The following is a 57,671-nucleotide window of genomic DNA, read 5'->3' on the forward strand; positions in this document are numbered from 1 at the left end:
CGCCAGCCTCGCGGCGGCGGGATTCCCGACCGCGCCGGCGGCGCTACTGGCCTCGCTGGACGAAGCGATGTGCGGCCGGCTGGCGCAGTGGAACCGCGGCGCCGGCTTCGCTGATATCGTCGATGCGTGGAGCCGGCGGACGCCGGGCATCGGGCGCCCGGTCGAGGTCCGGATGGGCGACCGGATGGAGAGCGGAATTTTCGAGGCGCTCGACGCGACGGGGGCGATGCTGTTACGGCGGGCGGACGGATCGCGGCAGACCATCAGCGCCGGCGACGTCTTCCCGTCGGCGCTGCGCTGATCGGGGGCGATATTGGTGCGGCCGGCGCGCGCGGATCACGCCGGTCATTTCAGGATGCATGCCTGTGGCATGACGAAAGGCATTTGAGTTGAGCAAAGCACCGGACGAGCTGGTCTTCGCGCCGCTGGGGGGCGTCGGCGAGATCGGCATGAATCTCGGCCTTTACGGATTCGGCCCGCCGCAACGGCGCAGATGGCTCGCCGTCGACCTCGGCGTGTCCTTCGCCGGCCCGGATGTACCCGGCGTCGACCTCATCATGCCGGATGTCCGCTTCATCGAGGAGGAGCGCGCCAATCTGGTCGGCCTGGCGCTCACCCACGGCCATGAGGACCATGTCGGCGCGCTGCTCGACCTGTGGCCGAAGCTTCAGTGTCCCGTCTATACGACGCCGTTCACGGCGGCGCTGGCCGAGGCGCGACGGCTGAACGAGCCGGGCGCGCCGAAGATCCCGTTCCACGTCGTCCCGTCCGGCGGGCGGGTGGCGATCGGTCCGTTCGACGTCGAGTTCGTGCCGGTCGCGCATTCCATCCCCGACAGCCACGCGCTGGCGCTGCGCACGCCGGTCGGGCTCGTCGTGCACACCGGCGACTGGAAGATCGATCCGACGCCGGTGGTCGGGAACGTCACCGATCCGGAGCGCTTCACCGCGCTCGGGGTGGAGGGCGTCCGGGCGGTGATCTGCGATTCGACCAACGCCATCCGCGATGGCCAGTCGCCCTCCGAGGCGGATGTCGCGGTCACTCTGGCGGAGCTGATCGCCAAGGCACCGCATCGCGTCGCCGTGACCACCTTCGCCTCCAATGTCGCGCGCATCCGTTCGGTCGCCGAGGCGGCGCTGAAGGCGGGACGCGAGGTGGTGCTGGTCGGGCGCGCCATGGAGCGGGTGGTGACGGTCGCCCGCGAGCAGCGCCTGCTCGACGGCCTGCCGCCGTTCCGCCCGGTGGACGCCTATGGCTATCTGCCGCGCGACAAGGTGGTGGCGATCCTCACCGGCAGCCAGGGCGAGCCGCGTGCCGCGCTGGCCCGCATCGCCGACGACGACCATCCGGAGATCGCGCTCTCGGCGGGCGACACGGTGATCTTCTCCTCGCGCACCATCCCCGGCAATGAGCGGGCGGTGAACCGCATCATCAACGCGCTGGTGCTCGACGGCATCCAGGTCGTCACCGACCGGCACGCGCTCGTCCACGTGTCGGGCCACCCCCGGCGCGGCGAGCTGGAGCAGATGTATGGCTGGCTACGCCCGCAGATCTCGGTCCCGGTGCATGGCGAGCCGATGCATCTGGCCGAGCATGCCGACCTCGCGCGCCGCATGGGCGTGCCGGAGATCCTGCGCCTCGTCGACGGCGACATGGTGCGGCTCGCCAGCGCCGACCTCGCAGCAAAGGCGGAGGTGATCGACGAGGTGCCGTTCGGCCGGCTCTACAAGGACGGTCAGGTTCTCGTGAATGCCGATGACCGCGCCATCGCCGAGCGCCGGCGCCTCTCCTTCGCCGGGCTCATCTCGGTGGCGGTGGCGATGAGCGCCAAGGGCGAGCTTGCCGGCGACCCGATGATCGACCTCACCGGCCTGCCGGAGCTCGGGTCGAACGGAACCGCGCTCGCCGAGGTGATCGAGGACGCGGTGCTCGACTGTCTCGAGACCCTGCCCAAGCCGCGCCGGCGCGATCCCGATGCGCTGGCGGAATCCCTGACGCGGGCGGTACGCAGTGCGGTGAACGCCGCCTGGGGCAAGAAGCCACTCTGCCATGTGCTGGTGATCACGGTATGACTGTCGCCGCATCTGTCGGAGGAACGCCATGATCGGCCGTCTCAACCACGTCGCCATCGCCGTGCGCGACATCGCTGCTGCTACTGCGCTCTACCGCGACACGCTCGGTGCGATGGTCTCGGACGCCGTGCCCCAGCCCGAGCACGGCGTCACCACCGTGTTCATCGAGCTGCCGAACACCAAGATCGAGCTCCTGGAGCCGCTGGGCGCGGATTCGCCGATCGCCAAGTTCCTCGACCGCAACCCGGACGGTGGCATCCACCACATCTGCTACGAGGTGGACGACATCCTCGCCGCCCGCGACCGGCTGCAGAAGGACGGTGCCCGGGTGCTGGGCTCGGGCGAGCCGCGCATCGGCGCGCACGGCAAGCCGGTGCTGTTCCTGCACCCGAAGGACTTCTTCGGCACGCTGGTCGAGCTGGAGCAGGCGTGAGCCGACGGCGATGATCCTGGGCGTCACGACCTATATCGCGATCTATTTCATCGTCTGGTGGACAGTGATCTTCGCCGTGCTGCCCTTCGGCGTTCGCTCGCAGCACGAGGAGGGGGATATCGCCGAGGGCACCGAGCCCGGCGCGCCAGCCCGCCCGCTGCTGCTGCGGAAAGTGATCGTCACCACCATCATCGCCACGGTGATCGTGGTGCTGTTCGCCTGGGCGGTGGAGACCGGGCACCTGACGCTCGACATGTTCCCCATGCCCTTCGCCGCGTGAGGGGCGCCGGCGCGCTCATGCGTCAGGTCAAAAAAAGAGGCGAGGCCGAAGCCCCGCCTGCTCTTTTTATCCGCGCCACATTCCCGATTCCGCGCCTGTTGTCGGCGTCCGCCGGGGGGCTTTCTTGTCGTCTATTTCCTCCCGAGACCCAGGCCGGACATCGCATCCTAGGCGACGGCGGACCTCTTTCTAAGGACCGGCACCTTAGAGCACATTTCCGAGGATTGTCATCCTTGCGCCGCAATAGATCGTTTGTGCGTCGCAGCAGCGACATGGACCGGTGGGCGTAGTGGCGAGCGTGTCGCTACGTCACCATCCGGCCCGGCGTCGCGCGATTGTGAGAGCGCGCGTGAGGGCTTGTCTTTTGACGACCGATCCGGTTTCACTCGCCCACCAATTCCGCCGGCCCGCATGCGGGCGAATCGTGAGTCCCGCCTGATGCGCCTGTCCCGCTATTTCCTGCCGATCCTGCGCGAAGTCCCGAAGGAAGCGGAGATCGTCTCCCACCGCCTGATGCTGCGCGCCGGCATGATCCGCCAGGAGGCGGCGGGCATCTATGCGTGGCTGCCGCTCGGCAAGCGCGTGCTCGACAAGATCTGCGACGTCATCCGCGAGGAGCAGAACCGCTCCGGCGCCATCGAGATCCTGATGCCGACCATCCAGTCGGCCGACCTCTGGCGCGAGAGCGGGCGCTATGACGACTATGGCAAGGAGATGCTGCGCATCAAGGACCGGCACGAGCGCGACATGCTGTTCGGGCCGACCAACGAGGAGATGCTCACTGAGATCGTCCGGGCTTATGTGAAGTCCTACAAGGACCTGCCGCTGAACCTCTACCACATCCAGTGGAAGTTCCGCGATGAGGTGCGCCCGCGCTTCGGCGTGATGCGCTCGCGCGAGTTCCTGATGAAGGACGCCTATTCGGTCGACCTCGATTTCGAGAGCGCGGTGACTGCCTATAACCGCATGTTCGTCGCCTATCTGCGCACCTTCGCGCGGCTGGGGCTGAAGGCGATCCCGATGGTCGCCGACACCGGCCCGATCGGCGGCAACCACAGCCACGAGTTCATCATCCTCGCCTCGACCGGCGAGAGCGAGGTGTTCTGCCACGCCGACTATCTGAAGATGGCGACGCCCGGCACCGACGTCGATTTCGGTGACGCCGCCGCCTTGCAGGGAATCGTCGACCAGTGGACGAGCCTCTACGCGGCGACCGAGGAGAAGCACGAACCGGAGGCCTTCGAGAAGGTGCCGCAGAGCCAGCGGCTTTCCGCGCGCGGCATTGAGGTTGGCCACATCTTCTATTTCGGCACCAAATATTCCGAGCCGATGGCCGCCAAGGTGGCCGGCCCCGACGGCGTCGAACGGCCGGTGCACATGGGCTCCTACGGCATCGGTCCGTCGCGTCTGGTGGCGGCGATCATCGAGGCCTGCCACGACGAGAACGGCATCATCTGGCCGGAGGAAGTCGCCCCCTTCCGGGTCGGCATCCTCAACCTCAAGCCCGGCGACGCGGCGACCGACGAGGCGTGCGACGCGCTCTACGCCGAGCTGCAGGCGCGCAAGGTCGACGTGCTCTATGACGACACCGACGAGCGGCCGGGCTCGAAATTCGCCACGGCCGACCTGATTGGCCTGCCCTGGCAGATCATCGTCGGCCCGAAGGGGCTCGCCGCCGGCACGGTCGAGGTCAAGCGCCGCGCCGACGGCTCCCGCGAGACGCTGCCGATCACGGCGGCGCTGTCGCGCATTCTCGAGTGAGGGCAGGGGAGACCGGCAGCTAATGGCCGCCAAGCGCATGGAAGCCGGCGAAGCGGACGTGGCTGCGGCCTCTGCCTTCGAGAAGGAGCGCACCGGCACGCGCCCCTTCAGCGCTTTCGAGTGGATGCTCTCGCTGCGCTATCTGCGCGCGCGCCGCAAGGAAGGCTTCATCTCGGTCATCGCCGGCTTCTCCTTCCTCGGCATCATGCTCGGGGTGGCGACGCTGATCATCGTGATGGCGGTGATGAACGGCTTCCGCACCGAGCTGCTGTCCAAGATCCTCGGCCTCAACGGCCACCTGCTGGTGCAGCCCATCGATTCGCCGTTGCGCGACTATGATGAGGTCGCCAAGCGCATCGCCGGCGTGCCGGGCATCAAGCTCGCGGTGCCGCTGGTCGAGGGGCAGGCGCTGGCCTCCTCGGCCTTCAGCGCCGGCGGCGTACTGGTGCGCGGGCTTTCCGAGAAGGATCTGCGCGCGCTGCCCTCGATCGGCAGCAATATCCGCCAGGGCACGCTCGAAGGTTTCGACGACGGGACGGGGGTTGCCATCGGCAAGCGGCTCGCCGACCAGCTTTCGGTGCGGGCCGGGGACAATGTCACGCTGGTGGCGCCGCGCGGGGCGGTGACGCCGATGGGCACGACGCCGCGCATCAAGGTCTACCGGGTGGCGGCGGTGTTCGAGATCGGCATGTCGGAATATGACAGCGCCTTCGTCTTCATGCCGCTCGCCGAGAGCCAGGCCTATTTCAACAAGGACGGCGACGTCACGGCGATCGAGGTCTACACCGACAATCCGGACAATATCGACCGCTATCGGGCGGCAGTGAACGAGATCGCCGGCCGGCCGATCTACATCGTCGACTGGCGACAGCGGAACGCCACCTTCTTCAACGCGCTGCAGGTCGAGCGCAACGTGATGTTCCTGATCCTCACCCTCATCGTGGTGGTGGCGGCCTTCAACATCGTCTCCGGCCTCAACATGCTGGTGAAGGACAAGGGCCGCGACATCGGCATCCTGCGCACCATGGGGGCGACGCGCGGGGCGATCATGCGCATCTTCCTCGTCACCGGCGCGGCGATCGGCGTGGTCGGCACGCTGGCGGGCTTCCTGCTCGGGCTGGTGGTGTGTCTCAATGTCGAGGAGATTCGCCAGTTCATCTCCTGGCTGACGGCGACCGAGCTCTTCTCGCCGGAGCTCTACTATCTCTCGCGCCTGCCGGCCGAGATGAATGCCGGGGAGACCACGGCGGTGGTCATCATGGCCCTGGTGCTGTCCTTCCTCGCGCCGCTCTACCCGTCCTGGCGCGCCGCGCGCCTCGACCCGGTCGAAGCGCTCCGTTACGAGTAGGCGGAGGAAAGCCCGTGCCCGCGCTCCGTCTTCAAGGCATCGAACGCCGCTACACGCAGGGCGCCGGCACGCTCGACATCCTGCGCGGCGCCAGCCTCTCGGTGGAGGAGGGGCAGTCGGTGGCGCTGGTCGCCCCGTCCGGCACCGGCAAGTCGACGCTGTTGCACATCGCCGGCCTGCTCGAGCATCAGGACGCCGGAGAGGTCTTCGTGGGCGGCCAGCCGACCGCCGGCCTGCCGGATGCCGAGCGCACGCGCATCCGGCGCACCGACATCGGCTTCGTCTACCAGTTCCACCATCTGCTGCCGGAGTTCTCGGCCGGCGAGAACGTGATGCTGCCGCAGATGATCCGCGGCCTCTCGCGCAAGGAGGCCTCGGCGCGGGCGAGCGAGCTGCTCTCCTATCTCGGCCTCGGCAAGCGGCTGGAACACCGGCCGGGCGAGCTTTCGGGCGGCGAGCAGCAGCGCGTCGCCATCGCCCGCGCGGTGGCCAACGCGCCCCGCCTGCTGCTGGCGGACGAGCCGACCGGCAATCTCGATCCGCATACCGCCGACCACGTGTTCCGCGCGCTGCAGCAGCTTGTCGAGGCGACCGGCCTCGCCGCCATCATCGCCACCCACAATCTCGACCTCGCCGCGCGCATGCACCGCCGCGTGACGCTGCGCGAGGGCCGCCTGGTCGAGATGGAATGAGGATTCCGATTCCGTAAACCACGATCTGGAACAGATGGGGAACATGATTGACGATCGAACGTAAGAGGAACAATGTTCCTTGTATGTTCACTCCCTGACCAATAGGAGGTCGTCATGATCCGTATCGTGATCGAGGAAGTCGCCGCCCTGTCGTCCCTCGGGCTGTTCGTCGCCATGATCGGCGTCTGGGCGGGCGTGATCGGCGGGCTGTGAGGCTCGTCGCCGCCGGCGGCTCCGCTGGGAAGAACGGGGACGACCGGCCTGGAAGGGTCGACTCGAACGGCAAGGACGCCCACCATTTCCCGGTCGAGTCGCAGGGGAGATATGAGATGGGTGTGGCGGATGTCGGGTTTGTGCACCTGCACCTGCATTCCTCCTACTCGCTGCTCGAAGGTGCGCTGAGCATCGGCAAGCTCGCCGAGCTCGCCAAGAAGGACCGCCAGCCGGCGCTGGCGCTGACCGACACCGGCAATCTGTTCGGCGCGCTGGAATTCTCCGAGAAGATGGCCGGCTCCGGCATCCAGCCTATCCTCGGCTGCGCGCTCGCTATCGATTTCGCCGACCAGCAGCGCGGGCGCGGGATGCCGGCCGGGGAACTGCCGCGCATCGTCCTGCTGGCGACGAATGAGGACGGCTGGCGCAACCTGATGGCGCTGGTCTCGCGCAGCCATCTCGACACAGCCTCCGATGGCGCGCCGCACATCAAGCCGGAATGGCTCGCCGCGCGCGCGACCGGACTGATCGCGCTGACGGGCGGGCCGACCGGCCCCATCGACCGCGCCTTCGTCGGCGGCAATGGCGAGCTGGCCGAGGAGCGGCTGAAGGCGCTCGCGGCCATGTTCGGCGACCGGCTCTATGTCGAGGTCCAGCGGCACGGCGCGGCGGAGGAGAGGGCCGTCGAGGGCGATCTCCTGTCGTTGGCCTACCGTCTGAACCTGCCCATCGTCGCCACCAACGAGCCCTTCTTCGCCAGCGAGGAGGACTATGAGGCGCATGACGCGCTGATCTGCATCGCCGAGGGGCGGCTGGTGGCCGAGGACGGGCGCCGCCAGCTCACTCCCGAGCACCGTTTCCGCACCCGGGCGGAGATGCAGGCGCTGTTCGCCGATCTGCCGGAGGCGCTTGCGAACACGGTCGAGATCGCGCGGCGCTGCGCCTATCGCCCGCGCACGGTGAAGCCGATCCTGCCCCGTTTCGCGCAGGACCGCGACGAGGCTGAGGAGCTGCGCATCCAGGCGGAGGAGGGGCTGGAGCGGCGTCTCGCCGTGCACGGGCCGGCACCGGGTCTCACCCGCAAGGACTACGACGACCGGCTCGCCTTCGAGCTCGGCATCATCAACCGGATGAAGTTCCCCGGCTACTTCCTGATCGTGTCGGACTTCATCAAATGGGCGAAGGCGCACGGCATCCCGGTCGGACCGGGGCGCGGCTCGGGCGCCGGCTCGCTGGTCGCCTATTCGCTGACCATTACCGACCTCGATCCGTTGCGCTTCGGGCTGCTGTTCGAGCGCTTCCTGAACCCCGAGCGCGTGTCGATGCCGGACTTCGACATCGACTTCTGCCAGGAGCGGCGCGACGAGGTCATCAAGTACGTCCAGCAGCGCTATGGCCGCGATCAGGTGGCGCAGATCATCACCTTCGGCACACTGCAGGCGCGCGGCGTGCTGCGCGACGTCGGGCGTGTGCTGGAGATGCCGTACGGCCAGGTCGACAAGCTGTGCAAGCTGGTGCCGCAGAACCCGGCCAACCCGGTGACGCTTGCCCGCGCCATCGAGGACGAGCCGCGGCTTCAGGCCGAGCGCGACGCGACCCCCGTCGTGAAGCGTGCCTTCGACATCGCGGTTCGGCTCGAAGGCCTGAACCGGCATGCCTCGACCCACGCCGCCGGCATCGTGATCGGCGACCGGCCGCTCGCCGAGCTGGTGCCGCTCTACCGCGATCCGCGCTCCGACATGCCGGTGACCCAGTACAACATGAAATGGGTCGAGCAGGCGGGGCTGGTGAAGTTCGACTTCCTCGGCCTGAAGACGCTCACCGTGCTGCAGACGGCGGTGCGTCTGCTCGCCCAGCGCGGCATCGAACTCGACCTCGGCACCATCCCGCTCGACGATCCCAAGAGCTACGCCATGCTGACCCGCGGCGAGACGGTCGGCGTGTTCCAGGTGGAAAGCTCAGGCATGCGGCGCGCGCTCGTCGACATGAAGCCGGACCGGCTGGAGGACATCATCGCGCTGGTGGCGCTCTACCGGCCCGGCCCTATGGCGAACATCCCGGTCTATTGCGCCGTCAAGAATGGGCAGGAGAAGGCCGAATATGTCCACCCCGCGCTGGAAGCGAGCCTGAAGGAGACCTACGGCGTCATCATCTACCAGGAACAGGTGATGCAGATCGCCCAGACGCTCTCGGGCTATTCGCTCGGCGAGGCGGACCTGCTGCGCCGCGCCATGGGCAAGAAGATTCGTGCCGAGATGGACAAGCAGCGCGAGCGCTTCGTCTCCGGCGCGGTGGAGCGCGGCGTCGCCAAGGCTAAGGCGTCCGAGATCTTCGACCTGCTCGCCAAGTTCGCGGACTACGGCTTCAACAAGAGCCACGCCGCCGCCTATGCGCTGGTCGCCTACCAGACCGCCTTCATGAAGGCGAACTACCCGACCGAGTTCCTCGCCGCCTCCATGTCGCTCGACATGTCGAACACCGACAAGCTCGCCGAATTCCGGCAGGAGGCGCAGCGGCTCGGCATCGAGGTGGTGCCGCCCTCGGTGAACTGGTCGGGCCGCGAGTTCCAGACCAAGGACGGGCGCATCCTCTATGCGCTGGCGGCGGTGAAGGGGGTGGGCGTCCACGCGGTCGACGCCATCGTCGAGGCGCGCGGCGATCGGCCGTTCACCGATCTCGCGGATTTCGCCGCGCGCATCAATGCCAAGGCGCTGAACAAGCGGACGCTGGAAAGCCTCGCCAATGCCGGCGCCTTCGACGCCCTTGAGCCGAACCGGGCCAGGGCGGCGGCGGCGATCGATTCGATCCTTGCCTATGCGCAGCGGGTCGGGGCGGATGCCGAATCCGGCCAGACAGACTTCTTCGGCGGCGGCGCGGTGAAGGCCGATCTGCCCTTGCCGAATGCCGAGCCGTGGCTCCCCGCCGAGCGGCTGCAGAAGGAGTATGACGCCATCGGCTTCTTCCTCACCGGCCATCCGCTCGACGACTACGGCAAGGCGCTGGAGCGCATGCGGGTGCAGCGCTGGAGCGATTTCTCGCGCGCCGTCCGGGCCGGGGCCTCGGCGGGCCGGCTCGCCGCGACGGTGGTGAGCAAGCAGGAGCGCCGCACCAAGACCGGCAACAAGATGGGCATCGTCGGATTGTCCGACCCTTCGGGACAGTTTGAGGCGGTGCTGTTCTCCGAGACGCTGGCGCAATATCGCGAGCTGCTGGAGCCGGGCCGGGCGCTGCTGCTGCACGTCGCCGCCGAGCTGCAGGGCGAGGATGTACGCGCCCGAATCCAGACGGTCGAGCCGCTCGACAAGGCGGCGTCGCAGATGCAGAAGGGCCTTCGCATCTTCCTGCGCTCGCCCGATCCGCTGGACAGCGTCGCCTCGCGGCTCGGCACCCTCGCCGGCAATCGCGGCGACGGGGAGGTCGCCTTCGTGCTGATGCTCGGCGAGCGCGGCGGCACCGAGGTCGAGGTGAAGCTGCCGGGCCGCTTCAGCCTGACGCCGCAGATCGCCGGCGCGATCAAGGCGGTGCCCGGCGTGGTCGCCGTCGAGGCGCATTGAGCGGCGCGCCGGGCTGATCTGCCGTAACGTCTCGGTGTCCGGCTTGCGCCGACGCCCCAGCTCGCCTATAAGCCGCGCCATCCCGCACGCGGACTGCGGCCGGGCGTCCTTTCTGCATGGCTTCTCGAAAGTCCACGCTTCAGGTCGCCACCATCGGCCGTTCCGGTGCTGACGTCGGCATCCCGCCGGCGCAGCCACGTCCGCGGAGGTCTAACCGGAAGAGAGACGACGATGGCACTTCCTGATTATTCCATGCGCCAGCTTTTGGAAGCCGGCGTGCACTTCGGTCACCAGTCGCACCGCTGGAACCCGAAGATGGCTCCGTACATCTTCGGCACCCGCAACAACATCCATATCATCGACCTTGCCCAGACGGTGCCCTCGCTGCACCGCGCGCTGCAGGCGGTGTCCGACACCGTGGCCCGCGGCGGCCGCGTGCTGTTCGTCGGCACCAAGCGTCAGGCGGCCGATGCGGTGGCCGACGCGGCGAAGCGCTCGGCCCAGTACTATGTGAACTCCCGCTGGCTCGGCGGCATGCTGACCAACTGGAAGACCATCTCGCACTCCATCGCCCGCCTGAAGAAGCTCGAGGAGCTGCTCGGCGCCGGCGAGGGCGTCGGCTACACCAAGAAGGAGCGGCTGACCCTGCAGCGCGAGAAGGAGAAGCTCGACCGCGCGCTCGGCGGCATTCGCGACATGGGCGGCCTGCCGGACCTCCTGTTCGTGATCGACACGAACAAGGAAGACCTCGCGGTCGCCGAGGCCCGCCGTCTCGGCATCCCGGTCGCGGCGATCCTCGATACCAACTGCGATCCGGACGGCATCGCCTTCCCGGTGCCGGGCAATGACGACGCCGGCCGCGCCATCAACCTCTATTGCGACCTCATCGCCCGCGCCGCGATCGACGGCATCGGCCGCGCCCAGGGCGACAGCGGCATCGATCTCGGTGCCGCCGAGGCTCCGCTGATGGAGGACCTGCCGACCGAGTCGACCTGGCACAGCTTCGAGCCGCTGTCGGGCCCGCGCGGCATCGCCGACGACCTGAAGAAGCTCACCGGCGTGTCGCCGGCCATCGAGAAGAAGCTGACCGATCTCGGCATCTTCCACTTCTCGCAGATCGCCGGCCTCGATGCGCAGGACGCCCATCGCCTCGGCGAGGAAGTCGGGCTGCCGGGCCGCGTCGACGGCTGGATCGCGCAGGCGAAGGGTCTGACCGCCGAGGTCGAGTGACGCTTCTGCCTTCCGGCACTCACGAGTGCCGGCTCAATCTGATCACGGCCGGCCCGGAAACCTCCGGCCGGCCGTTCCGTCGAAATGACATTTGCTATCTGTGCGAGGGACTGACATGGCCAACATCACCGCGGGCATGGTGAAAGAGCTGCGCGACAAGACCGGCGCCGGCATGATGGACTGCAAGGCCGCGCTCACCGAGGTCGCCGGCGACATCGAGGCGGCGGTCGACTGGCTGCGCAAGAAGGGTCTCGCCAAGGCCGCCAAGAAGGCCGGGCGTGTGGCCGCCGAGGGCCTGATCGGGCTCGTCGTCGCGGGCGGCAAGGGCGTCGTCGTCGAGGTGAACTCGGAGACCGACTTCGTCGCGCGCAACGAGCAGTTCCAGGCGCTGGTGCGCGGCATCGCCGATGTCGCCCTCAAGGCCGGTGACGATGTCGAGGCGATCAAGGCGGCTGCCTATGGCGCCGGCGGCACGGTGGCCGACGCCATCAACAGCGCCGTCGCCACCATCGGCGAGCACATGAACCTGCGCCGCGCCAAGGAGATTTCGGTCGCGCAGGGTGCGGTCGGCTCCTATGTGCACGGCTCGGTCGGCGAGGGCCTCGGCAAGATCGGCGTGCTCGTCGCGCTCGAATCGACCGGCAAGGCTGACGAGCTGGCGGCTCTCGGCCGCCAGATCGCCATGCATGTCGCCGCCGCCAACCCGCAGGCGCTTGACGCCGCCGGTATCGATCCGGACGTGGTCGCCCGCGAGCGCGGCGTGCTGGCCGAGAAGGCCAAGGCGTCCGGCAAGCCGGACAACGTCGTCGAGAAGATCGTCGAGAGCGGCCTGAAGACCTTCTACAAGGAAGTCACGCTCGTCGATCAGGCCTTCGTGCACGATCCCTCCAAGACCGTCGCCCAGGCGGTGAAGGAGGCCGAGGGCAAGGTCGGCGCGCCGATCAAGCTTGCCGGCTTCGTGCGCTTCGGTCTCGGCGAGGGCGTCGAGAAGGACGAGAGCGACTTTGCCGCCGAAGTGGCCAAGGCGGCCGGTCAGACCGCCGCCTGATCGGATCGGGACGTTGAAAACGCACGCCGCGCCCCTGACGGGTGGTGCGGCGTGCTTTATTTTGCCGGCGGACCTGATAAGCCCGGCATCCGGATCAAGCGAGGGGCCAGCGTGACGGCGAAGGCAGCGGGCGGACCGATCTATAAGCGCGTACTCGTCAAGGTGTCCGGCGAGGCGCTGATGGGCACCGAGGCGTTCGGCCTGCACTGGCCGACCATCGAGAACATCGCCCGCGACCTGGTCGAGGCGCACAGGGCCGGCGCGCAGATCGCGGTCGTGGTCGGCGGGGGCAACATCCTTCGCGGCGCCAGCGTCGCCGGCAAGGGCCTTGACCGGGCGACCGCCGACAATATGGGCATGCTGGCGACGGTGATGAACGCGCTGGCGCTGGAGAAGGCCATCGAGGCCGCGGGCGCGCCCGCCCGCACGCTCTCCGCCATCCCGATGCCGACGATCTGCGAGCCTTACGCCCGCCAGCCGGCGGCGCGGCATCTGGCGCGCGGGCGCATCGTCCTGCTCGCTGGCGGCACCGGCAATCCCTATTTCACCACCGATACCGGGGCGGTGCTGCGCGCGGCAGAGCTGAGCTGCGACGCGGTGATGAAGGCGACCAATGTCGACGGCGTCTACACGGCCGATCCCAAGATCGACCCAAAGGCGACGCGCTACGACCGGCTGACCCATGACGAGGCGCTCGCCAGGGACCTCAAGGTGATGGATGCCGCCGCCTTCGCGCTTGCCCGCGAGGCTCGCTTACCGATAATCGTGTTCTCTATTCGCGAGCCGGGGGCGATTGCCGCCGCTCTGCGCGGGGAGGGGCACGCGACCACGGTCGCGCCTTGAGCCGCGGCGCGGCCTTTCCGGCGGGACCAGACAAATCAACGAAACGGGGTCCGATATGACCGACGGTCCAATCGATGTTGCCGATCTGAAGCGCCGCATGCAGGGCGCCATCGGTGTTCTCAAGCACGAGCTCGGCGGCCTGCGCACCGGGCGGGCATCGGCGAGCCTGCTCGAACCGATCCAGGTCGATGCCTATGGCTCGCACATGCCGCTCAACCAGGTCGCTTCAGTGAACGTGCCCGAGCCGCGCCTGCTCTCCGTGCAGGTGTGGGACCGGGGCATGGTCAACGCGGTGGAGAAGGCGATTCGCGATTCGAATCTCGGCCTCAATCCGCAGTCCGAGGGCCAGGTGATCCGCGTGCGCATTCCCGAGCTCACGCAGGAGCGCCGCCAGGAGATGGTGAAGGTCGCGCACAAATATGCCGAGGCGGCGCGCGTCTCGGTGCGCCATGTGCGCCGCGACGGGCTCGACCTGCTCAAGAAAGCCGAAAAAGACGGCGACGCGAGCTCGGACGATCTGGATCGCATGGCCGATCAGGTGCAGAAAGCTACCGACCAGGCGATCGCCGAGATCGATCAGGTTCTCAGCTCCAAGGAAAAGGAAATCCTCGCCGTGTGAGCGGGCGGGGATTGCTCTCGATCGGGGAGGCGGGGCGGCCCGCCGCGAAGATGGCCAATCGCGACGCGCCGCAGGGCGCCCACATGCAGCCGGTGGCGGGAGAGCCCGGAGCGCTCCCGCAATCCCTGCCGCGCCACGTCGCGATCATCATGGACGGCAACGGGCGCTGGGCGAAGGCGCGCGGCCTGCCCCGCTTCGAGGGGCACCGGCGGGGCGTCGAGGCGGTGCGCCGCACTGTGCGGGCAGCGACCGAGCTCGGCATCGAGGCGCTCACCATCTACAGCTTCTCCAGCGAGAACTGGTCCCGCCCAGCGACCGAGATCGCCGATCTGATGGGCCTGCTGAAGCGGTTCATCCGCAACGACCTCGCGACGCTGCACGAGCAGAACGTCGCGGTGCGGGTGATCGGCGAGCGGCCGGAGCACGATGCCGAGATCAGCGCGCTGCTCGACGAGGCCGAGCAGTTGACGCGTGGCAATGCCGGACTCAAGCTCACCGTCGCCTTCAATTATGGCGCCCGCAACGAGATCGCCCGCGCCGCGCGCCGGCTGGCGGAGGACGTGAAGGCGGGACGCCTGCAGCCGGCCGACATCACGCCGGAGCGCCTTGGCGACGCGCTCGACACGGCCGGCCTGCCGCCGCTCGATCTCGTCATCCGCACCAGCGGCGAGCAGCGCCTCTCCAACTTCCTGCTGTGGCAAGCGGCCTATGCCGAGCTGGTGTTCCTGCCCGTACTGTGGCCCGACTTTGACCGTGCCGCGCTCGAGGAAGCGCTCGCCGAGTATGGCCGCCGCGAACGCCGCTTCGGCGGCGTCGACGCTGCCGGGCGCTGAAAACCTTGGTCATCGGCGCCGATTTCCTTCCGCGCCTCTGCTCGGCGCTGGTGCTGGGACCGCTCGTCCTCGTGCTCGCCTGGCTGGGCGGCTGGCCCTTCGCCGTGCTTCTGGCGGCGATCGCGGTGCTGGTGTGGCGCGAATGGGCGGTCATGAGCGGCCTCGCGCCGTCCGTGCCGGCACTGGCGCTCGGCGGCGCGGCGATACTGACCGCGATGGCCGCGCTCGCGAGTGGGGCAGCGCCTGCCGGGCTGGTCGCCCTGATTCTCGGCCTCGCCGCCGTGGCGCTGGTGGCGCGACCGCGCTGCTGGGCACTCTCGGGCCTGCTCTATGCCGCCGTCGCCGGCCTTGCGCCGCTGCTGCTGCGGGGCGATCCGCAGATCGGGCTGGCGGCGATCTTCTGGCTGATCGCCGTGGTCTGGGCGACCGACATCGCCGCTTATTTCTGCGGCCGGCTGCTCGGCGGGCCGAGGCTCTGGCCGCGCGTGAGCCCCAACAAGACCTGGTCCGGCGCGATCGGGGGCGCGCTGTTCGGCACGCTGGCGGGCGTGCTCGTCGCGCGGGCCTTCGGTGTCGAGGCAACACTCGGCCTCGCTCTGGTGAGCCTCGTCGCCAGCGCCGTCTCCCAGGGTGGGGACCTCTTCGAATCCGCGATGAAGCGGCATTTCCACGTGAAGGATTCGGGCGCACTGATCCCCGGCCATGGCGGGCTGATGGACCGTCTCGACGGGCTCATCGCGGCCGCCGCGTTCGCCGTGCTCGTCGGTCTGGCGCGCAATCCGCTGGCGGTGGGGCAGGGGCTGCTGCTGTGGTAGCGGCGCCATGCCGCCGCGCCACGTGCCGCATTCCGCAGCGTCATCGTTATGCTTAATGAATGCTATCTTAGGCAAATTCGACCGAAGCCCTTGCCCAAGTTCGCCGCAAAGGCATCCTAGGAAAGAAGGCGAGAGCGGCCGGTTGCGCGCCGTGAGGGATCAAGCGAATGGATATCTTTTCGGCGGCGACCGGCAACATCGGCTGGCTTCTCGGCTATGTCATCCCGTTCCTGTTCGTGCTGACGATCGTCGTCTTCTTCCATGAGCTCGGCCACTTCTGGGTGGCGCGCAGGGCCGGCGTGAAGATCGAGACCTTCTCGCTCGGCTTCGGCCCCGAGATCGCCGGCTTCAACGACCGGCACGGCACGCGCTGGCGTCTCGCGGCGATTCCGCTCGGCGGCTATGTGAAGTTCTTCGGCGACGAGAATGCCGCGAGCGTGCCGGACCACGACAGCATCGCCGCGATGAACGAGGCGGATCGCTCGCGCAGCTTCTTCCACAAGTCGGTCGGCTGGCGCGCCGCCATCGTGGCCGCCGGGCCGATCGCCAATTTCATCCTCGCCATCGTCATCTTCGCCGCCCTCTTCATGACGACCGGCCGGCAGGTGGCGACCCCCGTGGTCGATTCCGTGCAGGCGGGCAGCGCGGCCGAGCGGGCCGGCTTCCAGCCCAAGGACCTGATCCTGTCGATCGACGGCGAGCCGATCGAGACCTTCGCCGACATGCAGCGCATCGTCAGCGCCAAGGCCGACGTGCCGCTCAAGATCGTGGTGGAGCGCGATGGCGCGCCGTTCGACCTGACGGCGACGCCCGAGCGCCGTGAGGTGGCTGATCCGTTCGGCGGGAAGCATGCCATCGGCGTGCTGGGCATTGCCCGCTCCAGCGACAACGGCGCGGTCAAGGTCCAGCGATTCGGCCCGGTCGACTCGGTGGTGATGGCGACCAAGGAAGTCTGGTTCATCGTCGACCGCACCTTCTCCTATCTCGGCGGCGTGGTGACCGGCCGGGAATCGACCGACCAGCTCGGCGGTCCCATCCGAATCGCCCAGGTCTCCGGACAGGTCGCCACCTTCGGATTCGCGCCGCTGATGCAGCTCGCGGCGGTTCTCTCCGTCTCGATCGGCCTCCTGAACCTCTTCCCGATACCGCTTCTCGACGGCGGGCATCTGCTGTTCTATGCGGTCGAAGCCCTGCGCGGCCGCCCGCTGAGCGCACGCACCCAGGAGATGGGCTTCCGCATCGGGCTTGCCTTCGTGGTCATGCTGATGCTGTTCGCCACATGGAACGACATCCTCAATATCCTTAACATATCAAAATCTTGACCTTGATTCGGTCAGGCGTTGCCGGATGGCCACGCCTGACCGAAAAGGGACTTTGTCAGGGGGCGGTCCGGTTTGCAGGTATGGCAAAAGCCTGTACAAGCGAGGCTGCAGGGGTGAGAGCCCGTGCCCGTATGCGCATGTATTCGCGGGCACTGGCTCCAGAACAACGGTAAGGTTGCGCACCAGATGGCTGCTCGTGTCCGGTCTATGAGTAAATTGGCTTCCGTCGTCGGCATTTGCATGTTGACGTTGGTCGCAGGGGGTGCCGGAACGATCGTCGCGCCGTCCAGCGCCGTAGCGCAGACCGCGAGCTCCATCGTGGTCGAAGGCAATCGCCGGGTCGATGCCGAGACCATCCGTTCCTATTTCCAGACGCAGCCGGGACAGCGGCTCGATGCCGCCAAGATCGACGAGGGGCTGAAGGCGCTCTATGCGACCGGCCTGTTCTCCGATGTGCGCATCAGCAATCGCGGCGGGCGGATCGTCGTCACCGTCGTCGAGAACGAGGTCATCAACCGCGTCGCCTTCGAAGGCAACAAGAAGCTCAAGGACGAGGTCCTTGCCGGCGAGGTACAGTCGAAGCCGCGCGGGCCGTTCTCCAAGGCCACCGTGCAGGCCGACACCCAGCGCATCATCGAGCTCTATCGTCGTGCCGGCCGCTATGACGTGCGCGTCGAGCCGAAGACCATCGACCGCGGCGAGGGTCGCATCGACCTCGTGTACGAGATCAACGAAGGCGACAAGGTCGGCGTCTCCAAGATCGTGTTCGTCGGCAACAAGGTGTTCTCGGACTGGAAGCTGAGGGACCAGCTCACCACGACCGAGTCCAACTGGCTGTCCTGGATCAAGAACACCGACATCTATGACGTCGACAAGATCAACGCGGATCAGGAGCTGCTGCGCCGCTTCTATCTGAAGAACGGCTATGCCGACTTCCGCATCGTGTCGGTTTCCGCCGATCTCGACCGGTCGACGGGCGGCTTCGTGCTGACCTATACGCTCGACGAGGGCCAGCAGTACAAGTTCGGCAAGATCGACCTCGTCTCGAACATCCGCGACGTCGATCCGTCCGAGATTCGTGCCGCTCTGCGCACCTATGAGGGGCAGGTCTACAACGCGGAGCTGGTCGAGAAGTCGGTCGAGAACGCCACCATCGAGATCTCCAAGCGCGGCTATGCCTTCGCGCAGGTGCGTCCGCGTGGCGACCGCAATTTCGAGACCCGCACCATTTCGATCATCTACGCCGTCGAGGAAGGCGCGCGCGTCTACATCGAGCGCATCGAGATCCGCGGCAACACCCGCACCCGCGACTGGGTTATCCGCCGCGAGTTCGATCTCGGCGAGGGCGACGCCTATAACCGCGTGCTGGTCGACCGCGCCGAGCGCCGGCTGCGCAATCTCGGCTACTTCAAGACCGTGAAGATCTCGAACGAGCCGGGTTCAGCGCCCGACCGCATCGTCCTCGTCGTGGACGTCGAGGATCAGCCCACCGGCGAGTTCTCGGTGTCGGGCGGCTACTCGACGACCGACGGCTTCATCGGCGAAGTGGCGGTGTCGGAGAAGAACTTCCTCGGCCGCGGCCAGTATGTCCGTCTCGCCGGCAAGCTCGGCGAGAACGTCGAGGGCGCGGACTTCAGCTTCACCGAGCCCTATTTCCTCGACTATCGCGTCGCGGCCGGCTTCGATCTCTATTACCAGGCGAACTCGTCGACCTCGTACAGCCCGTACGACACTGACCTCGCCGGCGGCACGCTGCGCCTCGCGCTTCCGCTGACCGATGAGCTGACGCTCGGCCTGCGCTACAGCCTGTATCGCAAGGAGATCTCGGTCACCGAGGAGACGCTGGCGAACCAGGACGTGTCGTGGGCCATCCTGCAGGTCAACAACGACCCCGCCATCACCTCGGCGGTGGGTTACACGCTGACCTACAACATGCTCGACAACAACATCGACCCGACCAGCGGCTATCTGCTCGAGTTCAAGCAGGACTTCGCCGGCCTCGGCGGCGACGTGAACTTCATGCGCTCGACCTTCGACGCGCGCTGGTACTACCCGATCGTCGGCGACTTCGTGCTGATGCTGCGCGGCCAGGCCGGCAACGTGACGAGCTGGGGCGGCGAGGACCTGCGCATCCTCGACAACTTCTACAAGGGCCCCGATCTCGTCCGCGGCTTCGAGCCGAACGGCATCGGTCCGCGCGACCTTGCCTCGGGCGGCAACGGCGAGTCCCCGGATGCGCTGGGCGGCACGCTCTACTGGGGCACGACGGCGGAAATCCAGTTCCCGCTTTCCTTCATGCCGAAGGAGATCGGTCTGAAGGCGGCGGTGTTCGCCGACGCCGGCTCGCTGTGGGACTACCAGGGCGCGACCACCTTCCCGGACATCGCCGGCTGGGACGACAACCTGGTGAACTGCGACAACATCAAGGGCTCGACGACCAAGGGCTACAACAATGTCTGCGTCGCCGACAGCGACAGCATCCGCTCCTCGGTCGGCGTGAGCCTGATCTGGCAGTCGCCCTTCGGCCCGCTCCGGTTCGACTATGCCTGGGCGCTGAGCAAGGAAGACTACGATCAGACGCAGGCCTTCCGCTTCAGCGGCGGCACCAAGTTCTGATAATCTGCCGAACGTGATATCGGTGCGGCGGTCCGGTTCTCCGGGCCGCCGGTTCGTTTGAGCGCCATCGGAAGACCCACAGCGGGATCGACAGATCGGGCGATGCGGACTCGGCGTTGCGTGGAGGACGCGCCTCGCGGACACATTGCGGATTTCGCGGGGCATGTCTTTCGGGTCTGGCAACTGGTCTATGAGCGATCCCTTCTTCACTTCCGCCCGCACGCCGCTTTCCGTGGCCGAGCTCTGCGCGCTGAGCGGCGGCACGGTCGCCGCGCGCTCGCGGCAGGAGGGGGTGGACGAGCGGTCGGTTACCGGCATCGCGCCCGTGGATCAGGCGGGCCCCGACGATCTGACCTTCCTGGAGACGGTGCGCCACGCGGCCGATCTTCGGGTGACGCGCGCCGGCGTCTGCTTCACGCTCGAGCGCTTCGCCGAATTGGCGCCCCCCACCACCACCGTCGTCATCGTCGCCAAGCCGCAGGCCGCCTTCGTCGCCGCGTCGCGGCGGCTCTATGACGATCAACTCCGCCCGTCCTCCATCTTCGGCCATCACGGCGTCGCGGCCGGTGCCTTCGTCCATCCGCAGGCGCGGATCGAGGACGACGTCACCATCGACCCCGGCGCGGTGGTCGGGCCGGGCGCGGAGATCGGCGCCGGTTCGGTGATCGCCGCCGGCGCGGTGATCGGGCCGCATGTCCGCATCGGCCGCGGCTGCTCGATCGGCCCGGGCGCCAGCGTGATCCATGCGCTGCTCGGCGACCGCGTGATCGTCCATCCCGGCGCGCGCATCGGGCAGGACGGCTTCGGCTATCTCGGTGGCGCGCGCGGTCACGCCAAGATCCCTCAGGTCGGGCGGGTGATCCTGCAGGACGACGTCGAGATCGGCGCCGGCACCACGATCGACCGCGGCGGCATCCGCGACACGGTGATCGGCGAGGGCACGAAGATCGACAATCTCGTGCAGATCGCCCACAACGTCGTTATCGGTCGCCATTGCATCGTGGTATCGCAGACCGGAATCGCGGGGAGCGCGAGGCTCGGCGATTTCGTGATGCTGGGAGGTCAGGTCGGGGTGATCGGTCACGTCGAGATCGGCGACGGCGCCCAGATCGCGGCAACGAGCAATGTGAAGGACAATGTGCCGCCGGGCGTGCAATGGGGCGGCTCGCCGGCCAAGCCGATGCGCGAATGGTTTCGCGAGGTCATGGCGCTGCAGCGCCTCGGCCGCGGCGAATCCGTCGGCGGCACGGGCATGAAGCAGGAAGGGCGTGAAGCGGAATGAGCGAGCCGGCGGTGGCCACCCTAGGGACGGCCGACATCCTGAAAGTTCTCGCGGCGCTGCCGCATCGCTATCCGTTCCTGATGATCGATCGCATCGTCGATATCGAGGGCGACAAGCGGGCGGTTGGCATCAAGAACGTCACCTATAACGAGCCGCATTTCCAGGGCCACTTCCCGGAGAATCCGGTGATGCCCGGCGTGCTCATCCTCGAGGGCATGGTGCAGACCGCCGGTGCCATCTCGCTGCTCAACCGCGGGCAGGAGGACGGCAAGCGGACGGTGGTTTACTTCACCACCATCGACAAGGCGAAATTCCGCCGGCCGGTGCTGCCGGGCGACGTGCTCGAATATCACATGACGCAGATCAGCAAGCGGCGGAACATCTCCTGGTTCCGCGGCGAGGCACTCGTGGCAGGCCAACTGGTCGCTGAAGCCGAGGTCAGCGCCATGGTCGCGCGGAGTGACATTCATGCTGGATAGTTCCCCGCGCATCGATCCGACCGCCCGCATCGCCGACGGCGCCGTACTGGGCGCGAATGTCGAGATCGGCCCGTTCTGCACCGTGGGCCCCGACGTGGTGCTCGGCGACGATGTGAAGCTCATCTCGCACGTTGCGGTGACTGGGCACACGACGATCGGCGCCGGCACCGTGGTGCATGCCTTCGCCGTCCTCGGCTCGCCGCCGCAGTCGGTGCATTACAAGGGCGAGCCCAGCCGGCTGCTGATCGGGCGCAACTGCACCATACGCGAGCACGTCACCATGAATGTCGGCACCGCCGGCGGTCATATGGAGACGGTGGTCGGCGACAATGGGTTCTTCATGGTCGGCTGCCATGTCGCGCATGACTGCGTGGTCGGCGCGCGTGCGGTGTTCGCCAATAATGCGACGCTCGCCGGCCATGTCACGGTGGGCGAGAACGTGTTCATCGGCGGTCTCGCGGCGGTCCACCAGTTCACCCGCATCGGCGAGGGCGCGATGATCGGCGGCATGTGCGGCGTGCACTTCGACATCATCCCGTTCGGCCTGATGATGGAAGGCCATCCGGGCCTGCGCTCGCTCAACTACACCGGGCTGAAGCGGCGCGGCCTGTCGCTGGAGCAGCGCCGCCAGTTGCAGGGCGCCTATCGTGAATTGTTCTACGGCGCCGGCACGCTCGCCCAGCGCACCGACCGCGTGGCCGAGCGCTTCGGCGACGAGGCCAATGTCATGAAGATCGTCGATTTCGTCCGCAGTGCCGGTAAGCGCCGCCTCACCGTTCCCGCAGATGCCGACGAACATGGCACAGAGCAGCAGGTCGCCTGAACTCGGGCAGCCTGACGGCATTCCCGCCGCGGAGCCGGGGAGCGAGCCGCTCGCCATCATCTGCGGCGGCGGCTCGTTTCCCGAGGCGGTGGCCCGGCAGGTGCGCCTCTCGGGCCGCGAGGTGGTGCTGTTCCTGCTCCGCGGCTTCGCGGATCCGGCCCTCGAGGCGTGGCCGCATGTGTGGGTGGGCATCGGCAGGTTCGGGCAGTTGCAGGCCGAGCTGCGCCGTCGCCATTGCCGCAACGTGGTGATCATTGGCACCGTGCTGCGCCCGCGCGTGCGCGATATTCGCTTCGACTGGGGCGCTATTCGGCTCCTGCCGCGCGTGCTGCGGCTGTTCCGCGGCGGTGACGATCATCTGCTCTCGGGCCTCGGGCGACTGTTCGAGGAGCATGGCTTCCGCCTACTGGGGGCGCACGAAGTCGCACCCGATATTCTGGCCCCGCGGGGCGTGCTCGGCGGCGTCGCGCCGACCGGCGACGAGCAGGCGGACATCGCCGTCGGCGTCAGGGCGCTCACGGCGCTCGGGCCTCTCGACATCGGGCAGGGCGTGGTGGTGATGAACGGCCATGTCGTGGCGGTCGAGGCGGCGGAGGGAACGGACCTCATGCTGGCGCGCTGCGCCGAGCTGCGCCGGCTCGGCCGCATCAAGACGCCGGCGCGCTGTGGCGTCCTCGTCAAGCTGCCCAAGATCGGGCAGGACCGGCGGCTTGACCTGCCTTCGCTGGGTCCGCGCACGGTGGAAGGCGCGCACGCGGCCGGGCTCGCCGGCATCGCGGTGGAGGCGGGCGGCGTCATCGTGAGCGACCTTTCGGCACTGGTCGCCGCTGCCGATGCGGCCGGCATCTTCATCTTCGGCGTCGAGCCGGGCGGCGTGACGGCATGAACGCCGAGGCGGCCCGTTCGCTCGATGTCTTCGTGGTGGCCGGCGAGGAATCGGGCGACGCGCTCGCCGCCGGGATGATGCGCAAGATCGCCGCGCGGGCCGGCGGGGAGGTGCGTTTCCGGGGCGTCGGCGGCCCACGCATGCAGGCGGCCGGGCTGGCCAGCCTGTTTCCCATGGACGACATCACCGCTATGGGCTTCGCGCAGGTGATCGCCGGCCTGCCGCGCATCCTCGATCGCATGCGCCGCACGGTCGAGGCGATCCTCGCTGCGCCGCCGGACGTGCTGGTGCTGGTCGACTCGCCGGATTTCACCCACCGCGTGGCGAAACGCGTGCGGGCGAGGCTGCCGGACCTTCCTATCGTGAAATATGTCGCCCCGACCGTCTGGGTCTGGCGCGAGGGGCGGGCGCGGGCGATGGCGCCGCATGTCGATCACGTGCTGGCGCTGCTGCCCTTCGAGCCCGAGGTGATGGCCCGGCTCGGCGGGCCACCGACCACCTATGTCGGCCATCCGCTGCTCGGCGCGATCCCGGAGTTGCGCCCGGACGAGGTGTCGGCCGCGCGCCGCGCCGCGGAGCCGCCGGTGCTGCTCGCCCTGCCGGGCAGCCGCCGCGCCGAACTGGCGCGGCTCGGCGAGCTGTTCGGCCATGTGCTGGGACTGCTCAAGGAGAGCGGCCAGGACTTCGAGCTGGTGCTTCCCACGCTGCCGCGACGCGAGGCGGAGGTACGCGCGCTGGCCGCCGGCTGGCCGGTGAAGCCGCACATCGTCGTCGACGAGGCGGAGAAGCGCGCCGCCTTCCGTTCCGCCCGCGCGGCGCTGGCGGCGTCCGGCACGGTGACGCTGGAGCTCGCGCTCGCCCATGTGCCGATGGTCGCGGCCTATCGCGTGCCGACGCTCGAAGGATGGATCGCGCCCTACCTTTTGAAGGTGCCGACCGCCATCCTGCCGAACATCATCCTGAACGAGCAGGTGGTGCCGGAATATCTGCAGTGGCACATCGATCCGCCGCGCATGGCGGCCGATCTTCGCGCCATTATCGCGGAGGGTCCGCAGCGGCAGGCCCAGCTCGACGCCTTCGCGCGGCTCGACGCGATCCTCGGCGTCGATGGGGAGCCGCCGGACCACAGGGCGGCCTCGATCGTGCTCGACCTCGCCGCGCGCGGGCGCATATGAAAAATCCCCGGCGCGGACCGGGGATTTCCTTCTTTTCGAGATCGAGCCGCTTCGGAGCGGCGCCGCGTCACTTGCGGCGGGCGATCGGCACGTAGTCGCGCTCGGTGGCGCCGGTGTAGAGCTGGCGCGGGCGGCCGATGCGCTGGCCGGGATCCTCGATCATCTCCTTCCACTGGCCGATCCAGCCGACGGTGCGAGCGACGGCGAACAGCACGGTGAACATGGAGGTCGGGAAGCCCAGCGCCCGCAGCGTGATGCCGGAATAGAAGTCGATGTTCGGGTAGAGCTTGCGGTCGACGAAATACTCGTCCTGCAGCGCGATGCGCTCCAGCTCCACGGCGATATCGAGCAGCGGATCGTCCTTGATGCCGAGCTCGCCGAGCACCTCGTGGCAGGTCTTCTGCATGATCTTGGCGCGCGGATCGTAGTTCTTGTAGACCCGGTGACCAAAGCCCATGAGCCGGAACGGGTCGTTCTTGTCCTTGGCGCGCTTGATGAATTCGGGAATGCGGTCGACCGAGCCGATCTCGCCGAGCATCTTCAGCGCGGCCTCGTTGGCGCCGCCATGGGCCGGGCCCCAGAGGCAGGCGATACCGGCGGCGATACAGGCGAAGGGGTTGGCGCCGGAGGAGCCGGCGAGGCGTACCGTCGAGGTCGAGGCGTTCTGCTCGTGATCCGCATGCAGGGTGAAGATGCGGTCGATGGCGCGCGCAAGAACCGGATTGGCCTTGTAGGTCTCGCACGGCACCGAGAAGCACATGCGTAGGAAGTTCGAGGCGTAGTCGAGGTCGTTCTGCGGGTACACGAAGGGCTGGCCGATGGTGTATTTGTAGGCCATCGCCGCCAGCGTCGGCATCTTCGCGATCATGCGGATCGAGGCGATCATCCGCTGCTGCGGGTCGGAGATATCCGTGCTGTCGTGGTAGAAGGCCGACAGGGCGCCGACCGAGGCGACCATGACCGCCATCGGGTGCGCGTCGCGGCGGAAGCCGTGGAAGAACCGGCTCATCTGCTCGTGCACCATGGTGTGGCGCGTGACGCGGAAATCGAAATCCGCCTTCTGGGCGGCGGTCGGCAGCTCCCCGTAGAGCAGCAGGTAGCAGGTCTCGAGGAAGTCGCCGTTCTCGGCGAGCTGCTCGATCGGATAGCCGCGATAGAGCAGCACGCCGGCATCGCCGTCGATATAGGTGATCTGGCTCTCGCAGCTCGCCGTCGAGGTGAAGCCGGGATCGTAGGTGAACATCCCGGTCTGCCCGTAGAGCTTGCCGATATCGATGACGTCGGGGCCGATGGTGCCCGCCATCACCGGGAGGTCCCAGCTCTCATTGCCAATCGTCAAGGTCGCGGATTTCGATGCCTTTGAAATGGCGTCCATGCTGGATCTCCCTGAAGCCCACTGAAACCGATCAAACAAAGCGCGCGAAACTGCCGAAACCGGCAAAGCCGCACATCGTGGCCATGTTCAAGCCGCTCTTTCGCGTTCGAGGCCTGCCCCCCGGTTAGGCCGAACAGGAAAGTCCTAATCCTTTCGCTACCCGCTCGCAAGCGCAGCGAACAGGGTATCTCGATGCCGGTCAAGCGTCAGGCAGAATGCCGGATTCCGGCCTTCGCACACGCACAAAATCCGACGACGGAGCGTCAGCCGAAGGCCGGGATGCCGGTCTGGTCCGCGAGCCTCGCGAGGCTCTCATCCTTGCCCAACACGACGAGCACGTCAAAGATACCGGGGGAGGTTGTCTTGCCGGTGACAGCGGCGCGGAGCGGCTGGGCGATGGCGCCGAGCTTGACGCCGGCGGCCTCGGAAACCGCGCGCACCGCACCCTCGATCGCCGGTGCCGACCAGTCGTCGAGCCCGGCCAGTGCCTCGGCCGTTTTGCCAAGCAGGGCACGGGCCTCGTCGGTGAGCAGGGCCTGCGCCTTGGGCTCGATGGCGAGCGGGCGGTCCTCGATGATGTAGGCGGCGCTGTCGATGAGCTCGATCAGCGTCTTGGCGCGCTCCTTGAGGCCTGGCATGGCGGCGAGAAGCTGGTCGCGCTTGAACGGCGTGAGCCGGTCGGCGATCTCCGCGCCGTTCGGCAGGTGCGGCAGCAGCGCGTCGATGGCCTGCATCAGCTCGGCATCCGGCGTCGCGCGCATATAGATGCCGTTCAGGTTCTCGAGCTTGGCGAAGTCGAAGCGCGCGGCCGAGCGGCCGACCCGGTCGAGATCGAACAGGGAGCTCATCTCCTCGGTCGAGAAGATCTCCTGGTCGCCATGGCTCCAGCCGAGACGCACCAGATAGTTGCGCAGCGCCGCCGGCAGATAGCCCATGGCGCGATAGGCATCGACACCGAGCGCGCCATGGCGCTTCGAGAGCTTGGCGCCGTCCGGCCCGTGGATGAGCGGGATATGCGCCATCTTCGGCACCTGCCAGCTAAGCGCATGGTAGATCTGCGTCTGGCGCGCGGCATTGGTGAGGTGGTCATCGCCGCGGATGATGTTGGTGACGCCCATGTCGTGGTCGTCGACCACCACCGACAGCATGTAGGTCGGGGTGCCGTCGGAGCGCAGCAGCACGAGGTCGTCGAGCTCCTTGTTCTGGAACACGACGCGGCCCTGCACGAGGTCGTCAATCACCGTCTCGCCCTCGGTGGGCGCCTTCAGGCGGATGGCGGGCCTGGCGCCGGCGGGCGCCTCGGACGGGTCGCGGTCGCGCCAGCGGCCGTCATAGCGCGGCGCGCGGCCTTCCTTGCGGGCGGTCTCGCGCATCTCCTCCAGCTCCGCGGCGGTGGCGTAGCACGGATAGGCGTGACCCTTGGCGAGCATCTCCTCGACCGCCTCGCGGTGCCGCGCGGCGCGGGCGAACTGGTAGACGACGTCGCCCGACCAGTCGATGCCGAGCCAGGTGAGCCCGTCGATGATCGCCTCGATCGCCTCCGGGGTGGAGCGCTGCCGGTCGGTGTCCTCGATGCGCAGCAGCATCTGTCCGCCCTTGGCGCGGGCGTAGAGCCAGTTGAACAGCGCGGTGCGCGCGCCCCCGATATGCAGGAAGCCGGTCGGGGAGGGGGCGAAGCGTGTAATCACGGTCTCGGACATCGGCGGTCTCACGGCGCGGAAGGGCTGGCCTCGCGCGCGGCCTCATGCATGGCGGGCGGGAGCGGAGCGTGTAGCATAGGCGGGAGAAGGGGAAAACAAGCACGCCGCGACGCGGTCCCGGAGCGGGCCGGACAGCGGCGAGGTCGGGGCGAGAGCGGTGGCGGGGGCGACCGATCCGAGCGGCGAAGGCGTGCCGGGTGCCCGATCGGGACCCCGGCGGGGCGGCTTCGCCCGCGCCCTCGTCATCGGCGCAGGCTCGGCCGCATGGTGGCCGAACCGCCGGCTCCTCGGGCGATGGCCCGGGCTGGCGCAGGCGTCCGCCTGGCTGGGCGCCGCGCTCGCCACGGAAGTCGAGAATCGCCGGGCCTTTCTGTGGCTGCCCGTGGCCTTCGGGGCCGGGGTCGGCCTCTATTTTCTTGCCGATCGCGAGCCGTGGCTGCCGGCGGGGATGCTGGTGGCGGCTTTTTTTGGCACGCTCGCCTTCCTCGCGCGCCATCGCGCCGGCGCCTTCTATCTGTTCGGCGCGCTGACCGCGGTCGCCGCCGGTTTCGGCATCTCGACGTTGCAGGTGGCGCGGCTGTCGCATCCGGTGCTGGCCGAGCCGGTGCGGGCGGCGAAGGTCTCCGGTTTCGTGGAGCGCGCGGAGATGCGGGCGAGTGGCGGGCGCGTCGTGCTGCTCGTCACCGCGCTGGAACGCGCGGCCGAGCCGCCGCGCCGGGTGCGCGTGTCGGTCGGCGGCAATCGGCTGCCGGAGGTCGGCAGCCACGTCACGCTGCGCGCGACGCTGGGGCCGCCACCCGGGCCGGCCTATCCCGGCGGCTATGATTTCGGCCGCGACGCATGGTTCGACGGGATCGGCGCCACCGGCTTCGCGGTCGGGCGGGTCGAGATGAGCGCCGCGCCCGTGCCGGCGCCATGGTCGCTGCAGGTCCTCGCCTGGCTCGACGGCGTGCGCCGCGCCATGGGCGAGCGCATCCGCGCGGCGCTGCCGGAGGCGACCGGCGGCATCGCCGCCGCGCTGGTGACCGGCTCGCGGGACGCCGTGCCGGAAGCGATCGAGGAATCGATGCGCGTATGCGGCCTGTCGCATGTGTTGTCGATCTCCGGCCTGCACATGGCGCTGGTGGCGAGCACGCTGTTCTTCCTCGCCCGCGGGCTGATGGCGCTCGCGCCCGGTCTCGCGCTGCGCCATCCGATCAAGGCCTGGGCGAGCGTGCCCGCCATCCTGGGCGCGACGTTCTATCTGCTGCTGTCCGGCGCCGAGGTGGCGACGCAGCGCTCCTATGCGATGACGCTGATCGTGCTGGCCGGAATCGTGATCGGGCGGCCGGCCCTCACCCTGCGCACGCTCGCCATCGCCGCGCTGGCGGTGCTGGTGCTGTCGCCGGCGGCGCTGCTCGATCCCGGCACGCAGATGTCCTTCGCCGCCACCCTGGCGCTGGTCGCGGCGCATGAGGCGTTCGGCCGGCGCCTGCTCTCCGGCGGCGCCGAGGCCGGCTCGGTGCTGCAGGGCAGGGTGGCGCGCTACGTCGGCGCCGTGGTGCTGACCTCGCTCGCCGCCGGCCTTGCGACGGCACCCTATGCTGCCTTCCATTTCCAGCGCCTGGCGCCGCTCAGCCTGGTGGCGAACCTCGCGGCGGCGCCGGTGGTGTCCTTCGTGGTAATGCCCTTCGGTTTGATCGGCGCGCTGCTGATGCCGTTCGGCCTCGACCGTCCGGCCTGGTGGGCGATGGGGTGGGGCATCGACATGATGACCGCCATATCGGACGCCGTGGCGGCGATACCGGGCGCCGATCGCGGCGTCGAGGCGTTCCCGGCCACGGCGCTGGTACTGATGTCGCTGGCGCTGGTCAGCCTCTGCCTGCTGAGGAGCCGGCTGGTCCATGCGGTGCCGGCGGTCCTGTTCGGCCTCGCCTTGCTCGGCGTCGGCGCGGCGCGGCTGCCGGACGCGTTCATCGACGCGCAGGGGCGGATGGTCGGCGCGCGGGGGGAGGACGGGCATCTCGTGCTGATCGGCGATGCGGCTCCTGAGAAGCTCGCGGAACGCTTCGCCGCCGGGCAATGGCGGGCGGCGATCGGCGAGCGCGACGCGACCTCCGTTTCGAGCGCGGGCCGGCGCTGCGATCCGCTCGGCTGCACGCTCACCGTCAATGGCCGGGTGGTGGCGTGGTCGGCCTCGCGCGATTCTCTCGCCGACGACTGCCGGCTCGCAGCGGCGGTGGTCACCCCATATGCGCCGCCACGCGACTGCAAGGCCCTGATAATCCGTACCGACCCGCAGCGGCCGAAAGGCGCCGCGGGTCTGGTCGTGCCGCGCGAGGGGCCGATCACGATCGTGCCGGCGCGCGATCCGGCACAGCAGCGCCCATGGCTGCCGGCTGTTACTCGGCAAGCCGAAGTCGTTCTCGATCCCGCTCCGGCCAGGCCCGACGAGGAGCCGGACGGGCAGATGCTGCCGGCGCCGCCCTGATCTGCGGACCTCGTTTCCCTGCGAACTTGTTTCCGGTCGATGCGGAGCCGCCTACCGAACGGGGCGATCGGCACGATGCAATGGACGGTCGGGCCGCTCAGTAGCCTCGGTACAGCCAGGGGTCAGTAGCGTCGGTACAGACCGACCAGCCGGCCCTGGATGCGCACGCGGTCGGGGCCGAAAATGCGCGTCTCATAGGCCGGGTTGGCCGCCTCCAGCGCGATCGAGGCGCCTTTCCGGCGCAGGCGCTTCAGCGTCGCCTCCTCGTCGTCGATCAGCGCGACGACGATCTCGCCGGTGTCGGCACTGTCGCATTTGCGGATCAGGGCGAGGTCGCCGTCGAGGATGCCGGCCTCGATCATCGAATCGCCGCGCACCTCGAGCGCGTAATGCTCGCCGGTGGAGAGCATGTCCGCCGGCATCGAGATGGTGTGGCTGCGCGACTGGATCGCCGAGATCGGCGTGCCGGCGGCGATGCGGCCCATCACCGGGATCGGCACCGAGCGGCTGCCGTCATCCTCGGGGGCGGGGGGGCGGACGCGACCGAGGCTGCCTTCGATGACGCTCGGGGCGAAGTTGCGGGCCTGCCGAATCGGCTGCTGCACGCTCTCCGGCAGCCGTACCACCTCCAGCGCCCGGGCGCGGTTCGGCAGGCGGCGGATGAAGCCGCGCTCCTCGAGCGCCGTGATCAGCCGGTGGATGCCGGATTTGGAGCGCAGATCGAGCGCCTCCTTCATCTCCTCGAAGGAGGGAGGGACGCCGGTTTCCTTCAGCCGTTCATGGATGAAGCGCAGCAGCTCATGCTGTTTTCGGGTGAGCATGGAGGTCCTCGATCGATCCGGATGCGCAACCGGAAAGTGAAACAAATCACGAACAAACACTACCCGTTCCTTTTGTGTTCCACAACGGTAAATATGACGCTAACGCGGGACGGGGCCGGAACGTTGTATGCAATACGTTGCCACGTGCCTATGCTGACGGCATATTGTGCGTGGCAGCAACGGGCCGGGGGCAGCGCGTGACCATGACTATTGCGGAGATCGTTGCGGCGCACCGTTCGGGCGAGCTCAATCCGGAGGCCACGATCGCTGCCTGTCTCGCGCGCATCGCGGCGCATGACGACGCGGCCGTGTTCACCGCGCTCAGCAGCGAGGAGATGCTGGCCTCGGCGCTCAGAGCCCTGTCCGGCGCCGAGGCGCGGCGCCTGCCGCTCTACGGCGTGCCCTTCGCGGTGAAGGACAATATCGACGTCGCCGGACTGCCGACCACCTGCGCCTGCCCGGACTTCGCCTATGTCGCCACCCGCGACGCTGCCAGCGTCGCGCGGCTGAAGCGGGCCGGTGCGGTCGTGATCGGCAAGACCAATCTCGACCAGTTCGCCACCGGCCTGGTCGGGCGCCGCTCGCCCTATGGCACGCCGCGCAACCCGGTGCGGCCGGACCTCATCCCCGGCGGGTCGAGCTCGGGATCGGCAGTCGCGGTCTCAGCCGGGCTGGTGCCCTTCGCGCTCGGCACTGATACGGCGGGCTCCGGCCGCGTGCCGGCCGGGCTGAACAACATTGTCGGGCTCAAGCCGAGCTGCGGTCTCGTGTCCACCGCCGGCCTGGTGCCGGCCTGCCGCTCTCTCGACTGCATCTCGGTCTTCGCGCTCGACGTCGCCGACGCCTGGAGCGTGCTGCGGGCGATGGCGGGGGTCGATCCGTCGGACCCCTATTCGCGGCCGCTGCCGGTCGGCCAGCCGGGCGAATGCCCGCCCGCGCTGCGGCTCGGCATTCCGCGCGCCGGCGACCGGCCGAGTTTCGGCGATCGCCTGTCCGAGCCGGCGTTCCAGCGTTCGGTGGCGCGAGCGCGGGCGCTCGGGTCCGAGATCGTCGAGATCGACATGGCGCCGTTTTTCGAGGCGGCGCGCCTGCTCTATGAAGGCCCGTGGATCGCCGAGCGCTATGCCGCTGTCGGCCCATTCCTGGAGGCGCGGCCCGACGCCATCCATCCGGTCGTGCGGTCCATCATCGAGCGGGGCGCCAGCTTCAGCGCAGTGGAGGCGTTCCGCGGCCAATACCGGCTGGCGGAGCTGCGGGCGCAGGCGACGGAGACCCTCGCCGGGCTCGACGCGCTCATGGTGCCGACCCTGCCGACCGTCTATACGCCGGAGCAGATCGACGCCGATCCGGTGCGGCTGAACAGCAATCTCGGCGTCTACACCAATTTCGTGAACCTGCTCGACATGTGCGGGCTGGCGGTGCCCTCCGAGATGCGCCCGGACGGCGCACCGTGGGGTGTCACCTTCCTCGCGCCCGCCGGCCGCGACGCCCATCTCGCGGCGATCGGCGCGGCCTTCCATGCGGCGACCGGCCTGCCGCTCGGCGCCACCGGTCGCGCGCAGCGGCCTCGCGGAGCCCCGGAGCGGCACGTCGGGGCGGGGCAGGTCGAGGTCGCGGTTTTCGGGGCGCACCTCGCCGGGCTGCCGCTGAACGGCGAACTCGTCGAAGGCGGCGGCGCCTTTCTGCGCGCGGCGCGCACCAGTGCGGACTACCGGATGTTCCTGCTGCCCGGCGGCCGCGTGGCGCGGCCCGGAGTGCTGCGGGTGGAGCCCGGCCGGGGAGCGCCGCTGGCCTGCGAGATCTGGTCGCTGCCGCTGGAGGCGTTCGGCCGTCTCGTCGCCAGGATCCTGCCGCCGCTCGGCATCGGCACGGTGGTGCTGGAGGACGGCAGCTCGGTGAAGGGTTTCCTCATGGAGGTGGCGGCGCTGCAGGGCATCCGCGACATCACCGTGCTCGGCGGCTGGCGCGCCTATCTCGCCGCCGAGGCCGCGCCCGTGGCGGTCGGCGTGGCCTGACATCCGGATTCAGGAAAGCGCCGTAACGATCTGAAATCAGATGGTTTGCGCGAACTGCTCATAGGCGTCGTGCACGATGGCGATATGGCTGCGCATGGCGTTCGCGGCGCCCTGCCGGTCGCCGCGCAGTATCGCGGTGACCACCAGATCGTGCTCGGTATGCGACAGGGCGAGGCGCCCCAGCGCATGGAACTGGGCGCGGCGGAAGGGCGACAGGCGCACCCGCGTGCCGAGCGTGATCTCCTCGAGATAGTCGTTGTGGCTGCCGTCATAGATCGAGGTGTGGAAGGTCTCGTTGGCCTCGCGGTAGCCGACGAAGTCGCCCTGGCGCATCAGGTCGGCCATGTCGATGTGCAGGGCCTCGAGCCGTCGTCGCTCCGCAGGCGTCATGTTGAGCGCCGACAGCCCGGCGCACAGCGCCTCCAGCTCGGCCATGACGTCGAACATGGCACGCAGCCGCTCGGCGCTCGGCCGCGCCACCACGGCGCCGCGATGCGGCCGGCTCTCGACGAGGCCGGAGGCCGTGAGCTCGCGGATGGCCTCGCGCACCGGCGTGCGCGAGACGCCGAAGCGGGCGGCGAGCGCGGTCTCGTCGAGCGTGGTGCCGGGCGCCAGCAGCCCGCGGGTGATCTCGTCGGCAATCTGGAAGCGCAGGCCCTCCGCGCGGGTCACGCGCCGCGCCTCGCCGGAGATTTCGGCGATCTGTACGACACTGGGCGGCGTGGAGGACATGGCGGCGGATTTCGGTCGCGGAACGGGCGGCGAGGGCTCGGATGTGGCGGGCGAGTCGCCCCCTGTCTCGGGCCCATGCAAACATAATGGCCGTGGTGAAGCCAGCGGCAGCGGCGCTATTTCGGCTCGGGAATGACGCTGACGTGGGCAGCGACCACCTTCCAGCCCGCCTCGGTGCGCATCCAGGTCTGCATCTGGCGGCCGACCATGCCGGGCGAGGATTGCCGGCGGAATAGCGTCGAGGCGGTCGCCATGTCGCGGCCATAGGTGGTGATAACGGTGCGGTCGATGCTGCGCTCCAGCCCCACCGGCGAGCGGGCGGCGCGGAAGGCCATGATGGCGGCATAGCCGTAGAGATTCTCGCCGCCGCCATAGCGCACCGTGTGCGGGCTGTCCCAGAACAGCGCGTCGAGCGTCGCGACGTCGTTGGAGACGAGCGCGCGCTCATATTGCGCGAAGGCGGCTTCGACCTCGGCGACGATTTCGGGAAGATTGATCTGCATCGGCCTGTTTCCTGCTGTGCCGCGCGCCATGCAGGGAACGGGCCGCGCCGCCGGCTCAGTCGACTAGCGGGATGATCTGGCAGGGCTCGCCCTTCACCGCCGCCAGGGCGTTCGGCGCGCGCACCAGCAGCGCGTCGGCTTTTGCCAGCACGCTCACCATCGAGGAATCCTGCACGGGAAGCGGGCGGACCAGCGGGCCGGCGGGGCCGTGGCCGATAATCTCGGCGCGCATGAAATCCATGCGGCGGTCATTGGCCTTCACGTCGGCCGCGAGTTCGGCGGGAGCCAGCGGCAGGCCGGCGGGCACGTCCTCGCCCTGCAGGCGGCGCAGCAGCGGCACCAGGAAGAGGAGCGCGCAGACATAGGCGGAGACCGGGTTGCCCGGCAGGCCGAGCACGCGCGTCGCCGCTCCCTGTCCGAACATCAGCGGCTTGCCCGGGCGCAGCGCGATCTTGTGCACGGCGAGGGTGACGCCTTCCTCCTTGAGCGCCGGGGCGACGAGGTCGTGGTCGCCGACCGAGGCGCCGCCGGTCGTCACCAGCAGGTCGAACCTTGCCTTGAGGGCGGCGCGCACGCCGGCGCGGGTGGCGTCGAGCCGATCCGGCAGCACGCCGAGATCGTGGACATCGGCTCCGGCGCCATAGGCCAGCGCGCCGACGCCGTAGATGTTCGACAGGATGACCTGGTGCGGGCCGGCGCCGGTGCCGGGGCGGGCGAGCTCGTCGCCGGTTGAGAGCACGCCGACCCGAGGTCGCCGCGCCACCTCGACCTCGGCGCAATCGGCGCCGGCGATCAGCATCAGGTCGCGGCCGGTGAGGCGGCGGCCGGCCTCCATGACGACGCTGCCGGCGGCGAAATCCCCACCCGCGCGCCGTACGTGCCGGCCGGGGGAGGATGCCTCCTGCATGGTGACGGCGTCACCCTCGCGCGTGGTGTCCTCCTGGATCACCACGGCGTCAGCGCCGCGCGGCAGCACGCCGCCGGTGAAGATGCGGGCGGTGGCGCCAGGCGGCAGTTCGCCATCGAAGGGACGGCCGGCGGCGGCCTCGCCGATCAGGCGCAGTGTCGCCGGCACGGTGGCGACATCGGCGGCCCGGACCGCATAGCCGTCCATGGCGGAGACATCGGCGGCGGGATTGTCGCGGCGGGCGACGACCGGCGCGGCGAGGACGCGGCCATAGGCGTCGGGCAGCGACACCCGCTCGGTGCTGAGGCGTCCGGCGCCTTCCAGCACGCGGGCGAGCGCTTCTTCGACCGGCATCAGACCCGTCGATGGGGAAGCTGTGGACGCGGAATTCATGGCACGTCAGTCCGCCTGCCAGTGGCCGGAGCGGCCGCCGTCCTTCTCGATCAGGCGGATCGCCTCGATGCGCATCCCGCGGTCGACCGCCTTCGCCATGTCGTAGACGGTGAGGCAGGCGACCGAGACGGCGGTGAGCGCCTCCATCTCGACCCCGGTCTGGCCGGTGGTGCGCACGCTGGCGCGCACCACGAGGCCAGGCAGGGCGTCGTCGGGCTCGATCTCGACGGCGACCTTCGAGAGCAACAGCGCATGGCAGAGCGGGATCAGCTCATGGGTGCGCTTCGCCGCCATGATGCCGGCGAGCCGTGCGGTGCCGATCACGTCGCCCTTCCTGGCGTTGCCGGCGCGGATGAGGTCGAGCGTCTCCCGCCGCATCGCGACGCGGCCTTCGGCGACGGCCAGGCGGTCGGTGACAGCCTTGTCGCCGACATCGACCATGTTGGCTGCGCCGGTGGCGTCGAGATGGGTGAGGGCGCCTTCGCCCATGGTCAGCCCGCCGCAGTCTTGCGCGCGGGCTGCGCCGCCAGCGCCGGGGGCGCCAGCAGGGCGCGGGTGGCGCTCGCGACATCCGCCTGCCGCATCAGGCTCTCGCCGACGAGGATGGTGCGGATGCCGACGCCGGCGAGACGGGCCACGTCGTCCGGCGTGAAGATGCCGCTCTCGCCGACCATCACGCGGTCGGCGGGAATGCGCTTTGCCAGCCGTTCGGAGGTTTCCAGCGACACCTCGAAGGTGCGCAGGTTGCGGTTGTTGATGCCGACGAGCCGTGCTGGCAGGGCCAGCGCCCGGTCGAGCTCGACCTCGTCATGCACCTCGACCAGCACGTCCATGCCGAGCGCATGCGCGGTCTCGACCAGTTCGCGGGCGACCGCGTCGTCCACCGCCGCCATGATGACGAGGATGCAGTCGGCGCCCCAGGCGCGCGCCTCATAGACCTGATAGGCCTCGTACATGAAGTCCTTGCGCAAAGCGGGCAGGGCGCAGGCGGCGCGGGCGGTCTTGAGATAGTCCGGTGCGCCCTGGAAGGACGGGCCGTCGGTCAGCACCGAGAGACAGGCCGCGCCGCCCGCCTCATAGGCGCGGGCCAGCGCCGGCGGATCGAAATCCGGGCGGATCAGCCCCTTGGACGGGCTCGCCTTCTTGATCTCGGCGATGAGCGCGGTGCGCCCGGCGGCGATGCGGGCCTCGATCGCCCTGAGGAAGCCGCGCGGCGGGGAGGCGGCCTCCGCCTCGGCGCGCAGGCTCGCGAGCGGCCGCGCCGCCTTGGCGGCGGCGATCTCCTCGCGCTTATAGGCGCCGATGCGCTCCAGAATGTCCGCCATGGGGCCTCCTCGCGCTCTAGTGTGGGCTCAGGCGTTGGAGACGGCAACCAGCCGCTCCAGCGCGGCCTCGGCATGGCCGCCGGAAAGGCTGGTGCGGGCGAGCGCGAGGCCGGCGGCGATATCGCCCGCCTTGCCGGCGACGACCAGCGCCGCGGCGGCGTTCAGCAGTGCCACGTCGGCATAGGCGCTCGGCTGGCCGGCGAGCACGGCGCGCAGCGCCATGGCGTTGGCGACGCCGTCACCACCCTTCAGCGCGTCGGGGTTGGCGCGGGCTAGGCCGAATTCCTCCGGGGTAATCTCGAAGGTCCGCACCTTGCCGTCCTTCAGCTCCGCCACATAGGTCGGGCCGGTGGTGGTGATCTCGTCGAGGCCGTCCGAGCCGTGCACGACGAAGGCATGGACCGAGCCCAGCGTGCGCAGCACCTCGGCGAGCGGCTCCACCCAGCTCTTGGCGAAGACGCCGACCATCTGCCGGGTGACCCCGGCGGGGTTCGACAGCGGGCCGATGAGGTTGAAGATGGTGCGGGTGCCCAACTCCACCCGGGTCGGGCCGACATGCTTCATCGCCGGGTGGTGCGCGGGCGCGAACATGAAGCCGATGCCGGCGTCGGTGATGCAGCGGGCGATCTCCTCCGGCGTCAGGTCGATCTTCACGCCGAGCGCCATCAGCACATCGGCGGCGCCGGACTTGGAGGAGAGGGCGCGGTTGCCGTGCTTGGCGACCGGCACGCCGGCGCCGGCGACGATGAAGGAGGCGCAGGTCGAGATGTTGTAGGAACCGGAGGCGTCGCCGCCAGTGCCCACCACGTCGACCGCGCCGGCCGGCGCCTTCACGGGCAGCATCTTGGCGCGCATGGTGGCGACCGCGCCGGCGATCTCGTCGACCGTCTCGCCGCGCACGCGCAGCCCCATCAGCAGCGCGCCGATCTGCGAGGGGGTGGCCTCGCCCGACATCATCACGTCGAAAGCATAGACCGCCTCATCCCGGGTCAGCGCCGTGCCGGTGGCGACCTTGCCGATAAGCGCCTTCAGGTTTTCCATGTAGTTACCTGTTTTTCTTCATGCGGCGCGCGAGCGGCGTGGGCCGGCGTTCCAGGCGCGGGCGAGGTCGAGGAAGTTCTTGAGGATGGTGCGGCCGTGCTCGGAGGCGATGCTTTCCGGATGGAACTGCACGCCGTGCACCGGCAGCTCGCGGTGCGAGAGACCCATGATGAGCCCGTCCTCGCTCTCGGCGGTCACGGCGAGGGCGGCCGGCAGGGTGTCGCGCTTCACCACCAGCGAATGGTAGCGCGTCGCCTTGAACGGCCCGTTGATGCCGCGGAACACCGCCTCGCCGCGATGGCTGATCTGGGACATCTTGCCGTGCATCGGCACCGGCGCGCGCACCACGTCGCCGCCGAACACCTGGCCGATCGCCTGATGGCCGAGGCACACGCCAAAGACCGGAATGCCCTCTTCGGCGGCGCGCTCGATGAGGTCGAGGCAGATGCCGGCCTCGTTCGGCGTCGCCGGGCCGGGCGAGATGACGATGGCTTCCGGCCGCAGGGCCAGCGCCTCGTCGGTGGTCAGGGTGTCGTTGCGGCGCACATCCACCTCGGCCCCGAGCCCACCGAGATAGTGGACGAGGTTCCAGGTGAAGCTGTCGTAATTGTCGACGAGAAGGATCATCGGGGCCGCCACCAGAAATGCCGCGCCAAGCTCTAGGGGCTTGACAGCGGTCCGGTCAAGCCGAGCGCCGACGGCCCGTCGCTCCGGGTTTGAAAATTCCGGGAGCGCTAGGCTAGCGTGCGAGCGCGCGCCGATGGTCCGGCGCTCCGTGACGAGGTGCCGGCATGAGCGCAGCAACCGAAGATTCGCCGGCAGAAGCGGGCTTCGCCCCCGATCTAGCCGAGAAGCTGGACCACGGCATCCGCTCCGGCCTGCTGCGCTCGCTGCATGCGGTGCTGGTCAGCCGTCATGGCCGGCTCGTGCTGGAGCATTATGGCGAGGGCGAGGATGAGGCCTGGGGCCGGCCGCTCGGTCGTATGGCGTTCGGGCCGGACGCGCTGCACGATCTGCGCTCGGTGACGAAGAGCGTGGTCGGCCTGCTCTACGGCATCGCGCTCGACCGCGGCCTGGTGCCGGCGCTGGACACGCCGCTGCTCGTCGGGTTTCCCGAGTATCGGGACCTCGCCGCCGATCCGGCCCGCGCCCGGCTCACCGTCCGCACCGCGCTGACCATGACGATGGGTCTCGAATGGGACGAAGAGCGGCCCTATACCGATCCCGCCAACAGCGAGATCGCCATGGAGCAGGCTCCGGACCGCTACCGCTTCGCGCTCGAACAGCCGATTATCGCCGAGCCGGGCAGCCGCTGGATCTATTCCGGCGGCGCGGTCGCGCTGCTCGGCGCCCTGATCGAGCGCGGCAGCGGCCGGACGCTGCCGCAGTTCGCCGACGAGGCGCTGCTGGCGCCGCTCGGCATCCGCCGCTTCGAATGGGCGGCGGGCGCGGACGAGGTCGCCTCGGCCGCCTCGGGGCTCAGGCTCACCGCGCCCGACATGATGCGGATCGGTGCCCTGGTGCTGGGCGGCGGGGTCTATGGAGATCGGCGCATCGTCTCGCAGAGCTGGATCGAGCAATCGGCGACGCCCGCCGTGGCGACCGGCGACGGGCTCGACTACGGCCTGCTCTGGTTCCTCGGCCGGGCGCCGGCGCCGGCCTTCCCTCAGCCGCTTTCATGGATCGGCGGGTTCGGCAATGGCGGGCAGCGGCTGTGGGTGTGCCGCGAGGCCGGGCTGTGTCTCGGCATATTCGCCGGCGCCTACAACGCGCCGGACGCCTGGGTCACGCCGATGCGGGTGTGGCGGGAGATCGTGCTCGCCAACACCGTCCGCGCCTGAGAGCCCAGGCGGGAAGGGGCGGGGGCGCTACTGCCCGCGCCCCGCCCGGGCGGCGAAGCGCACCGCCTCCTCGCCGGCGCGGAACAGCGCCCGCGCCTTGTTGATGCATTCCTGCTGCTCGTTCTCGGGCACGGAGTCATAGACGATGCCGGCGCCGGCCTGCACATACATGCGCCCGTCCTTCACCACGGCGGTGCGCAGCACGATGCAGGTGTCCATCTCGCCGTCGGCGCCGAAATAGCCGATGGCGCCGGCATAGATGCCGCGCTTGTCGCGCTCCAGTTCGTCGATGATCTCCATCGCCCGCACCTTGGGCGCGCCGGAGACGGTGCCGGCCGGGAAGCCGGCGGCCAGCGCGTCGAGCGCGTCGCAGCGCGGGTCGAGCTCGCCCTCGACATTCGAGACGATGTGCATGACCTGGCTGTAGCGCTCGATGAAGAAGCTGTCGGTCACCTCGACGGAGCCGATCTTCGAGACCCGGCCGACATCGTTGCGGCCGAGGTCGAGCAGCATGAGGTGCTCGGCCAGCTCCTTCGGATCCGCCAGCAGCTCCTCCTCCAGCGCCTTGTCCTCATGGGGCGTGGTACCGCGCTTCCGGGTGCCGGCGATCGGGCGGATGGTGACGGTGCCATCGCGCAGCCGGACCAGGATCTCGGGGCTGGAGCACACCAGCGCGAAGTCCCCGAAGTTGAAATAGACGAGGAACGGCGCCGGGTTCACCCGCCGCAGGGCGCGGTAGAGCGAGAAGGAGGGCAGCTTGAACGGCGCCTCGAAGCGCTGCGAGAGCACCACCTGGAAGATGTCGCCGGCGCGGATGTACTCCTTCGCCCGCGCGACCATGGCGCGGTAGTCGTTCGCCGGCGTGTTCGAGGCCGGCTCGATCTCGGCGTGGAACGGGTCCTCGGCGGTCGTGTTGGGCAGGGCGGCGTCGAGCGCGCGCACGATGCGGTCGATCCGCTCCTGCGCCTGCTCCTGCGCCACCGCGGCGCTGACGCCCGCTTCGGGGCGCACCGGCGTGACCACCGTCATCTCGTTGCGCACGGCGTCGAACACCACCATCACGGTCGGGCGGATGAAGATCGCGTCCGGCACGCCCAGCACGTCCGGCTTGGGCGGTGGCAGGCGCTCCATCTGGCGCACCATGTCGTAGCCGAGATACCCGAACACGCCGGCCGCCATGGGCGGGGCGCCGTGGGGCAGGGCGATCTGCGATTCCTTCACCAGCGCGCGCAGGGCAAGCAGCGGCGGCTCCGGGCAGGGCTCGAAGGCGTCGGCTTCGTACAGAGCGCGGCGGTTGATCTCGGCCTGATCGCCCCGGCAACGCCAGATGACGTCCGGCTCGATGCCGATCATCGAATAGCGCCCGCGCATCGCGCCGCCTTCCACCGATTCCAGCAGGAAGCTGTTCGGCCGGTCGGCGGCGATCTTCAGGAAGGCGGATACCGGCGTCTCGAGGTCGGCGACCAGGGTCGACGACACCACCTGCGGTTCGCCGCGCTCATAGGCGGCCGCGAAGCTGTCGGCCTCCAGGGTGATGGTCATGGCGGCGCCCTTCAGTTCACGGCGTCGCCGCCGCCGACGATCTGATCCAGCGCCGCGCGGTTGATGCGCACGCCGAGATCGGACTGAAGGCGGACGAGATATTCGGTCATCAGGTCCTGTTCCATGCGCTGGCGCACTTGGTCGAAGAGCTGCGAATCCTCGCCGGTGCTTGCCGGCTGGGAGGCGCTGTCGACCCGGAACAGGATGCGGCTGTCGCCGACGTCGGTGGAGGCGGTGCCGACCGAGCCGACCTTGGTGTCGAACACCGCGGCCACGGCGCCCTGCGGCACGCCGTCGGCGGCGCGCCCGCGGCGGATGCCGCGCGCGGTGCGCAGCTCCAGCCCGGCGTCGGTCACCACCTTGTCGAAGGGCTCGCCGGCCTCGACCTTCTTCTGCAGCTCGGCGACGCGGGCGTCGAGCGCCTTGGCCGCCTCGTCCTGCTTCCAGCGGTCGAGCACCAGCGCCTTCGCCTCGTCGAAGCTGCGATCGCGCGCCGGGGTCACGGCGTCGACGTCGAACCAGACATAGCCGCCGCCCTGCGGCAGGGTGATCTGGTCGTTCTCGACGCCGACATCGCTCGCGAAGGCGCCGCGCAGCACGTCCGCGCGGGCCGGGATCTGCGGGATCGCGGCGCCGTCGGGCGTCTTGCCCTGCGCATCGGTGTCGAGGGCCTCGACCTTCAGGCTGAGCTTGGCCGCGATCTCGGAGAGCTTGGCACCGCCGGCGCGCTCGTCCTCGATCTGGTCGTGCTTCTCCAGCATGAGCCGGCGCGCCTGCTCGTTCTGCAGCTCGGTGCGCAGGGTGGGCGCCACCTGCTCGAAGGGCGCGGTGGTGCCGGCGACGATGCTCTCCACATGGACGATGACCGGACCGAAGCGGCCCTGCACCACGCCGCTGGTGCTGCCCTGGGGCAGGCCGAAGGCGGCGTTGGCGACGGCGGGGTCGAAGATCTGGTTCTTCGTCACCTCGCCGAGATTGATGTCGTTCGGGGTGAGCTTGCGGTCGGTGACGATGTCGGCGAAGGGCGTGCCGGCCGAAAGGCGGGCGGCGGCCGCGTTGGCATCCTCGGCATTGGGGAAGACGATCTGCTGCACGACGCGCTTCTCCGGCGTGCCGAAGCGGCCCGGATTGGCGTCATAGGCCGCCTTGAGGTCGGCGTCGGAGATGGCGATGCTGCCGGCCAGCGTCTCCGGCGTCAGCGCCAGCACGCTGATCTTGCGGTATTCCGGCGCGCGGAAGGCAACCTTGCGGGCATCGAAGAAGCTCCGGAGCTGCTCCTCCGTCGGGGCGGCGATGGTGTCGGGCGCCGGCGGATCGACCGTCACATAGCTGATCGAGCGTTCCTCGGTCTCGTAGCGCGCGAAGGCGTCGCGCACGGTCTGCGGCAGCTCGATGCCGCCGCCGAGCGACTGGATGAGCTGCTGGCGCAGCGCGAGACGCCGCTCCGCCTCGACGAAGCGCTGCTCGGTATAGCCGTTCGAGCGCAGAAGCTGGTTGAAGTAGTTCGGGTCGAAGGTGCCCGAGGGGCCGCGGAACGACGGGTTCGACTGGATGCGCTCGGCCATCTCGGCGTCGGAGAGCGCAAGGCCGAGGCGCTTGGCGCGATCGTCCAGCGCCGCCTCGCCGAGGCGCTCGTTCAGCACCTGGTCGGGAATGCCGATCGCCCGCGCCTGCTCCGGCGTGATGCCGCGCTTGATCTGCTGGCTGATCTGCTGAAGCCGCTGCTGATAGAGCTGGCGGAATTCCGGCACGGTCACCTCGGTGGAACCGATGGTGGCGAGCGTCTGGCTGCCGAACCCGCGGAACACGTCGGCGATGCCCCAGATGCCGAAGCTGATGATGAGGAGGCCCATCAGGATCTTGGCAACCAGGCCGGAAGCGCTCTTACGCAGCGTCTGAAGCATCGTTTGTCTCGTTACAGGCAGGCCAGGAAGGGGCCCCGGCCGATAAGGGCGCGCATCATAGGGATGGCGGGGTTGAGCCGCAACGCCGCACGACCAGGCATTTGCACGGGCTTTCCACCTCTGTTACCCGGGGACAGCATCGATCGTGAACGGGAAAGAGATGACGTCGCGCCGCCCCCTCGTCGCCGGAAACTGGAAGATGAACGGGCTCAAGAGCTCGGTCGAGGAGTTCTCCCGCATCGTGGAGGGATACGAGCCGGCGCTGCGCGAGCGGACCGACCTGCTGATCTGCCCGCCGGCGACGCTGATCTGCACCCTCGCCAAGGCGGCGGCCGAATCGGCGGTCGCGGTCGGCGGGCAGGACTGCCATCCCAAACCGAACGGCGCCTTCACCGGCGACCTCTCCGCCGAGATGATCGCCGATGCCGGTGGGCAGGCGGTGATTGTCGGCCATTCCGAGCGGCGGGTCGACCATCGCGAGGACGATGCGCTGGTGCACGCCAAGGCGGAGGCGGCGCGGCGGGCCGGCCTCGTCGCCATCGTCTGCGTCGGCGAGACCTATGACGAGCGGCAGGGCGGGCACGCGCTGCGGGTAGTGGAGCGCCAGCTCTTCGGCTCCATCCCGGCCGACATGCGGGCCGACGAGCTGGTCGTCGCCTATGAGCCGGTGTGGGCGATCGGCTCCGGCCTCACGCCGAGCACGGACGACATCGCCGAGATGCACCGGGCCATGCGGGCGGTGCTGCACCGGCGGATCGGCGACCAGGCGGACCGGGTGCGGCTGCTCTATGGCGGCTCGGTGAAGCCGGGCAATGCCGCCGAAATCCTTGCGATCGAGGATGTCGACGGCGCGCTGGTCGGCGGCGCCAGCCTCAAGGCGGCGGATTTCCTCGCCATCGCGCGCGCCTATCTGTGAAGCGCGCCGCCCGGCGCACGGGTGGAAATGCGGGGACGGATCGTGTAGGAACCGCGCCGAACGTTCCGGCGGCGCGGGGTCTTACCCGATCCAGCGGCCGCTGCGGTCTATCGAAGGCATCAGATGCAAACGGTTCTCATCGTGGTCCACCTCATGGTGGTACTCGCCCTGATCGGCATCGTGCTGATCCAGCGCTCCGAGGGCGGCGGCCTCGGCATTGGCGGCGGCGGTGGCGGCGGCGGCTTCTTCAGCGCGCGCGGCTCGGCCAACGTGCTGACGCGGGCGACGGCGATCCTCGCCGCGCTGTTCTTCCTCACCAGCCTGTCGCTGACCGTGCTGGCCGGCTGGGGCCGTGGCCCGACCACTATCTTCAACGCGCCGGCCTCCGTGCCCGGCGCTCCGCAGGCGCCTGGCGCCGGCGGCCCGTCTGGCAACGTGCTCGACCAGCTCAAGGGCGCCCAGCCGGCTCCGGCGGCGCCGAGCGGACCTCAGGTCCCGCAGTCGCAGTGAGGCGCGGCGCGCTGGCGCGCCCGCCTTTCGACACCATATTTGCCCACAGACGAGGGGCGGCCATGCGAACGCCGCCTCTCGTCGAATCGTTTTTTTGCGGTTAGAAACCGGACTCCATGGCGCGCTATATTTTCATCACCGGCGGCGTCGTGTCCTCGCTCGGCAAGGGCCTCGCTTCCGCCGCGCTCGGCGCGCTGCTGCAGGCCCGTGGGTACAAGACCCGGCTGCGCAAGCTCGACCCTTACCTGAACGTCGATCCGGGCACGATGAGCCCGTATCAGCACGGCGAAGTCTTCGTCACCGACGACGGCGCCGAGACCGATCTCGATCTCGGCCATTACGAGCGCTTCACCGGGCGTCCCGCAACCAAGCAGGACAACATCACCACCGGGCGCATCTATCAGGACATCCTCGCCAAGGAGCGGCGCGGCGACTATCTCGGGGCCACCATCCAGGTGATCCCGCACGTCACCAACGCCATCAAGGACTTCATCCTGTCCGGCAACGAGGGCTACGACTTCGTGCTGGTGGAGATCGGCGGCACGGTCGGCGACATCGAGGCGATGCCGTTCCTGGAGGCGATCCGCCAGATCGGGCAGGAGCTGCCGCGCCGGCACTGCATCTATATCCACCTCACGCTGCTGCCCTTCATCCCCTCGGCTGGGGAACTCAAGACCAAGCCGACCCAGCACTCGGTGAAGGAGCTGCGGGCACTCGGAATCGCCCCCGACATCCTGCTGTGCCGCACCGACCGGGAAATCCCGCGCGAGGAGCGCCGCAAGCTCGGCCTGTTCTGCAATGTGCGCGAGAGCGCGGTGATCGAGGCGCGCGACGCTGACAACATCTACGCGGTGCCGTCGGCCTATCATGAGGCCGGCCTCGACAGCGAGGTGCTGGCCGCCTTCGGCATCGAGCCGGCGCCAGAGCCGAACCTCGCCCGCTGGAAGAAGATCGAGACCGGCATCCGCAACCCGGAAGGCACGGTGACGATCGCCATCGTCGGCAAGTACACGGGCCTCAAGGACGCCTACAAGTCGCTCATCGAGGCGCTGGCGCATGGCGGCATCGCCAACAATGTGCGGGTCAACCTCGACTGGATCGAGAGCGAGATCTTCGAGCGCGAGGACCCGGCGCCCTTCCTCGAGCACGTGCACGGCATTCTCGTTCCCGGCGGCTTCGGCCAGCGCGGGGCGGAGGGCAAGATCCGCGCGGCGCAGTTCGCCCGCGAGCGGCGCGTGCCCTATTTCGGCATCTGCTTCGGCATGCAGATGGCGGTGATCGAGGCGACGCGACACCTCGTCGGTGTCGAGAAGGCCAATTCCACCGAGTTCGGTCCGACCGAGGAGCCGGTGGTGGGCCTGCTCACCGAATGGCTGCGCGGCAACGAGCTGGAGAAGCGCGGCCTCGACGGCGATCTCGGCGGCACCATGCGGCTCGGCGCCTATCCGGCTCATCTGTCCGAGGGCAGCCGCGTCTCGGACATCTACGGCTCGACCGACATCTCCGAGCGCCATCGTCATCGCTACGAGGTCAATCTTTCTTACCGCGACCGGCTGGAGGCCTGCGGCATGCGCTTTTCCGGCATGTCGCCGGACGGGCTGTTGCCGGAGATCATCGAATATCCCGAGCATCCCTGGTTCGTCGGGGTACAGTTCCATCCGGAGCTGAAGTCGCGGCCGTTCGAGCCGCATCCGCTGTTCGCCTCCTTCATCGGGGCGGCGGTGGTCCAAAGTCGTTTGTTCTAAGGGGGTGTGTGCGGCGCTGGCGTCGGCGCACCGGGGTAAAGGGGGAGTAACGCATGGCCCGAGGCCTCGACCATGTCGTCCACGCCGTCCGCGATCTCGAAGCCGCCGGCGAGCTCTATGACCTGCTCGGCTTCACGGTCGGCTCGCGCAACCGCCATCCCTGGGGCACGCACAACCGCATTGTCCAGACGCCCGGCTTTTTCATGGAGCTGCTGGAGGTCGCCGAGCCGGAGGCGATCCCCCCGCATGGCGAGACGAGCTTTTCCTTCGGAGCCTTCAACCGCGACTTCCTCGCGCAGGTAGGGCCCGGCCTGTCCATGCTGGTTCTGGAGGGGCGCGACCCGGTCGCTGAGAAGGCGGAGTTCGACGCCGCCGGCTTCGGGGGCTTCGACACTTTCGATTTCTCCCGCACCGGACGGTTGCCGGACGGCAGCGATGTCGAGGTGTCCTTCTCGCTCGCCTATGCGCGCGACCCGAAGTCGCCGCATTGCGGCTTCTTCACCTGCCTCCAGCGCCGGCCGGAGAATTTCTGGACGCCGGACCTGCAGCGCCACATGAACGGCACGACGCGGGTGGCCGGCGTGGTGCTGGTGGCCGCGGAGCCGGCGGAGCATCTCGATTTCCTGCACGTCTTCACCGGCGCGGATTTCCGCCGCGCCGTCGACGGCTGGCATCTGGCCGAGACGCCGCGCGGCGTCATCGAACTGATGCGGCCGGACGTCTACGCCCAGCGCTACGGCGCGGCGCCGGCGGCCGACCAGGGGCTGCGCCTCGGCGCCACGCGCTTTGCCGTGCAGGACATCGAGAAGACCCGCAAGCGCCTCGCCTCGAGCCGCATGACCGCCGAGGAGATCGAGGGGCTGATCGTGGTCGGGCCGCGCTCGGCGCTGGGTGCGGCGCTGGTGTTCGAGCCGGACGCGAAATAGGGCGCGCGGCGCGTCACCTATGCCGATCTGTATTAATCTTTTTGTCCTATGGCCTATGGCCGAAGGGCAAAGACAAGTGCTGCCGGCATTGGTTTTGCAGGGTTTGCGACATGATTGACGGGGTTCCCACAAGCAGAGCGGTGGCCTGATGGCCAAGATCGCCGCGCTGGGCGCCTATATCTATCAGTCGCTCCTCGCTTTCGGCCTGCTCATCGTCGTCGCCAACCTGCTGCCGGCCACGGACTATGCGGCCTATTCGCTGTTCATCTCCATCGTCCAGTTCGCGGACATCTTCTGCTTCCAGTGGATCCGCGCCGCCTCCAGCCGCTTCTATCCCGGTCCCGACGAGGCGAGCGAGCAGGCCGAGCGGCAGGTCATCGTCACCGAGTTGAGCGGCAGCGCCGGCATCTGTCTGCTCGCGGCCTTTCTCGGGCCGCTGTTCGGCGTTCCCGTCTGGATAGGGCTGGTCGGGGCGCTGGCGGCGATCCTGCAAGGCGCGGGCGAGCTGCATCTGACCATGCTGCGCTTTCGACAGGAGTTCCATCTCTTCTCCTGGCTTCAGGGCGCGCGTGCGACGATCCTCGCGGTCACCACGGTCGGCGGTGCGGCGATCCATCCTGATCTCGCCCATGTCCTGGCCGGCGTGCTGGCCGGCAATCTGATCTACTGCGTCATCGCCTGGGCGCGATCGCGCCATGTCATGCCCCTGTCCGCGGGCTGGGACGGCGAGATCGCCCGGCGCAACCTGGTCTATGGCGGCATCTCGGCCGGGGCGGGGGTCGCGACCCTGCTCGTGCCGCTCGGTCTCAAGAGCATCCTGCTCGGGTCGCTCGGTACGGCCGCCGCGGGGCCGATGCTGGCGCTCGACCTGCTGCAGCGTCCCTTCGTGATGGTCACGTCGTCGCTTCAGGCGATCCGCTTCCCGGAACTGGTGGCCCAGTTCGACCGCAAGATCGGCGCCCAGGCGATTCAGGCCGAGCTCGGCCGATACTACGCGCTGCTGGTGGGCCTCTCGCTGATCGGTGCCGCCGGCATCATCGCGGTGCTCGGGCTCGCGACCCAGCTCGTCGTCCCGACGGCACTGCAGGAGTCGTTCCTGCGCACCGCGCCCTTCGTCATGATGATGGCGATGCTGCGCGGGCTCGTTCAGACCGTGCTCCCGGCGCCGGCGCATCTGCAGCGCCGGCTGCACCTCATCCTCGGGCTGGCGGTCATCGACTGCGTCCTGACCTGCGGCGGCGCGCTCGCCGGGGCCTGGCTTCTTGCCGGCACCGATACGGCCATCACCGCCGGGGCGGCCATAGGCGCGGCGGCCGCGACGGCGGTCGGCGTGCTGATACAGCGCTGGAGGTCTTTCGCGATGCCCTGGCAGCCGGTGCTGCTGCCGGGGGCGGCGCTGCTGCTGGCCTGGCTGATCTCGGACCTGGCTCCCGGCGGCAACCTCCTGATCTCGACGGGTCTCGCGCTCGCTGCCGTGGTGGCCCTCAGCGCCCGTCCCCTGTTCACCCTTGTCCGCTGGATCGCACGGTAGGCACGATGACCGACGCACCTCGCACCCAACCGCCGGTCATTGTCGTCGGCATTGCCACCACGGGCCGCCGCGAGGTCCTGCGGGATACGCTCGAGCAGATCGCACGGCAGGAGCGGCGCCCGGACCGGATACTGATCTGCCCCGTCGCCGACAACGACGTCGACTGGGACCATGCGGCGGGGCTTGCCGTTCCGGTGGAGCGCGTCACCGGCCCGCAGGGCTCGAGCGCCCAGCGCAACGCCATCATCGAGGTGGCGGGCGATCCGGATGTGATCATCTTCTTCGACGACGACTTCCTGCCGGCTGATGGCTTCCTCGCCGAGACCGAGCGTCTCTTCCTGCAGAACCCGGACATCATCGCCGCGACCGGCCACGTTCTGGCCGACGGCATCCGTGGGCCGGGCATCGATCTGCCGGAGGCGCTGGCCATTCTGGCGGCCGACACCGCGCCCGAGAACGGGAAGGCAGGCGTCGAGCCGACCGTCAATCTCTACGGATGCAACATGGCGTTTCGCTTCGCGACCATCATGCGGTCCGGCGCGCGCTTCGACGAGAACCTGCCGCTCTATGGCTGGCACGAGGACATCGATTTCTCCGGTCAGCTTTCCGGCCTCGGGCGGATCGTGCTCGCCGACGCGCTGCGCGGCGTCCATCGCGGCGTCAAGCGCGGTCGTACGTCCGGCGTGAAGTTCGGCTATTCGCAGGTCGCCAATACGGTCTACGTCATGCGCAAGGGGACGATGGGCTGGCCGAGAGCCCTGCGCTTCCTGATCGGAAACACGCTCGCCAACGTCATCGGCAGCCTGCGCCCGCAAGGCCTCGTCGACCGGCGGGGCCGGTTGAAGGGCAATCTTATTGCATATGGCGACCTGCTCCGCGGCCGGATCGACCCGCGGCGAATCCTGTCGCTTCGCTGAGCATCCGGGGACAGGTTGCCGGAAACGAAAAAGGCCCGGAGCGATCCGGGCCTTTTTGCATTCGTTGATCTTGGCTCACTCGGCGATGGCCGGGGGCCGCTGGGCGGAGCGCGCCCAGGCCGGCAGCATCGCCACGGCGCGGGCCCGCAGGGTGCGCCAGGTGGCGAACTCGTTCAGCGTCGAGCCCTCGAGCCAGCCGATCAGCGCGGCCGCGAGGAAGGGCAGGGCCTGGATGGCGAGCGCCAGCGCGAACAGGTTGATCTCCACCACCGCATGCCAGTTGGTCATGCGCAGGGCGACGGCGGAGAGCAGCAGCCCGCCGCCGATCACCGCCTCCGGCAGGGCCGGGAAGGCGCGGGCGGCGCTGGCGAGCCACGAGCCTTTGGCGGTGCGGGCGAAGGCGAGGTCCTTGTAGCGGAAGCCGTCATACACCGCCTTGGCGACGGTGAACTGCACCGCCATCGCCGCGAAGGCCGCGCCGATCATGCGCACCGGCGTGGTAGCGACACGCAGCCGGTAGAGCGCGCAGAAGTGCAGCAGGTAGATGCCGAAGCAGAAGATGATCGGCATGGTGAGGATGCGCTGCGGCACGGCGATGCCGAGGCCGAGCACGAAGGGCACCCAGGCGAGACTCAGCACCGCGACCAGCGCGCCGACGCTCTCCGAGCCGAGCCAACTGACCCAGCCGATGGCGAATTCGCGACGCTGCGCCGGGGTGAGGCGCGAGGCGTTGGGCAGCAGGCGGCGCCAGTGCTTCTTGACGATCTGCATGCCGCCATAGGCCCAGCGGTGGCGCTGCTTCTTGAACGAGGCGAAGTCGTCCGGCAGCAGGCCCCAGCCGTAGCGGGTGTTGGTGTAGTGGCTCTTCCAGCCGCGCTCGATGATCGAGAGGCCGAGATCGGTGTCCTCGCAGATCGTCTCGCTCGACCAGTCGCCGGCCTCGACCATGGCGGCGCGGCGCATCAGGCACATGGTGCCGTGCACGACGATGGCGTCGTGCTCGTTGCGCTGGACCATGCCGATGTCGAAGAAGCCGGCATATTCGGTGTTCATCGCCTCGTGCATGAGGCTGCGCTCGGCGTCGCGGTGGTCCTGCGGCGCCTGCACGATGCCGACGGTGGGATCCTCGAAGGTAGGCACCAGATCGCGCAGCCAGTCGGGGCTGACGACATAGTCGGCGTCGATGATGCCGATGATTTCCGCGTCGGGCGCGGTGTGCTGCATGGCGATGCGCAGCGCCCCGGCCTTGAAGCCCTCGATCTTCGGCAGGTTCAGGAACTTGAAGCGGTCACCCAGCGCCTTGCAGTGCGCCTCGATCGGCTCCCAGAAGGCGGGGTCCGGCGTGTTGTTGATGGCGACGATGCATTCGAGATTCGGCCAGTCGAGCCGCGCGACGCTATCGAGCGTCTGCTTCAGCATCTCCGGCGGCTCCTTATAGGCCGGGATGTGGATCGACACCTTGGGCGTGCGGGTGGGCATGGGCTGGCTGCCGCGCAGCAGGCGGCGCGGAGCGCGGCCGAAAGCGATGGTGGCGAGCTCCTCCACGCGGTAGAGCATCACCACGACGAGGGGCACGAGCAGTAGCAGACTGATGGCGAAGGTCACCTTGTTGCCGCCCACGACATAGTGCGTCAGCCAGTGGTCGGTGACGGTGGCGATCCAGTAGCCGACCAGATTGGCCGCGCCGGTCATGACGGCGGTCTGCGGGATGGTGAGCTGGCTGAAGCGGAAGATCGGCAGCGAGAAAGCGATGCCGAGCAGCAGCGCGATCGCGGCGGTGGCGGTGTAGGTCGCCGGCACGATCGGGCCCGAAAGCGGGAACTTGATCTGGCGATCGGCGTCGAGCACGCCCCAGTACTGGCCGACGCTGCCTTCGAAGCTCTTCCACGGCGCGTCGAAGGCCTCGATCAGGTTGTAGTCTATGCCGAGGGCATCGGCGCGCGCCGCGAAGGTGCGGATGATCTGCGCCTGCTCCAGTTCGCCGGGGACGGCGCCGTCGCGGTTGTAGCCGGCGCTCGGCCACCCGAACTCGGCGATGACGATGCGCTTGCCGGGATAGGCGGCGCGCAGGCGGTTGTAGATGCCGATGGAGCGCTCGACCACCTGATCGGCGGGAACGCCTTCCCAGTAGGGCAGGATGTGCGCGGCGATGTAGTCCACCGCCGAGACGAGCTCGGGGTGCTCCAGCCAGACGTCCCAGGTCTCGCCGGTGGTGACCGGCACGTTCACCTGGCTCTTCACGCGGCGGATGGTGTCGATGAGCTGCTGAGGCGTGCGCTCGGCGCGCAGGATCGACTCGTTGCCGACCACGATGCCGACGACGTTCGAATTCTTGCGGGCGGCGTCGACCGCGTTGGCGATCTCGCGCTCGTTGCGGTCCTCGTTCTGGTCAAGCCACGCGCCGACCGTCGCCTTCAGGCCCTTCTCGGCGGCGATCCGGGGCACCAGTTCCAGCCCGCCGGTGGAGGCGTAGGTACGCACCGCGCGGGTGTAGGGCGCCACCGCATTGACGTCCGAACGGATCTGCGCCTCGGTCGTCCCCTGGCCCTTGTCCGGGTTCGCGTCACGCCCGTAGGGCGCGAAGGAGAAACTGGCAAAGCGATCCGGCACGGCGGGGGCCTCGGCCTCCGGCCGCATGGCGAGCCAGACGAAAGCATGCACGGACGTGACGACCGCTACGACGGCGGCAGCGACACGAACAGCGGGGCGCATGGATCTACCCAAATGGAACGAGTGGGGGACAGCGGTATTGATATAGTCCAATTCCAACGCACTTGCAGCATGTTCGGTTCGGCAATGCGAAATTCTCGCACCAGCCATTTAACGGAAGCATGCCGCCAGAACGCAACAGATCACATGTTTGTTCCGCACTATGGCAGACGAATGTCTGGCTCGCGGCTCAGCGGTGAAATCATTGCGCTGCGGCAGGGGCGGCGGGCGCCGCGGGCGCCGGCGGCGGCGCGTCGGGATTGACCCAGCAGGCGTGCACGCGCTCGGACAGCCGCTCCTGCGACTTCGGATCGATGTTCCCCTGTCGCACGAGGCAGCGGAACGCGATCTTCAAATGCTCGGTCGGGCAGCCGAAGCGCTCGTAGAGCTCCATGTGGCGGCGGGCAGTGTCGATGTCGTCGCGCCACAGCAGCATGGCGATGCGCCGGCCGCTCCACACGCATTCGGGAAGCCCGGCATTGCCCGGCAGCTTGGCCGCCTCGTTATATTCCTCGATGGAGCGACGCTGCGCTTCCTTGGCCTGCTCTTCCGGCGATTTCTGCTCCGCCGGCTTCTGGTCGCCGCCATTTCCGGACTGGGCGTAGGCCGGGGCACCGGCCAGGGCGGCGAGAAGGGCGCCGCCCATGATCAAGGCGGACAGGGAACGTACGGAACAGGACATGTCGGGACGCCACGCGGGATGGGAAACAGGGGGAAACAAACACTAGGAGAAGCGGCCGAATTTGTCAGCATGACGGCGCGCACCTTCCTCAACGTCGGAGCATGCCCTGCAGCGAGGCATGGAGCCGCGCGTCAAGCTTGCACGGGGCCGCGATCGCCCTTTCGCTCTTCACAGGGGCGCCCGGCGCCGCTATGCGGCTAGGGTCCGTTCGTTCCTCCTCCCTCCCTCCCTCCCGGAGATGCCACGCATGCGCCTGCCACTCGCGCTCGCCGCCGCCGTCCTCGCGGCGATCGTCGCCGTCTGGGCTTGGCTCGGCCATCCGGTGCCGGCGCCATCCTCGCCGCTAGCGGAGGGCGAGAAGCTGCCATGCGTCTCCTATGCCCCGTTCCGGCCGGGCCAGTCGCCCTTCATCGCCGGGCTGGTGATTCCGCCCGAGCAGATCGACGACGACTTCGCGCGCCTCGCCAAGATCACCAAGTGCGTGCGCACCTATTCCACCGAGATGGGGCTGGCGGCAGCGCCGGCGCTCGCCCGCAAGCACGGGCTGACCATGCTGCAGGGTATCTGGCTCGGCCGCGAGGCGGAGAAGAACAAGGTCGAGATCGACGCCGCCATCGCCGCGGCGAAGGAGAATCCGGACGTCATCGAGGCGCTGATCGTCGGCAACGAGGTGCTGCTGCGGGGCGAGCTCTCGGCGATCGACATCGCCGCCCTGCTGCGTGACGTGAAGGCGCGCTCGGGCAAGCCGGTGACCTATGCCGACGTCTGGGAGTTCTGGGAGCGCAACGCCGACCTCGCCAATGCGGTCGACTTCGTCACCGTGCACATCCTGCCGTTCTGGGAGGACCTGCCGGTCTCGGCGGAGAAGTCGGCGGCCCATATCGACGAGATCCGCACCCATGTCGGCAAGGTGTTCCCGGGGCGCGAGATCCTGATCGGCGAGACCGGCTGGCCGAGCGCCGGGCGGATGCGCGAGGCGGCGCAGCCCTCGCCGTCGAACCAGGCGAAGGTGATCCAGGAACTGCTGGCGCTCGCCAAGGAGAAGAATTACCGCGTCAACGTCATCGAGGCGTTCGACCAGCCGTGGAAGCGCGCCTCGGAGGGTACGGTGGGCGGCCATTGGGGTTTCCTCGACGCCTATTCGCGCGACTTCAAGTTCGAATGGGGCAAGCCCGTCTCCGATCATCCGCAGTGGATCGTGCAGGCGCTCGCCGGCGCGGTATTCGCCCTCGCCATCTTCGGCGCGGCCTTCGCCGGCAGCCGCAAGGCCGGCGAGGGGATGCGAAACTCGCATTGGGTAGCGGTCGCGGTGATCGCGCTTCTCAGCGGGATCACCGTCGGCCGCGCCTTCGCCGCCGCGCCGGTGGAGAGCCTTGGCTTCGGCGGCTGGGCGCGCAGCATCCCGATGCTGGCGCTCGCCGTGGTGGTGCCGCTGCTCTGTGCCTACGCGATCGGCGCGCGGGCACGGCTGGCCGCGCTCGATGTCGCGCTCGATCCCGTCGCGCGCCGCGCCGCCTCGGGCGTCGAGCTGGCGCTCGCCTTAGCATTGGCCTGCACCACGGTGCTGGCGGCGCAGATCGCCTTCGGCCTGGTGTTCGACGCGCGCTACAAGGATTTCCAGTTTGCCGGCCTGACGCCGACCATCGTGGCGCTGGGACTCTACGCCGTGACAGCGGCGCCATGGCCGCGCGAGCGCGACCATCATCCGGAATGGATCGCGGCGGCGACTTTCCTGCTCTGCGGGCTCTACATCCCGGTCAACGAGACGCTCGCCAACTGGCAGGCGCTGTGGACCGCCGCGCTGCTGGTGCTGCTCGCCTTCAGCTTCGCGCGGATGGCGCGGGACGGGCGAAGGAGATGAGCAGCAGCCCGGCGGCCAGCGGGGCGAGATTGCTGTTGTAGAGCACGACGCCGATCGCGGTCGCCACCAGAGCGAGGGTAAAGGTGATGACAGACGGGCGGATGAGGTGGACGAGTGCCGCCAGCACCGCGACAATCCCGAACACCGAGTAGCTGTGCAGCGTGATGACGGCGCGCCGCACCGCGCAGGTGGTCGTCGCGAGGCCGGCATCGCAGACGAGGCCGACCGTGGACTGCTCGAGCAGCGCGTAGCGCATATAAACCGCCCAGCCGAGCGCGCCGACGCCGAGCGCGACGATCAGGTTGCTGACGCGGGGACCGGGCAGGAAGCTGCGCTGCGCCACGGGAAACCTCCTTCAGGCGGGACGTATGTCGCCTCAATCGCACGTGGCGGCCGTGCGATCAACGCGCGGGGCCGCCATTGGGCTGATTCACCGGCCGCGTCGCCAGGATGACGCCGCCCAGCACCAGCGCGAAGCCGACCGCGTGATAGAGGTGTAGCTGCTCGCCCAGCAGGATGAGCGCCATCACCACCCCGTAGACCGGCATGATGTACAGGAAGATCGCCGTCACCGGGGCGCCGACGACGCGCACGCAATACTGGAACAGGATGAAGGCCAGCACGGAGGGGAAGATCGCGAGGATCAGCACCGAGGTCCACGCCATCGCCCCGGCCGGCAGATGCCCCTGATGCGCCGCCTCCCACAGCATCGGCGGCACCAGCAGCAGCGTGCCGACCAGCGCGACAGCGGTGAAGGCCGGTACCGGTCCGAGCGCGTTGAGAGGGCTCTTGCGGATCATCAGCGAATAGGCGGCCCAGGCGATGGCGGCGACCAATATGCCGAGATCGCCGATGTTGAAGGACAGGTTCAGGAGGCGGCCGAGCTCGCCCTGCACCGCGATCAGCGCAATGCCGGCGAAGCCCGCCACCGCGCCGACGATATGCGCCGGGGGCAAGGGGCGCCGGGCGAGCAGGGCGTCCAGCACCACGATCATGATGGTCGAGGTGGTGTAGATCAGCGTCGCATTGGTCGCGCTGGTAAACTGCAACGACACATAGACGTTGCCGCCGCATAGCACGGTGACGATGAAGCCGAGAACGAGCAGCGCGCGCCAGTTCTTCGCGAGCAGGTCGCGGCGGCCGACGAGAGCTGTCGCGGCGAAGGGCAGCAGGATGAGGATCGCGAGGAACCAGCGCCAGAAGATCAGCGTCCAGGGCGAGATCGCCGCCACTGCCGCCCGCCCCACCACCAGATTGGTGGCGAAGAACAGCGGCATGAGCAGCAGCGCCGCGAGGGCGGCGGGGCTTTGCAGGAGCGGCGGGGAGGCTGGCGGGCCGGCGGGCGGGCTTGTCATGGCCCTCTGATACACGGCGGCGCGATTCTCGTCTCCGTTGTCGGCGCCTCGCCGGCGATTGCTTGGCATGACACTGGATATCCCGAAGAAGATCGGCGACTTGTGCCGGACATCTTCCGCCCCGCCGGCCGGCGGGTTAAACAGCGCGCCGCCTCGATGCTGGAGATTTCGCCTCATGAGTGATGCCGCGCGGAAACTGCTCGTGATCGTCCTCGCTGCCGGCGAGGGTACGCGCATGGCCTCCAACCTGCCCAAGGTGCTGCACCGGGTGGCCGGCCGGACGATGATCGCGCATGTGGTGGACAGCGCCGCGCGGGCCGGCGCCTCGGCCATCGCGGTGGTGGTCGGGCCGGAGCGCGATGACGTCGCGGCGGAGGCGCGCAAGGCATTCGAGGAAGCCGAGGTGTTCATCCAGGCCGAGCGCCGCGGCACCGCCCACGCCGTGCTCGCCGCCCGCGTGGCGCTGGAGCGCGGTTATGACGACGTGGTGGTGATGTATGGCGACACCCCGCTGGTGCGTCCCGAGACCATAGCCGCGCTGCGCGGTCCGCTAGCCGAAGGCGCGGCGGTCTCCGTGCTCGGTTTCCGTCCGGCCGATCCAAACGGCTATGGTCGCCTGCTGACCGAGGGCGGGGCGCTCGTCGCCATCCGCGAGGAGAAGGACGCCAGTACGGAGGAGAAGTCCGTCGGCCTCTGCAATGCCGGGCTGATGGCGCTCGATGGCCGGGCCGCGCTCGCCATCCTCGACCGTATCGACGATGCCAATGCCAAAAAGGAATTCTACCTCACCGATGCGGTGGAGATCGCGCGCGCCCTCGGTCGCGGCGCCGCCGTGTGCGAGGCGGAGGCCGCCGAGGTCGCCGGTGTGAATACCCGCGCCCAGCTCGCCGAGGCCGAGGCGGCGGTCCAGACGCGGCTGCGCGCCGAGGCCATGGCCAACGGCGCGACGCTGGTGGCACCCGAGACGGTGTTCTTCTCTTACGACACGAAGCTCGGGCGGGACGTGGTGATCGAGCCGAACGTGGTGTTGGGCCCCGGCGTGAACGTGGAAGACAATGTCTGGATAAGGTCCTTCAGCTACATGGAGGGCGCGCATATCTCGCGCGGCGCCATTGTCGGCCCGTTCGCCCGGCTGCGCCCGGGCGCGACGCTGGGGGAGAGGGTCCATGTCGGCAATTTCGTGGAGATCAAGGCGTCCGAGCTCGCGCCGGGGGTGAAGGTGAACCACCTCTCCTATATCGGCGACACGTCGGTTGGCGCGAACACCAATGTCGGCGCCGGTTCCATCACCTGCAACTATGACGGCGTCAACAAGCATCGCACGAGGATCGGCGCCAATGCCTTCATCGGCACCAACACGCTGATGGTGGCGCCGGTGACGATCGGCGACGGCGCCTATACCGGGACCGGGGCGGTGATCACCGAGGACGTGCCGGCCGACGCGCTGGCCATCGCCCGCGCCCGCCAGGTGAACAAGGAGGGCTTCGCCTCCCGGCTGCGCGAGCGCCTCGCCGCCTTCGGCAAGAAGTGAGGGGCAGCGCCGCGCGCTTCCCGCGATGCACTCGCTGCGATGACGGTACCGTGATGGGCTGCGTAAATCCGGCGCGGCCGGGCCATGATCCCGAC

At 68.9% G+C, this 57,671-nt stretch carries 48 protein-coding genes (1 of these 48 running past the window's edge); 32 read left to right on the forward strand and 16 right to left on the reverse strand.

The window, feature by feature from the left end:
- The 21 genes from U742_RS0118720 to lpxB form a co-directional block, all read left to right on the forward strand.
- Positions 1-301 carry the end of a biotin--[acetyl-CoA-carboxylase] ligase gene (locus U742_RS0118720; protein ID WP_029355806.1) on the forward strand. It extends 449 nt beyond the left edge of the window, so only the last 301 of its 750 coding nucleotides appear in the window; its start codon lies off the left edge, out of view; its stop codon occupies positions 299-301.
- A gap of 88 nt (positions 302-389) precedes the next feature.
- Positions 390-2,072 carry a ribonuclease J gene (locus U742_RS0118725; RefSeq protein WP_029355807.1) on the forward strand — a complete coding sequence of 561 codons (1,683 nt, stop codon included), beginning with the start codon at positions 390-392 and terminating at the stop codon, positions 2,070-2,072.
- 28 nt (positions 2,073-2,100) lie between these two features.
- Positions 2,101-2,505, forward strand: a complete 405-nt coding sequence (gene mce, locus U742_RS0118730) for a methylmalonyl-CoA epimerase (protein WP_029355809.1) — start codon at positions 2,101-2,103, stop codon at positions 2,503-2,505.
- Positions 2,506-2,515: 10 nt separating this feature from the next.
- Entirely contained in the window at positions 2,516-2,785 is a 270-nt protein-coding gene (locus U742_RS0118735) for a DUF1467 family protein (protein ID WP_029355810.1), read from the forward strand.
- Positions 2,786-3,223: 438 nt separating this feature from the next.
- A complete protein-coding gene (gene proS / locus U742_RS0118740) occupies positions 3,224-4,546 on the forward strand; it encodes a proline--tRNA ligase (RefSeq protein ID WP_029355811.1) in 1,323 nt (440 codons plus the stop codon).
- A 37-nt stretch (positions 4,547-4,583) separates the two neighbouring features.
- Positions 4,584-5,894: a lipoprotein-releasing ABC transporter permease subunit gene (locus tag U742_RS0118745; RefSeq protein WP_051661360.1), complete on the forward strand. Its 1,311-nt coding sequence runs from the start codon at positions 4,584-4,586 to the stop codon at positions 5,892-5,894.
- A gap of 14 nt (positions 5,895-5,908) precedes the next feature.
- Entirely contained in the window at positions 5,909-6,586 is a 678-nt protein-coding gene (locus tag U742_RS0118750) for an ABC transporter ATP-binding protein (protein ID WP_029355814.1), read from the forward strand.
- Positions 6,587-6,915: 329 nt separating this feature from the next.
- Positions 6,916-10,353 carry a DNA polymerase III subunit alpha gene (gene dnaE / locus U742_RS0118760; protein ID WP_029355817.1) on the forward strand — a complete coding sequence of 1,146 codons (3,438 nt, stop codon included), beginning with the start codon at positions 6,916-6,918 and terminating at the stop codon, positions 10,351-10,353.
- Positions 10,354-10,584: 231 nt separating this feature from the next.
- A complete protein-coding gene (locus U742_RS0118765; protein WP_029355819.1) occupies positions 10,585-11,583 on the forward strand; it encodes a 30S ribosomal protein S2 in 999 nt (332 codons plus the stop codon).
- 115 nt (positions 11,584-11,698) lie between these two features.
- The gene (gene tsf / locus U742_RS0118770; RefSeq protein ID WP_029355821.1) at positions 11,699-12,631 is read left to right on the forward strand and encodes a translation elongation factor Ts; all 933 of its coding nucleotides are present in this window, start codon (positions 11,699-11,701) and stop codon (positions 12,629-12,631) included.
- Positions 12,632-12,742: 111 nt separating this feature from the next.
- A complete protein-coding gene (pyrH, locus tag U742_RS0118775; protein WP_029355823.1) occupies positions 12,743-13,474 on the forward strand; it encodes a UMP kinase in 732 nt (243 codons plus the stop codon).
- A 55-nt stretch (positions 13,475-13,529) separates the two neighbouring features.
- On the forward strand, positions 13,530-14,093 hold the full coding sequence (gene frr / locus U742_RS0118780; protein WP_029355826.1) for a ribosome recycling factor: 564 nt from the start codon (positions 13,530-13,532) through the stop codon (positions 14,091-14,093).
- Positions 14,094-14,176: 83 nt separating this feature from the next.
- Positions 14,177-14,926, forward strand: a complete 750-nt coding sequence (locus U742_RS0118785) for an isoprenyl transferase (RefSeq protein WP_029355829.1) — start codon at positions 14,177-14,179, stop codon at positions 14,924-14,926.
- 5 nt (positions 14,927-14,931) lie between these two features.
- Positions 14,932-15,741, forward strand: a complete 810-nt coding sequence (locus tag U742_RS0118790; protein WP_029355831.1) for a phosphatidate cytidylyltransferase — start codon at positions 14,932-14,934, stop codon at positions 15,739-15,741.
- 167 nt (positions 15,742-15,908) lie between these two features.
- Positions 15,909-17,063: an RIP metalloprotease RseP gene (gene rseP, locus U742_RS0118795; protein WP_029355834.1), complete on the forward strand. Its 1,155-nt coding sequence runs from the start codon at positions 15,909-15,911 to the stop codon at positions 17,061-17,063.
- Positions 17,064-17,303: 240 nt separating this feature from the next.
- Positions 17,304-19,679, forward strand: coding sequence for an outer membrane protein assembly factor BamA (gene bamA, locus U742_RS0118800; RefSeq protein ID WP_038362168.1), 2,376 nt, complete (start codon positions 17,304-17,306; stop codon positions 19,677-19,679).
- A gap of 190 nt (positions 19,680-19,869) precedes the next feature.
- A complete protein-coding gene (gene lpxD, locus U742_RS0118805; protein ID WP_029355839.1) occupies positions 19,870-20,961 on the forward strand; it encodes a UDP-3-O-(3-hydroxymyristoyl)glucosamine N-acyltransferase in 1,092 nt (363 codons plus the stop codon).
- Positions 20,958-21,440: a 3-hydroxyacyl-ACP dehydratase FabZ gene (gene fabZ / locus U742_RS0118810; protein ID WP_029355841.1), complete on the forward strand. Its 483-nt coding sequence runs from the start codon at positions 20,958-20,960 to the stop codon at positions 21,438-21,440. Before lpxD ends, fabZ begins: the two co-directional genes overlap by 4 nt.
- A complete protein-coding gene (gene lpxA / locus U742_RS0118815) occupies positions 21,430-22,263 on the forward strand; it encodes an acyl-ACP--UDP-N-acetylglucosamine O-acyltransferase (RefSeq protein ID WP_029355843.1) in 834 nt (277 codons plus the stop codon). The genes fabZ and lpxA overlap by 11 nt, the downstream gene beginning before the upstream one ends.
- Entirely contained in the window at positions 22,238-23,149 is a 912-nt protein-coding gene (gene lpxI, locus U742_RS0118820) for an LpxI family protein (RefSeq protein ID WP_051661330.1), read from the forward strand. Before lpxA ends, lpxI begins: the two co-directional genes overlap by 26 nt.
- On the forward strand, positions 23,146-24,324 hold the full coding sequence (gene lpxB, locus U742_RS0118825) for a lipid-A-disaccharide synthase (protein ID WP_029355847.1): 1,179 nt from the start codon (positions 23,146-23,148) through the stop codon (positions 24,322-24,324). The genes lpxI and lpxB overlap by 4 nt, the downstream gene beginning before the upstream one ends.
- A gap of 67 nt (positions 24,325-24,391) precedes the next feature.
- On the opposite strand, the gene gltA is transcribed toward lpxB, so the two are convergent.
- Together gltA and gltX are read right to left on the reverse strand one after the other, a co-directional pair.
- A complete protein-coding gene (gene gltA / locus U742_RS0118830) occupies positions 24,392-25,699 on the reverse strand; it encodes a citrate synthase (RefSeq protein WP_029355850.1) in 1,308 nt (435 codons plus the stop codon).
- A gap of 263 nt (positions 25,700-25,962) precedes the next feature.
- The gene (gene gltX, locus U742_RS0118835) at positions 25,963-27,399 is read right to left on the reverse strand and encodes a glutamate--tRNA ligase (protein ID WP_029355853.1); all 1,437 of its coding nucleotides are present in this window, start codon (positions 27,397-27,399) and stop codon (positions 25,963-25,965) included.
- 157 nt (positions 27,400-27,556) lie between these two features.
- Between gltX and U742_RS0118840 the strand changes: the two genes are divergently transcribed.
- Positions 27,557-29,869, forward strand: coding sequence for a ComEC/Rec2 family competence protein (locus U742_RS0118840; RefSeq protein ID WP_051661331.1), 2,313 nt, complete (start codon positions 27,557-27,559; stop codon positions 29,867-29,869).
- Positions 29,870-29,991: 122 nt separating this feature from the next.
- On the opposite strand, the gene lexA is transcribed toward U742_RS0118840, so the two are convergent.
- Complete coding sequence (lexA, locus tag U742_RS0118845) at positions 29,992-30,690, reverse strand: transcriptional repressor LexA (protein ID WP_029355857.1); 699 nt, start codon at positions 30,688-30,690, stop codon at positions 29,992-29,994.
- A 203-nt stretch (positions 30,691-30,893) separates the two neighbouring features.
- Between lexA and atzF the strand changes: the two genes are divergently transcribed.
- Positions 30,894-32,705 carry an allophanate hydrolase gene (atzF, locus tag U742_RS0118850; protein WP_248310435.1) on the forward strand — a complete coding sequence of 604 codons (1,812 nt, stop codon included), beginning with the start codon at positions 30,894-30,896 and terminating at the stop codon, positions 32,703-32,705.
- A gap of 36 nt (positions 32,706-32,741) precedes the next feature.
- On the opposite strand, the gene U742_RS0118855 is transcribed toward atzF, so the two are convergent.
- From U742_RS0118855 to U742_RS0118885, 7 genes are all read right to left on the reverse strand, one after another.
- Positions 32,742-33,437, reverse strand: coding sequence for a GntR family transcriptional regulator (locus U742_RS0118855; RefSeq protein WP_051661332.1), 696 nt, complete (start codon positions 33,435-33,437; stop codon positions 32,742-32,744).
- Between the two features lie 116 nt (positions 33,438-33,553).
- Positions 33,554-33,940 (reverse strand): oxalurate catabolism protein HpxZ, encoded by a 387-nt coding sequence (hpxZ, locus tag U742_RS0118860; protein WP_029355862.1) that lies wholly within the window; start codon positions 33,938-33,940, stop codon positions 33,554-33,556.
- Positions 33,941-33,995: 55 nt separating this feature from the next.
- Complete coding sequence (glp, locus tag U742_RS0118865) at positions 33,996-35,201, reverse strand: molybdopterin molybdotransferase MoeA (protein WP_029355864.1); 1,206 nt, start codon at positions 35,199-35,201, stop codon at positions 33,996-33,998.
- A gap of 45 nt (positions 35,202-35,246) precedes the next feature.
- Positions 35,247-35,729 carry a cyclic pyranopterin monophosphate synthase MoaC gene (gene moaC / locus U742_RS0118870; protein ID WP_029355866.1) on the reverse strand — a complete coding sequence of 161 codons (483 nt, stop codon included), beginning with the start codon at positions 35,727-35,729 and terminating at the stop codon, positions 35,247-35,249.
- Positions 35,730-35,731: 2 nt separating this feature from the next.
- Positions 35,732-36,565 carry an indole-3-glycerol phosphate synthase TrpC gene (gene trpC / locus U742_RS0118875; RefSeq protein ID WP_029355869.1) on the reverse strand — a complete coding sequence of 278 codons (834 nt, stop codon included), beginning with the start codon at positions 36,563-36,565 and terminating at the stop codon, positions 35,732-35,734.
- Between the two features lie 27 nt (positions 36,566-36,592).
- On the reverse strand, positions 36,593-37,606 hold the full coding sequence (gene trpD, locus U742_RS0118880) for an anthranilate phosphoribosyltransferase (protein ID WP_029355870.1): 1,014 nt from the start codon (positions 37,604-37,606) through the stop codon (positions 36,593-36,595).
- A gap of 18 nt (positions 37,607-37,624) precedes the next feature.
- Positions 37,625-38,233 (reverse strand): anthranilate synthase component II, encoded by a 609-nt coding sequence (locus U742_RS0118885; RefSeq protein WP_029355872.1) that lies wholly within the window; start codon positions 38,231-38,233, stop codon positions 37,625-37,627.
- Positions 38,234-38,397: 164 nt separating this feature from the next.
- On the opposite strand from U742_RS0118885, the gene U742_RS0118890 reads away from it, so the two are divergent.
- Positions 38,398-39,447, forward strand: coding sequence for a serine hydrolase domain-containing protein (locus U742_RS0118890; protein WP_029355874.1), 1,050 nt, complete (start codon positions 38,398-38,400; stop codon positions 39,445-39,447).
- Between the two features lie 27 nt (positions 39,448-39,474).
- On the opposite strand, the gene trpE is transcribed toward U742_RS0118890, so the two are convergent.
- Together trpE and U742_RS0118900 are read right to left on the reverse strand one after the other, a co-directional pair.
- The gene (gene trpE / locus U742_RS0118895) at positions 39,475-40,989 is read right to left on the reverse strand and encodes an anthranilate synthase component I (protein ID WP_029355876.1); all 1,515 of its coding nucleotides are present in this window, start codon (positions 40,987-40,989) and stop codon (positions 39,475-39,477) included.
- 11 nt (positions 40,990-41,000) lie between these two features.
- Positions 41,001-42,893 carry a peptidylprolyl isomerase gene (locus U742_RS0118900; protein WP_029355878.1) on the reverse strand — a complete coding sequence of 631 codons (1,893 nt, stop codon included), beginning with the start codon at positions 42,891-42,893 and terminating at the stop codon, positions 41,001-41,003.
- Positions 42,894-43,053: 160 nt separating this feature from the next.
- Between U742_RS0118900 and tpiA the strand changes: the two genes are divergently transcribed.
- The 6 genes from tpiA to U742_RS0118930 all read left to right on the forward strand — a co-directional run bounded on the left by tpiA (position 43,054) and on the right by U742_RS0118930 (position 49,438).
- Positions 43,054-43,809, forward strand: coding sequence for a triose-phosphate isomerase (tpiA, locus tag U742_RS0118905; protein WP_029355879.1), 756 nt, complete (start codon positions 43,054-43,056; stop codon positions 43,807-43,809).
- Positions 43,810-43,932: 123 nt separating this feature from the next.
- Positions 43,933-44,319, forward strand: a complete 387-nt coding sequence (gene secG, locus U742_RS0118910) for a preprotein translocase subunit SecG (protein ID WP_029355882.1) — start codon at positions 43,933-43,935, stop codon at positions 44,317-44,319.
- A 116-nt stretch (positions 44,320-44,435) separates the two neighbouring features.
- Entirely contained in the window at positions 44,436-46,064 is a 1,629-nt protein-coding gene (locus U742_RS0118915) for a CTP synthase (RefSeq protein ID WP_029355884.1), read from the forward strand.
- 53 nt (positions 46,065-46,117) lie between these two features.
- Positions 46,118-46,990 carry a VOC family protein gene (locus U742_RS0118920; RefSeq protein WP_029355886.1) on the forward strand — a complete coding sequence of 291 codons (873 nt, stop codon included), beginning with the start codon at positions 46,118-46,120 and terminating at the stop codon, positions 46,988-46,990.
- 148 nt (positions 46,991-47,138) lie between these two features.
- Positions 47,139-48,521: an MATE family efflux transporter gene (locus tag U742_RS0118925; RefSeq protein ID WP_051661334.1), complete on the forward strand. Its 1,383-nt coding sequence runs from the start codon at positions 47,139-47,141 to the stop codon at positions 48,519-48,521.
- 5 nt (positions 48,522-48,526) lie between these two features.
- Positions 48,527-49,438, forward strand: a complete 912-nt coding sequence (locus tag U742_RS0118930) for a glycosyltransferase family 2 protein (RefSeq protein ID WP_029355890.1) — start codon at positions 48,527-48,529, stop codon at positions 49,436-49,438.
- A 75-nt stretch (positions 49,439-49,513) separates the two neighbouring features.
- Here the strand turns inward: U742_RS0118930 and U742_RS0118935 are convergent, their stop codons facing one another.
- Together U742_RS0118935 and U742_RS0118940 are read right to left on the reverse strand one after the other, a co-directional pair.
- A complete protein-coding gene (locus U742_RS0118935; protein WP_156034272.1) occupies positions 49,514-52,150 on the reverse strand; it encodes a glycosyltransferase in 2,637 nt (878 codons plus the stop codon).
- Between the two features lie 199 nt (positions 52,151-52,349).
- Positions 52,350-52,829, reverse strand: coding sequence for a hypothetical protein (locus U742_RS0118940; RefSeq protein WP_029355893.1), 480 nt, complete (start codon positions 52,827-52,829; stop codon positions 52,350-52,352).
- 247 nt (positions 52,830-53,076) lie between these two features.
- Between U742_RS0118940 and U742_RS0118945 the strand changes: the two genes are divergently transcribed.
- A complete protein-coding gene (locus U742_RS0118945; RefSeq protein ID WP_029355895.1) occupies positions 53,077-54,690 on the forward strand; it encodes a glycoside hydrolase family 17 protein in 1,614 nt (537 codons plus the stop codon).
- Here U742_RS0118945 and U742_RS0118950 read toward each other — a convergent pair.
- Both U742_RS0118950 and U742_RS23265 read right to left on the reverse strand, forming a co-directional pair.
- Positions 54,650-55,033 carry a hypothetical protein gene (locus U742_RS0118950; protein ID WP_051661335.1) on the reverse strand — a complete coding sequence of 128 codons (384 nt, stop codon included), beginning with the start codon at positions 55,031-55,033 and terminating at the stop codon, positions 54,650-54,652. The genes U742_RS0118945 and U742_RS0118950 overlap by 41 nt on opposite strands.
- Positions 55,034-55,091: 58 nt before the next feature.
- Complete coding sequence (locus tag U742_RS23265; RefSeq protein WP_197028292.1) at positions 55,092-56,045, reverse strand: DMT family transporter; 954 nt, start codon at positions 56,043-56,045, stop codon at positions 55,092-55,094.
- A gap of 175 nt (positions 56,046-56,220) precedes the next feature.
- On the opposite strand from U742_RS23265, the gene glmU reads away from it, so the two are divergent.
- Positions 56,221-57,576, forward strand: a complete 1,356-nt coding sequence (gene glmU / locus U742_RS0118960) for a bifunctional UDP-N-acetylglucosamine diphosphorylase/glucosamine-1-phosphate N-acetyltransferase GlmU (protein WP_029355900.1) — start codon at positions 56,221-56,223, stop codon at positions 57,574-57,576.
- Positions 57,577-57,671: the final 95 nt, after the last annotated feature.

The organism is Allobosea sp. 117 (assembly GCF_000702305.1).
Lineage (GTDB): Bacteria > Pseudomonadota > Alphaproteobacteria > Rhizobiales > Xanthobacteraceae > Ancylobacter.

Excerpts from the sequence above, each read along its gene's own strand:
- proS (WP_029355811.1), top strand. The coding sequence starts at position 3,224 with ATGCGCCTGTCCCGCTATTTCCTGCCGATCCTGCGCGAAGTCCCGAAG.
- U742_RS0118735 (WP_029355810.1), top strand. The coding sequence starts at position 2,516 with ATGATCCTGGGCGTCACGACCTATATCGCGATCTATTTCATCGTCTGG.
- lpxI (WP_051661330.1), top strand. The coding sequence starts at position 22,238 with ATGGCACAGAGCAGCAGGTCGCCTGAACTCGGGCAGCCTGACGGCATT.
- secG (WP_029355882.1), top strand. The coding sequence starts at position 43,933 with ATGCAAACGGTTCTCATCGTGGTCCACCTCATGGTGGTACTCGCCCTG.
- U742_RS0118935 (WP_156034272.1), bottom strand. The coding sequence starts at position 52,150 with ATGCGCCCCGCTGTTCGTGTCGCTGCCGCCGTCGTAGCGGTCGTCACG.
- U742_RS0118945 (WP_029355895.1), top strand. The coding sequence starts at position 53,077 with ATGCGCCTGCCACTCGCGCTCGCCGCCGCCGTCCTCGCGGCGATCGTC.
- U742_RS0118930 (WP_029355890.1), top strand. The coding sequence starts at position 48,527 with ATGACCGACGCACCTCGCACCCAACCGCCGGTCATTGTCGTCGGCATT.
- gltA (WP_029355850.1), bottom strand. The coding sequence starts at position 25,699 with ATGGACGCCATTTCAAAGGCATCGAAATCCGCGACCTTGACGATTGGC.
- U742_RS0118765 (WP_029355819.1), top strand. The coding sequence starts at position 10,585 with ATGGCACTTCCTGATTATTCCATGCGCCAGCTTTTGGAAGCCGGCGTG.
- rseP (WP_029355834.1), top strand. The coding sequence starts at position 15,909 with ATGGATATCTTTTCGGCGGCGACCGGCAACATCGGCTGGCTTCTCGGC.
- U742_RS23265 (WP_197028292.1), bottom strand. The coding sequence starts at position 56,045 with ATGACAAGCCCGCCCGCCGGCCCGCCAGCCTCCCCGCCGCTCCTGCAA.
- U742_RS0118920 (WP_029355886.1), top strand. The coding sequence starts at position 46,118 with ATGGCCCGAGGCCTCGACCATGTCGTCCACGCCGTCCGCGATCTCGAA.
- tpiA (WP_029355879.1), top strand. The coding sequence starts at position 43,054 with ATGACGTCGCGCCGCCCCCTCGTCGCCGGAAACTGGAAGATGAACGGG.
- lpxA (WP_029355843.1), top strand. The coding sequence starts at position 21,430 with ATGCTGGATAGTTCCCCGCGCATCGATCCGACCGCCCGCATCGCCGAC.
- U742_RS0118855 (WP_051661332.1), bottom strand. The coding sequence starts at position 33,437 with ATGTCCTCCACGCCGCCCAGTGTCGTACAGATCGCCGAAATCTCCGGC.
- U742_RS0118915 (WP_029355884.1), top strand. The coding sequence starts at position 44,436 with ATGGCGCGCTATATTTTCATCACCGGCGGCGTCGTGTCCTCGCTCGGC.
- gltX (WP_029355853.1), bottom strand. The coding sequence starts at position 27,399 with ATGTCCGAGACCGTGATTACACGCTTCGCCCCCTCCCCGACCGGCTTC.
- U742_RS0118925 (WP_051661334.1), top strand. The coding sequence starts at position 47,139 with ATGGCCAAGATCGCCGCGCTGGGCGCCTATATCTATCAGTCGCTCCTC.
- trpE (WP_029355876.1), bottom strand. The coding sequence starts at position 40,989 with ATGACCATCACCCTGGAGGCCGACAGCTTCGCGGCCGCCTATGAGCGC.
- trpD (WP_029355870.1), bottom strand. The coding sequence starts at position 37,606 with ATGGAAAACCTGAAGGCGCTTATCGGCAAGGTCGCCACCGGCACGGCG.
- dnaE (WP_029355817.1), top strand. The coding sequence starts at position 6,916 with ATGGGTGTGGCGGATGTCGGGTTTGTGCACCTGCACCTGCATTCCTCC.
- bamA (WP_038362168.1), top strand. The coding sequence starts at position 17,304 with ATGTTGACGTTGGTCGCAGGGGGTGCCGGAACGATCGTCGCGCCGTCC.
- hpxZ (WP_029355862.1), bottom strand. The coding sequence starts at position 33,940 with ATGCAGATCAATCTTCCCGAAATCGTCGCCGAGGTCGAAGCCGCCTTC.
- lpxD (WP_029355839.1), top strand. The coding sequence starts at position 19,870 with ATGAGCGATCCCTTCTTCACTTCCGCCCGCACGCCGCTTTCCGTGGCC.
- glmU (WP_029355900.1), top strand. The coding sequence starts at position 56,221 with ATGAGTGATGCCGCGCGGAAACTGCTCGTGATCGTCCTCGCTGCCGGC.
- trpC (WP_029355869.1), bottom strand. The coding sequence starts at position 36,565 with ATGGCGGACATTCTGGAGCGCATCGGCGCCTATAAGCGCGAGGAGATC.
- U742_RS0118885 (WP_029355872.1), bottom strand. The coding sequence starts at position 38,233 with ATGATCCTTCTCGTCGACAATTACGACAGCTTCACCTGGAACCTCGTC.
- lpxB (WP_029355847.1), top strand. The coding sequence starts at position 23,146 with ATGAACGCCGAGGCGGCCCGTTCGCTCGATGTCTTCGTGGTGGCCGGC.
- lexA (WP_029355857.1), bottom strand. The coding sequence starts at position 30,690 with ATGCTCACCCGAAAACAGCATGAGCTGCTGCGCTTCATCCATGAACGG.
- mce (WP_029355809.1), top strand. The coding sequence starts at position 2,101 with ATGATCGGCCGTCTCAACCACGTCGCCATCGCCGTGCGCGACATCGCT.
- moaC (WP_029355866.1), bottom strand. The coding sequence starts at position 35,729 with ATGGGCGAAGGCGCCCTCACCCATCTCGACGCCACCGGCGCAGCCAAC.
- U742_RS0118940 (WP_029355893.1), bottom strand. The coding sequence starts at position 52,829 with ATGTCCTGTTCCGTACGTTCCCTGTCCGCCTTGATCATGGGCGGCGCC.
- U742_RS0118890 (WP_029355874.1), top strand. The coding sequence starts at position 38,398 with ATGAGCGCAGCAACCGAAGATTCGCCGGCAGAAGCGGGCTTCGCCCCC.
- glp (WP_029355864.1), bottom strand. The coding sequence starts at position 35,201 with ATGCCGGTCGAAGAAGCGCTCGCCCGCGTGCTGGAAGGCGCCGGACGC.
- atzF (WP_248310435.1), top strand. The coding sequence starts at position 30,894 with ATGACTATTGCGGAGATCGTTGCGGCGCACCGTTCGGGCGAGCTCAAT.
- U742_RS0118745 (WP_051661360.1), top strand. The coding sequence starts at position 4,584 with ATGGAAGCCGGCGAAGCGGACGTGGCTGCGGCCTCTGCCTTCGAGAAG.
- fabZ (WP_029355841.1), top strand. The coding sequence starts at position 20,958 with ATGAGCGAGCCGGCGGTGGCCACCCTAGGGACGGCCGACATCCTGAAA.
- frr (WP_029355826.1), top strand. The coding sequence starts at position 13,530 with ATGACCGACGGTCCAATCGATGTTGCCGATCTGAAGCGCCGCATGCAG.
- tsf (WP_029355821.1), top strand. The coding sequence starts at position 11,699 with ATGGCCAACATCACCGCGGGCATGGTGAAAGAGCTGCGCGACAAGACC.
- U742_RS0118900 (WP_029355878.1), bottom strand. The coding sequence starts at position 42,893 with ATGCTTCAGACGCTGCGTAAGAGCGCTTCCGGCCTGGTTGCCAAGATC.
- U742_RS0118785 (WP_029355829.1), top strand. The coding sequence starts at position 14,177 with ATGCAGCCGGTGGCGGGAGAGCCCGGAGCGCTCCCGCAATCCCTGCCG.